Below are 57,671 nucleotides of genomic sequence, written 5' to 3' on the forward strand. Positions count from 1 at the left end.
GACCAGGACGTTGATAGGTCAGGTGTGTAAGCGCAGTAATGCGTTCAGCTAACTGATACTAATTGCCCGTAAGGCTTGATCCTATAACAAGTCTGTTTCGCGCTACAGAGCGCGTCGGACGGTTGGATTCTCGTGTGTGATACACACAACCTAAATTACTGCTTCTTCCAAGATTGGTTGCGCTGCGAAGCAACGCAACAACCCCCTGTGAAAGTAGGTAATCGTCAGGCTCCCTCAAGCCAAGAACCCCCGCCCGAAAGGCGGGGGTTTTTGCATTTCGGCGCCAAAAAAGCACGCGGCGAAGCGTCACCAAGGCTACGTCCGCTGACTTCCCGCAGACGCAATCCATCGCAGCGCGAGCCCGTCAATTCGGTGCTCCGCCGTTCTCGAGCACTCTGCGGTTGTGCCGTCCGGCATCTCCCGCCAGCTCCTTTCCGCTAACCGTACCCATCCGTCTTCAGATCGGTTCCGGCCATCACACATCCAGAGGCGATGTGTGATGGCCGGTGATGAGCGATGTTGATCGACAATGATCGATAAATACCGCTTGCCGGCGAAAAACTCCTATTTCATCTTCCCCTTCGATGCGCCGCGTCCCGTGCACCACTCGGCGAACGGAGCGCGAAATCATCATAAAAATCTATGCGCATAAAGTTCATTCACGCGACATGCTCGGCAGAGCGGAGATCAAGTCCTTCAGGGTAATATCGCCGTTCGTCCCGATTCCCCGGTGCTTGCCTGCATCCGTCGGTGGTCGGCGCTTTTTGCACTCCGTCTCCTGCATCGTTCATGACTGACAGCCCTGCCCAAGGTAGTCGGACGACCGACTTCTTGCCGTATCTCGTCGCCGCGACGTTCTTCATGGAGTATCTCGACACGACCGTGATCGCGACCGCACTGCCGCAAATGGCGAGCTCGTTCGGCGTCGGGCCGAACGCACTGAGCCTCGGGATGACGGCCTATATGCTGGCGCTGGCGGTGTTCATCCCGATCAGCGGCTGGATCGCGGATCGCTATGGCTCGCGAACGGTCTTCGCGAGTGCGATCGTCGTCTTTACCGGTGCGTCGGTGCTGTGCGGGCTGTCCGAAGGTGTGATGTCGTTCACGGCTGCCCGGCTGCTACAGGGTGTCGGCGGGGCGATGATGGTGCCGGTCGGGCGAATGATCGTCGTGCGGAGTACCGAGAAGGCGAAGCTGATGCGTGCGATCGCGACGATCACGTGGCCGGGCATCGTCGCGCCCGTCGTCGGGCCGCCGATCGGCGGCTTCATCACGACCTATGCATCGTGGCGATGGATCTTCCTGCTGAACGTCCCGTTCGGCGTTGCCGCGCTCGTTTGTACCTGGCTGATCGTCCGGAATACGCGGGCCGACGAGCAACGGCCGCTCGACTGGGTCGGCTTCGTGCTGGCCGGCGGCGCATTGACCTGCCTGCTGATCGGCACCGAAGCGGCCGGCCAGCAGGATGTCGACTTCACGCGCGCGGGTGTCCTGGTGGGCGCAAGCGTGCTGTTCGGCATCGCCGCATGGCTGCATGCGCGACGCTGCGCGCATCCGCTGCTCGATTTCACGACGCTGAAGGTGCCGACGTTCTCGGTGACGGTGATCACCGGCTCGATCACGCGGATGGCGATCAACGCCGTCCCGTACCTGCTGCCGCTGCTGTTCCAGATCGGCTTCGGGCTGTCGCCGTTCCAGTCAGGGCTGCTACTGCTCGCGAGCGCGCTCGGTAATCTCGGGATGAAGGCGGGCACGTCGTGGATCCTCGACCGTTACGGCTTTCGGCGCGTTGCGCTCGTCGACGTGACGATCGCCGGCATCTTCACGATCGCATGCGGCTGGCTGACCGCGTCGACGCCGCTGGCGATCACGCTGTTCGTCGTATTCGTCTACGGGCTCACGCGGTCGATGCAGTTCACGACGCTCGCGACGCTGGCTTATGCGGATATCCCGGCTCAGCAGACGAGCGCGGCCAGCACGCTGTGGAGCGCCGCGCAGCAGATGACGATCGGGATGGGGATCGCGTTCGGTGCATTGTCATTGCGGCTCGCGGCATTGGGGCGCGGCGATGCGGCCGGCATGCACTACGTGCTCGACGATTTCCGCTGGGCGTTCGTCGCGGCGGGCGTGCTCGCGTTGCTGACGTTGCCGGGCTACGCACGGCTGGCTTCCGATGCCGGCGATCGGCTGCGGGCCAACGTGGCGCGAGGATAGGCCGGACTGCAAATCGTATTGGCGAGGCGACAGGTGAGTGCGCATGTTTTGCGGTGCTCACCGGAAGCGCTGATTCGTTGCGGCCGCGATTGCCTGACGGTCAGCGCAAACGGTTTCCAGTCACCGCGGGCGAGCGACCTTCTGGCCGGCCATGCTTGGTCGGAACGCTCTCCGAACGATGACGTGTGGTGCCGGGACGAGCATGAATGCGATGCGCGACAAGCGGCACGGCAGCAGCGCAGTTGTCCCTATTCCCGCTACTGCGCGTCATGGAAGATGATGCCGACCGTGTGGCGATGGCCGCTTCGGATTCGGCTCACGCCGTGGCGCAGGTTGACGCGATAGACGCCGCGGGTTCCCTGCACGGGCCGGCCGTGTACCGCGAAGATCACTGCATCACCTTGCGTCAGCGGCACCACTTCCGCACGCGACTGCATGCGTGGTCGCTGTTCCGTCAGCACGAATTCCCCACCACTGAAATCGCGACCCGGCGCCGACAGCAGGATCGCGACCTGCAGCGGAAACACGTGCTCGCCATACAGGTCCTGGTGGAGACAGTTGTAGTCGTCGGCGCCGTATTGCAGGATCAGCGGCGTCGGTCGAGTTTGTCCTGCCGCGTGGCAGCGATCGAGGAACGTCGCATGGTCTTTCGGATAGCGGACGTCGATCCCGAGCGCCTGGTTCCAGCGATTCGCGATCGGCGCGAGATGCGGGTAGATCGTCGCGCGCAGCTCGGCGATGACCGCTGGCAGTGGATACGCGAAATACTTGTACTCGCCGCGGCCAAAGCCGTGCCGCGCCATTACGACACGTGAACGATAGAGCGCATCGCGCGGATAGAGCGACGCGAGTGCATCGCACTCGCTTGCCGACATCAGGCCCGGCACGCGCGCGCATCCGTAGCGACCGAGCTCGGCATCGACGCTCGGCCAGTCGAGGGTGTCGACGCGTTGCGCGATGTCCAGCGATTCGACGGCAGGTTGCAGATCGGCAATGTTCACGGGCGTACCTCGGGGCATCGGCAGTGTGGCGCCGTGTGCGGGCGCGCACGGTCGAATTCACGATGAAAGTTGATGAACCCAGTCTAGCGGCGTTTGTGCGTCGGTACGCTCCAGATCTTGCGCTTTAATTCGGACGAGGAAACGTTGCAGGCACGGCATCGACACACTGAATGTGGCGACGTGCCGGAGCGGAGAAGCGGAGAGACGGAGAGACGGAGAAGCAGAGAAGCAGAGAAGCAGAGAAGCAGAGAAGCAGAGAAGCGCCACATCCAACCCACCGCGGCGGATGGCCGGCTATCGCCCGCCACCCGCCGCGTCCACGATCAGGCCAGCGACCGGAACAACCAGTAAAGCCCTGCCGCCAGCGCGATCGACGCCGGCAGCGTCAGCACCCACGCGAGGACGAGGCTGCGCACCGTGCTCCATTGCAGCCCGGAGCCGTTCGCCGCCATCGTGCCCGCGACACCCGACGACAGCACGTGAGTCGTCGACACGGGCAGCCCGTACATGTCGGCGGCGCCGATCGTCAGCATCGCGACGAGTTCGGCCGATGCGCCCTGTCCGTACGTCAAATGCTGCTTGCCGATTTTTTCGCCGACGGTCACGACGATCCGCTTCCAGCCGACCATCGTGCCGAGGCCCAGCGCGATCGCGACGGCGACCTTCACCCACGTCGGAATGAACTTGGTCGCGTGGTCGAGTTGCTTGCGATAGTTGTCGATCGCGAGCTTGTCGTCGGCGGCGAACGCGGGCTGGCCCGACTTCTCGATCAGGCGAATCGCTTCGGAGACCAGATACATCGTGTTGCGCACGTTGTCGACGTCGCGCTGCGGTACGGCCGCCATCGAGCCCGACGTACCGACGGCGGTCGCGAGCGACGTGGACAACTGCGCGACGGCCGGCAGCACGGCGGGCGTCAGTTCACGATGCTGCACGTAGTGTTCGACATCGGTGCGCGGGTTCGCGGACGGCGCGACACCGTTCGTGTACTTCCCGAACGTCGCAGCCGCCTGGTTCGCGACCGCCACGAAGGTCTGCGATTCGGCGGGCGTGACGGCCTTGTTCAGCGCATACGCGGTCGGCACCGTGCCGATCAGGATCAGCATGATGAGGCCCATCCCTTTCTGCCCGTCGTTCGACCCGTGCGCGAACGACACGCCGGTGCAGGTGAGGATCAGCAGGCAGCGAATCCAGAACGGCGGCGGCTGGTCCTTCGGCGGTTCCTTGTACAGCTCCGGAATCCGCACGAGCGCCTTCAGCGCGAGCAGCAGCAGCGACGCACACAGGAAGCCGACGATCGGCGAGAGCAGCAGCGATTTGCCGACGCCGAGCGCCTGGCCCCAGTCGACGCCGCTCGTGCCGGACGGCCCGTGCATCAGCTGGTTCATCAGCCCGACGCCGATGATCGACCCGATCAGCGTATGCGAGCTCGACGACGGCAGCCCGAAATACCAGGTCGCGAGGTTCCAGACGATCGCGGCGATCAGCAGCGCGAACACCATCGCGAAGCCCGAGCCGCTGCCGACCTGCAGGATCAGCTCGACCGGCAGCAACTGCAGGATGCCGAACGCGACGGCACCGCTCGAGACCATCACGCCGAGGAAGTTCCACATGCCCGACCAGATCACCGCGACGTTCGGCGTCAGCGAGTGCGTATAGATCACGGTCGCGACCGCATTCGCGGTGTCGTGGAAGCCGTTGACGAATTCGAAGCCGAGTGCGATCAGCAGGGCGGCGCCGAGCAGCAGATACGGGAACAGCGACCCTTCGCGGACCGGTGACAGATCGTCGACCAGGTGCGTGGCGATATAGACGGCACCAAGCACGAGCACCAGCAGGAACATGGCATAGCCGATCTGCCTGGTGCGTGCGATGGAGCCAGGATTGTTCGGGGCGGACGAAGCAGGTTGATTCATGACGACATCTCGTAGGGGAGCCTCGTCCGATCCTAGCTGCGGCTAGCAGTCAGTTTGATGACAGTCGGGACGACGAACGGTGTGTCTTACAGGGATGTAAGGCGAGCGGCGGCATGCGAAGCGTCGGGGCGCATCGTTCGCTCACATAGTGAACACGACAGCGGCTTACGCGTGGGTATCGCGCAGGTCATCGTCCGTCGCGGCCAGCGTCCAGCCGGCCGGCGACGCGACGAACGTCGTGCACGACAGTGGTGCCACGTCGAGACGCATGGCCGCGCTGAGATCCATCCGCCGCACATGCGCGATGGCCGCGCGGACGATCGGCGCATGCGTGATCGCGACGACGTCGCGATCGGGCGGCAGCGCGCTCAACCATGCGCCGACCCGATGCGCGGCGGCGTCGAACGATTCGCCGCGATGCGGCGACGCGGACGGCGTGCCGATCCACGCGGCCAGTTCGTCAGGCAGGTCGCGCGCGAGATCGTGCAGCCGCTTGCCGCGCCAATTGCCGTAATCGATGTCGCGCAGCGCGTCGTCGATGTCGGCGTGCAGCCCGAGTGCGTCGGCGGTCTGCCTTGCGCAACGTGCCGGGCTGCACAGCACGAGCGAGCCGGCAACGCCCGTCCAGCGGCCGCGCAGCGCAGCGGCTTCGGCGAGCCCGTGTGCGTCGAGCGGATCGTCGTCGGGAAACGTGCCGCTGCGCATGGCGCGGGTCGATGCGTGCGCGATCAGGCGCAGCGAGGCATGCAGGTTCATGTCGGTTGTCGGATGATCCGGAGCGGGGCGCGCATGCCCATGTGGCATCGCTTCAATACGCGAACGTTCGCGCGTACAATTCGCCCGATACGAAGTGTGGAAGCCGGTGCAATTCCGGCGCGGCCGCGCCACTGTAACCGGGGAATCGATGATCCCGGAAGCCAGACCTGCCTTCGTACCCATCCATCATTTGTCGGGGCGCGATTCCCCTGAGGTGCATCCATGAGCGAAGCAGTGCTGAAGCCGGCGGTCGTGCCGGCACCCATCCCCGTCCGTGAGCTGTTGCCGTGGGCCGTGTTCGTCGGCCTGATCCTGCTGCTCGCACTCTATTTCGTCGGTGCGGAACAGGGCGCGACGTCGCTCGTGCCGGGCATGTACGTGCACGAATTCGTCCACGACGGCCGCCATCTGCTCGGCTTTCCCTGCCACTGACGCGGAGCCTACGATGGTCGGAAAGCTGCTCATGCGCGGGATGCTTGCAGGCATCGCCGCAGGCCTCCTCACATTCGGTTTCGCGAGAATCGTCGGCGAACCGCAAGTCGATCAGGCGATCTCCTTCGAAGAAAAAACCGCCGCCGCCCAAGGCGAAGCACCAGAGCCCGAACTGGTCAGCCGCCACACGCAGGCCGGCCTCGGGCTGCTGACGGGCGTCGTGACCTACGGCGCGGCATTCGGCGGGCTGTTCTCATTGGTCTTCGCGTACGCGTACGGACGCGGCAGCCGCCTGCCGGCACGGCCGCTGGCCGCGTGGCTGGCGCTGGCGGCGTTCGTCGCGCTCGTGATCGTGCCGAACCTCAAGTACCCGGCCAATCCGCCGTCGGTCGGCGACCCCGACACGATCGGCTATCGCACCGGCCTGTTCTTCCTGATGATCGCGATCTCGGTCGCGACGATGGTGTTCTCGGTCGGCGTGCGCCGCCATCTGCTGGCGAAGCTCGGCCAGTGGAACGCGTCGATCGTCGCCGGGCTCGTGTTCGTCGCGATCATTGCGGCCGTGCAGATCGGGCTGCCGTCGGTCAGCGAGCTGCCGGCCGATTTCCCGGCGGCCTTGCTGTGGAAGTTCCGGGTGGCGGCCATCGGCATGCAGGTGATCATGTGGACGACGATCGGCCTGCTGTTCGGCGCGTGGGTCGAGCGCGGCGAACGCGCCGGCATGCGCGCCGCCTGACGCGCGGGGCAGCCGGGCGCGCCTAGCGCAGCATGCGCGGTGCGCTCCACGTCGATTCGCGCGCCAGCGCGACGAATGCGGCCAGATAGTCGATCGAGGCGTCCGCTTCGCGGATGCCGAGGAAGATCTGCTTCGCGATGCCCTTCTTGCCGAGCTTGACCGGCACGACCGGCATCCGGTCCGCGTACTCGTCGGCGAGCCACCGCGGCAGCGCGGCCACGCCGCGCCCGCTCGCGACCATCTGCAACATGATGTCGGTCGTCTCGATCGACTTGTGCCGCCTCGGCACGATGCCGGCCGGCGTCAGGAACTGGTTGTAGATGTCGAGCCGGTCGGTTTCGACCGGGTACGTGATCAGGATCTCGTCGGTCAGTTGCTCGGGGCTCACGTAGTCGACATTCGCGAACCGGTGCGCATCCGCGACCACCAGCACCTGTTCGTAGTCGAACACGGGATCGAAGCGCAGCCCCGGCTTGTTCAGCGGATCGGGCGTCACGAGCACGTCGATGTCGTAACCGAACAGTGCGCCGATGCCGCCGAACTGGAAGCGCTGCTTCACGTCCACGTCGACGTCGGGCCAGCACGACAGGTAGGGTGACACGACCTTCAGCAGCCACTGGTAGCACGGGTGGCACTCCATCCCGATGCGCAGCGTGCCGCGCTCGCCCTTCGCGTACTGCTTCATCCGTTCCTCGGCGAGCTCGAACTGCGGCAGCAGCCGGTTCGCCAGCTTCAGCAGATACTGCCCACCCTGCGTGAGCCGCAGGCCGCGGCCTTCCCGATCCCAGATCGGCGTGCCGAGCTGCTGCTCGATTTTCCTGACGGTATGGCTGAGCGCCGACTGCGTGAGGTGCAGCGCATTGGCCGCCGCGGTCAGCGAGCCCTGGCGCTCGACCTCACGAATGACGACGAGATGGAATCGTTCCAGCATGGATCGTGCTCATGCAGCGAATGCATGAAAAATGTTAATGGATGAATGAAATAATGCCATTTTATTTCATGGGATGAAATCCCTATGATGGCTGCCGGATCTACTATTTCTTCTGGACGGCAGCTTCATGGTCACGACACACAACCTCGGTTTTCCGCGCATCGGCGCGCAGCGCGAACTCAAGTTCGGTCTCGAACGCTACTGGAAGGGCGAATCGTCGCGCGACGAACTGAAGGCGCTCGGCGCCGAGCTGCGCCGGCGTCACTGGCACGACCAGCGCGATCTCGATCTCGCGCCGATCGGCGACTTCGCGTTCTACGACCAGGTGCTCGACATGAGCTTCACGCTCGGCAACCTGCCGAAGCGCGTGCAGGATTTCCACGGCGATGCGCTCGACAACTATTTCCGCGTCGCGCGCGGCCGTTCGGCTCAGTCGGCGCAGGAGCACGCCGCGTGCTGCGGCGGGGTCGCGGCCGGCGAAATGACGAAGTGGTTCGATACGAACTACCACTACATCGTGCCGGAGTTCCATGCGGACACGAACTTCTCGCTCGATCCGTCGCGCCTGCTGCAGCAACTGGCCGAAGCGAACGCGCAGGGCGTGCACGCGAAGCCGGTGATTCTCGGCCCCGTCACGTACCTGTGGCTCGGCAAGGCGAAGGACGATTCCGATCGCCTCGCGCTGTTGCCGAAGCTGCTGCCGGTGTACGGTGCGCTGCTCGATACGCTGACCGCGCAGGGCGTCGAATGGGTGCAGATCGACGAGCCGATTCTCGTCACCGAGCTCGATGCCGAATGGCGCCAGGCGTTCCGCACCGCGTATGCGGCGCTGGAAACGCGCCGCATCAAGCTGCTGCTCGCCACGTACTTCGGCCAGCTTCAGGACAACCTGACACTCACGGCGTCGCTGCCGGTCGACGGTCTGCACGTCGATGCAATCAACGCACGCGACGAAGTCGACGCACTGGTGCGTGAGCTGCCGGCCGAGCGCGTGCTGTCGGTCGGCGCGATCAACGGCCGCAACATCTGGAAAACGGACCTGAACGCGACGCTCGACTGGCTCGAGCCGCTCGCGAAGCAATTGGGCGACCGGCTGTGGCTCGCGCCGTCGTGCTCGCTGCTGCACGTGCCGGTCGATCTCGCGAGCGAGGAGAAGCTCGATGCCGAAATCCGCTCGTGGCTCGCGTTCGCGCTGCAGAAGCTCGACGAGCTGACGGTGCTCGCGACCGCACTGAACGAAGGCCGCGACAAGGTGGCCGACGCGCTCGCCGCGAATGCCGCCGCGATCGATTCGCGCCGCCGCTCGCCGCGCGTGAACAACCCGGCGGTGAAGGCCGCGATCGAGCGCATCGACGCGCGGCTCGGCAATCGCGCAAGCCCCTATACGCAGCGTGCGTCGAAGCAGTCGGCGCGCCTGAACCTGCCGGCGTTCCCGACGACGACGATCGGCTCGTTCCCGCAGACCGCCGACATCCGCCAGGCGCGCAGCCGGTTCAAGGCCGGCGCGCTGGACGAAGCCGGCTATCGCACGGCGATGCAGGCCGAGATCGAGCGCAGCGTCCGCGAACAGGAATCGCTCGAACTCGACGTGCTCGTGCATGGCGAAGCCGAGCGCAACGACATGGTCGAATACTTCGGCGAACAACTCGATGGCTACGCATTCAGCCAGTTCGGCTGGGTGCAGTCGTACGGTTCGCGCTGCGTGAAGCCGCCGATCCTGTTCGGCGACATCAGTCGCCCGAAGGCGATGACGGTCGAGTGGATCACCTATGCGCAGTCGCTGACGGACAAGCCGATGAAGGGCATGCTCACCGGCCCCGTGACGATCCTGAACTGGTCGTTCGTGCGTGACGACCAGCCGCGCTCGGTATCGTGCTACCAGCTTGCGCTGGCGATCCGCGAGGAAGTACTCGATCTCGAGAAGGCCGGCGTGCGCGTGATCCAGATCGACGAAGCGGCGCTGCGCGAAGGGCTGCCGCTGCGCCGCGCGCAATGGAGCGAATACCTGAAGTGGGCGGTGGAGTCGTTCCGCATCACCGCGAACGGCGTGCAGGACGATACGCAGATTCACACGCACATGTGCTATTCGGAGTTCAACGACATCATCGCGTCGATCGCCGACATGGATGCGGACGTGATCACGATCGAGACGTCGCGCTCGGACATGGAGCTGCTCGACGCATTCGACCACTTCAAGTATCCGAACGAAATCGGGCCGGGCGTGTACGACATCCATTCGCCGAACATCCCGACGCAGGATCACATCGTCGGGCTGATGAGGAAGGCGGCCGAGCGGATTCCGGCGGAACGCCTGTGGGTGAACCCGGATTGCGGGCTGAAGACGCGCCAGTGGGCGGAAGTGATTCCGGCGCTGACGAACATGGTCGCCGCCGCGAAGACGCTGCGCAATCAGGTGCGGTAACCACGCAGCGAGCGTTGTACGGCGCCGTTGCGATCAACGATCGCGACGAAAAAAATCGGCCCGCAGAAGCTGAGCGGGCCGATTTTCGTCATGCATGCATTTGCGCTACGCGCCTGGCGTTACGCAGTGCGTGCGCCGCGCGGCAGCGCGTCGTTCGTCTTGCCGGGCGCGCCTGCATCGTCGATGCTGACGCGGCGCGAGATCAGCCACACGCACAGCGACGACAGCACGGCGGCGCTCGTGTACTGGATCGCGAGCGGCCACCATTGCGGGGCCGCGTTCTGCGCGATCAGCGTCGCGACGAGCGGCGTGAGACCGCCGGCGAGCGCACCGCACACCTGATAAGCGATCGAGATCGCCGTATAGCGGATCCGCGCGACGAAGATGCCGCTGACGAAGCCCGCGACCACCGAGTAGTAGCCCGATTCCGCGAGCGTCGCGAGGCCGACGCCGACCGTGATCGACACCGGCGTGCCCAGGTGCACGAGCGGCAGCATCACGAACGGGACGATCATCGCCCAGGCGCCGGTGATCAGCAGCACGCGCGTGGTGCCGAAGCGCTGCGCGAGGAACGCGGCCGCGAGCTGCACGACGAACTGCAGCACCGCGACGATCGTCATGCAATGCAGCACCATCGACCGGTCGAGCGACAGGAACTGGGTCGCGTAGCTGATCATGAAGATGTTGCTGAAATACACGCCGGCGATACCGTACACGTTCGCACCGATCGCGAGCAGCAGCAGCGGCCAGTACTTGAGCGCTTCGCGCAGCGGCTTTTGCGCGATGTTGCCGCTCTTCTTCACTTCCTCGAACTCGGGCGATTCCGATACGCTCGCCCGGATCACGAAGCCGACGATCAGGAGCACTGAACTCGCGAGGAACGGCACGCGCCAGCCCCAGCTCATCATGTCGTCCTTCGACAGCGTGCTGATCGCGCCGAACGCGAGCATCGACAGGATCAGGCCGCTCGCGCTGCCGAGCTGCGCGAACGACGCGAAGAACGTGCGCTTGCCTTCGGGCGCATGCTCGCCGGCCAGCAGCACCGCGCCGCCCCATTCGCCGCCGACCGCGATGCCTTGCAGCACGCGCATCAGCACGAGCAGGATCGGTGCGATCACGCCGGCTTGCGCATGGGTCGGCAGCAGCCCGATCGCGACCGTCGACACGGCCATCAGCATCAGCGTCGCGAGCAGCGAACGCTTGCGGCCGAAGCGGTCGCCGAGATAGCCGAACATCACGCCGCCGAGCGGCCGCGCGAAGAAGCCGACCGCGAACGAGCCGAACGACGCGAGCAGGCTGACGAAGCGGTTTTCGCCGGGAAAGAACAGCGGCCCGAACACGATGGCGGCGGCGGTCGCGTAACTATAGAAGTCGTACCACTCGATCGTGGTGCCGACGAACGAAGCGAGCGCCGCCCGCTTCGGTTGCTTGACGGAAGTCCCCATCTTTATGTGTGCTCCTCTGGAATCCTCTGATTTTGGAATAGTGGCGGCGCCGGGATCAGTCGCGGTACGCGACGCCCGGCAGCACGCACAGCAGCTCGTACGCGAGGTTCGCACCGAGCAGCGCCGTGGTGCCGAACGGGTCGTACGGCGGTGCGACTTCGACGAGATCGCAGCCGACGATGTTCAGCCCCTTCGCGCCGCGGATGATCTCGAGCGCCTGCGGCACCGTGAGGCCCGCGATTTCCGGCGTGCCGGTGCCCGGCGCGTAGGCCGGATCGATGCCGTCGATGTCGAAGCTGATGTAGACGGGCGTATCGCCGACGCGCGCGCGCACTTCCTCCATCAGCGGCGCGAGCGACTTGTTCCAGCATTCCTCGGCCTGGACCACGCGGAAGCCCTGCTCGCGGCACCAGTCGAAATCCTCGGCCGCGTAGCCGGTGCCGCGCAGGCCGATCTGCGTGACCTTGTCGCCGTGCAGCAGGCCTTCCTCGACCGCGCGGCGGAACGGCGTGCCGTGCGCGATCTTTTCGCCCATCATCGTGTCGTTCACGTCGGCGTGAGCATCGACGTGGATCAATGCAACCTTGCCATGCTTGCGGTGGATCGCGCGCAGGATCGGCAGCGCGATCGTATGGTCGCCGCCGAGCGTGATCGGTTTGCAGTCGTGCTCGAGAATCGCGTCGTACGCGGCCTCGATGCGAGCGATCGAATCGTGCAGGTTGTACGGATTGATCGCGACGTCGCCGATGTCGGCGATCTGCAGCGAATCGAACGGCGCGGCGCGCGTGGCCATGTTGTACGGGCGCAGCAGCACGGATTCGGTGCGGATCTGGCGCGGGCCGAAGCGCGCGCCGGTGCGGTTGGACGTGCCGAGATCGAACGGCACGCCGACGAAGCACGCGTCGAGGCCTTCGGCGCTCGACACGTGCGGCAGGCGCATCATCGTGGCGATGCCGCCGCAGCGCGGCATTTCATTGCCGCCGAGCGGCTGGAAATGGGTGGTGTGGTCGTTCATGGGGTCGTCTCTTCCGGTGTGGGGTTGCCGTATCATGCGACGCGGTCTGGCGCACAGTTTTACGCGCTCCGCCGGGAAAGAAGAATGCGAAGATATCGACGTAAACATCGATCATCGTCGATGTATGGAAGGGGATGAACGTGCTGGGGAATCTGTCGACCCTCGATCTGCGGTTGATCCGCGTGTTTCTCGCGGTCACGGACGCGGGCGGCGTGTCGGCCGCGCAGGCCGTGCTGAACGTCGGCCAGTCGACGATCAGCGCGCAGCTGTCGTCGCTCGAGACGCGGCTCGGCTACCGGCTCTGCGAACGCGGCCGCAGCGGCTTCCGGCTCACGCCGAAGGGCGAGCGGTTCCACGCGATGAGCCGCAAGCTGCTGGCGGCGCTCGACGAATTCGGGATGGCCGCGCGGCACATGGATCGCCAGCTGGTCGGCACGCTGAACATCGGCCTGATCGGCCATACGCCGGTGAGCCAGAACGCGCGGATCGCCGAGGCGATCGCCGCGTTCCGTACCCGCGACGAGGCCGTGCGTTTCTCGATTTCGGTGCGCGCGCCCGGCGATCTCGAGGAGAAGCTGCTGAGCGACGAGATCCAGATCGCGGTCGGCTATTTCTGGCATCGCGTGCCGTCGCTGCATTACACGCCGCTGTTCATCGAGCGTCAGGTCGCATATTGCGGCCGCGGCCATCCGCTGTTCGACGGCGCGGGCACGCTGACGCCGGCCGACGTCGCGGGCTTCGAATGGGCGTGGCGCTCGTATCCGCTGCCCGAGGCGCAACTGTCGACGACGCCCGACCGCGTGACCGCGACCGCCGACAACATGGAAGCCGTCGCGCTGCTGATCCTGTCCGGTCACCATCTCGGCTACCTGCCGCAGCATTTCGCGGCGCCGTACGTCGCGCAGGGGCTGCTCGCGCCGCTCAATCCGGAACAGCTGCGCTACGACGTGACGTTCCACATGGTCGTCGCGCGCAACGGCCGAGGGAATCCGCTCGTGGAGGCGTTTCTCGAGGATCTCGAGCGCGCGCACGAGGCGCCTGACGTTGCGTGACCCTGGTGTTGTCGACAATGTGAGCAAGCGTTATGCCGGCGCGGCTCCCGCCCAGCCGCGCACATCACGGCACCGGCAACCCCGCGTCGTGCTTCACCTCGCGCAGCGACAGCGCCGATTCGATCGACGTCACGCCCGGCAGCATCCGCAGTGAATCCCGCAGGAACGTGCCGTAGTCGTCGAGGTCGCGCGCGACCACCTGCAGCAGGTAGTCGGCCGTGCCCGCGACGTTGTGGCAGGCCAGGATCCGCTCGATGCCGAGCACTTCCCGTTCGAACCGGTCGGCGACCTTGCGGTCGTGCGTCGCGAACCGCACGAGCACGAACGCGACCACGCCGAAGCCGAGCGCCTGGCGCGACAGCTGCGCGCGATAGCGCTCGATGTAGCCGTCGTTTTCGAGACGTTTCAGGCGCCGCGCGCAAGGCGTCTCGGACAGCCCGACGGATTCGGCGAGCCGCGCGATCGGCAGGCGGCCGTCACGTTGCACCGCAGCGAGGATCGCGCGGTCGGTCTTGTCGAGGTCGATCATATTGGCGGAATCCTTTTCGTGATCTCGTGATTGTGGCGGATTCCCCCACGAATCGCCATTCCTGAGCCACAGATGGCCAATAATCCCTCCTCCTTCAACGGCAACATATCGTCATTGGAGGACGGGGGCAGACCATGATTTCCACGCATTTGCTGTTGATTTATCTTGCCGCGCTGGCGGCCATTTATGCGGTGCCGGGGCCCGACATGGCGCTCCTGCTGCAGACCGGCATCGGCCGCGGCGTGCGGCCGGGGATGGCGGCGGCGGCGGGCCTGTCGCTGTCGCGCACCGCGCACGTGACGCTGTCCGCCTGCGGTGTCGCGGCGCTGATCCGCAGCGCGCCGTGGCTGTACGAGGTGATCCGCTACGGCGGCGCGCTCTATCTCGCGTACGTCGCGATCCAGGTGTTCCGCTCGCCCGTGTTTGCGCTCGGCAACGGCGATGCGGCCGCCGCCGCCGCGGGCGAACTGCGGCAATCGTTCGTGAAGGGGCTGCTGACGAACCTGCTGAACCCGAAGGCGCTGCTGTTCTGCTCGGTGCTGCTGCCGCAGTTCGTGCGGCCCGAGGCCGGGCCCGTCGTGTGGCAAATGTTCGAACTCGGCGCGATGCTCGTCGCGGCCGGCGTGTGCTTCGACCTGGCGTGCGTGTTCGGCGCGTCGCGCATCGCGGCGTGGATGCGCGCACATCCGCTCGCGCAGACGGTGCAGCGCTGGACCTTTTCCGCAGCGCTGATCGGTTTCGCACTGCGGTTGTCGATGGACTGAGCGTCGCCCCGACATGGCCGCCGCGCGGGTCGACCGACCCGCGCGGGCGGGCCATGCGCGAATCGATACTGGCCGCGCGCAATGCCGGCCTTCGTGTACGCCTTGCCGCAGAAGGGCGTGCGCGCAAATCATCTGACTGTTCTAAACTTCCTCTCACTTCGCGCCGTCGCAAACGCGCCGTCGCAAACGCGCCGTCGCGAATCGACTGACCAAACGGAACCGTCTTCCGCAGGCTATGTCCGATTTCCTGGCTGTTCCGTGCAACGCGGTACCAAGGAGGGTCTGAACATGGCAAGGCATCTTCAAGCCGACCGTGAACCCCGCATCATTGCCGAGTCCAAGTGTCTCGGCCAGTGCGATCCGGCAGAACGCATCCACGTCACGATCATGTTGCGGCGGCAGGAAGAAGGGCAACTCGACGCATTGGTTCACCAGCTCGCCACCGGCGACGCCCGCGCAAAACCGGTGTCGCGCGACGCCTTCGCGCAGCGTTTCTCCGCCAATCCCGACGATATCCGCAAGACCGAGGACTTCGCGCATCGTCATCAACTGACGGTCGATCGCGTCGACCCGGTCGAAAGCGTCGTCGTGCTGTCCGGCACGATCCGGCAGTTCGAAACCGCCTTCAGCGTGAAGCTCGAACGTTTCGAGCATCGGTCGATCGGCCAGTATCGCGGCCGCTCGGGCCCGATCGTGTTGCCCGACGATATCGGCGATGCGGTGACGGCCGTGCTCGGCCTCGACAGCCGCCCGCAGGCGCGGCCGCACTTTCGGATACGCCCGCCGTTCAGGCCGGCGCGCGGCGCTACGGCCGTGACGTTTACGCCGCCGCAGCTCGCTTCGCTATACGGTTTCCCTGCCGGCGACGGCGCCGGGCAATGCATCGCGATCGTCGAGCTCGGCGGCGGCTATCGCGCGGCCGACATCCAGCAGTATTTCCGCGGGCTCGGGATCACGACGCCGCCGACGCTCGTCGACGTGAACGTCGGCACCGGCCGCAATGCGCCGACCGGCGAGCCGAACGGCCCGGACGGCGAAGTCGCGCTCGACATCGAGATCGCCGGCGCGATCGCACCGGCCGCGAAGATCGCGGTGTACTTCGCGCCGAACAGCGACGCGGGCTTCATCCAGGCCGTCAACGCGGCCGTCACCGACAAGACCAACCAGCCTTCCGTGATCTCGATCAGCTGGGGCGGCCCGGAAGCGATCTGGCAGGCGCAGTCGGCACACGCGTTCAACCGCGTGCTGCAGGCGGCCGCCGCGCAGGGCATCACCGTCTGCGCGGCGTCGGGCGACAGCGGCTCGGGCGACGGGCTGCAGGATGGCGCCGATCACGTCGATTTCCCCGCGTCGAGCCCGTACGTGCTCGGCTGCGGCGGCACGCAGCTCGACGCGCTGCCCGGGCAGGGCATTCGCAGCGAAGTCACGTGGAACGACGAGGCGTCGGGCGGCGGTGCGGGCGGCGGCGGCGTCAGCACGATGTTCGACCTGCCGGCGTGGCAGCAGGGGCTCGCCGTCACGCATGCCGACGGCAGCAGCACGCCGCTCGCGAAGCGCGGCGTGCCGGACGTGGCCGGCGACGCGTCGCCGCAGACGGGCTACGAGGTGTCGGTCGCGGGCACCCCAGCGGTGATGGGCGGCACGAGCGCGGTCGCCCCGCTGTGGGCCGCGCTGATCGCGCGGATCAATGCGGCGGCCGGCGCGTCGGCCGGCTGGCTCAATCCGGTGCTGTACAAGCATCCGGGCGCGCTGCGCGACATCACGAAAGGATCGAACGGCACCTATGCGGCCGCGTCGGGCTGGGACGCGTGCACGGGCCTCGGCAGCCCGAACGGCGCGCAGCTCGCCACGATCCTCGCGCGCAAGCCGTCGAGCTGACGCACCGGCGCACGCCTTTCCGTTCGACGCGGGTGGTCTGCCCGCGTCTTTTTTCACCTCCAGGAGCAGCACGATGGGCATCGATTCCGCATCTTCCGGCGGCGTGTATCCGCTGCATCACGGCGACCACAATTCGCATGGCGTGCCGCCGACCATCAACCCGGTCGCGCTGAGCCACGGCCGCGACCAGCCGTTCTTCGATCCGGTTGCGTACGGCAACGGCCCCGACGACTCGGTGACCGACACGACCGAGGCGGCCGCGATCACGCATCACACGATCCTGATCGACGGGAAGCGCATCGCGTACACGGCGACGGTCGGCCATCTCGTGACCGTCGATCCGAGCAGTTCGCAGCCGGCCGCGAAGATCTTCTATGTCGCGTTCACGGCCGACGGCGCGAAGGAAGAAACGCGGCCCGTCACGTTCTTCTACAACGGCGGGCCCGGTTCGTCGTCGGTGTTCGTGCTGCTCGGCTCGTTCGCGCCGAAACGCATCAAGACGTCGATGCCGGGTTTCACGCCGCCCGCGCCGTACCAGATCGAAGACAACCCGGACAGCATGATCGACCACAGCGACCTGGTGTTCATCAACCCGGTCGGCACCGGCTATTCGGCGGCCGTCGCGCCGAACAAGAACCGCAATTTCTGGGGCGTCGACCAGGATGCGAATTCGCTGAAGCAGTTCATCAAGCGCTACCTGACGAAGAACAACCGCTGGAATTCGCCGAAATACCTGTTCGGCGAGTCGTACGGCACCGCGCGCAGCTGCGTGCTTGCGTACAAGCTGCACGAGGACGGCGTCGACCTGAACGGCGTCACGTTGCAATCGTCGATCCTCGATTACCGGCAGGCCGGCAACCCGGTCGGCACGCTGCCGACCGCCGCGGCCGACGCGTGGTATCACAAGAAGCTCGGCATCAAGCCGGCGCCGACCGATCTCGGCGCGTTCGTCGAGGAAGTCGCGCAGTTCGCGCGCACCGACTACCTGAGCGCGCTGCGCGCAGTGCCGCACGCGAACCCGGCCGCCGTGCAGAAGCTGTCGGACTACACCGGCATCGATACGGCCACGCTTCAGTCATGGGGGCTCGATATCGCGGGCTATAACGCGCGCGGCAATTCGCTGTTCCTGACGACGCTGCTGCACGCGCAAGGGCTGGCGCTCGGTTCGTACGACGGCCGCGTGACGGCGATCTCGACCGGCATCGCCGGCAAGATCGACCCGAACTCGGGCGGCAACGATCCGACGATGACGGCCGTGACGGGCGTTTACACGGCGATGTGGAACAGCTACCTGAACGAGCAACTGAAGTTCACGTCGAACTCCGCGTTCACGGACCTGAACGACCAGGCGTTCCAGAACTGGGACTTCAGCCATATCGACCCGACCGGCGCGCAGCAGGGCATCGATGCGAAGGGGAACGTGATCCTCTACACGGCCGGCGATCTCGCCGCGGTGATGGCGCTGAACGTCGACCTGAAGGTGCTGTCTGCGAACGGCTTGTACGATTTCGTCACGCCGTTCTACCAGACCGTGATCGACCTGCAGCAGATGCCGCTGGAGGACCAGAAGGTGCGGCAGAACCTGTCCGCGCGTTTTTACCCGTCGGGGCACATGGTGTATCTCGACGGCGGCTCGCGCACCGCGCTCAAGCGCGATCTCGCGACGATGTACGACGCGACGGTCAGCGATACGGGCGCGCGGATGCGGATTCGCGCGCTGCAGGCGAAGAAGACGGGCGGGCACGCGTAGCGTTGCCCGTCGCGCACGCGCCGCGCGCAACCGTCACGGTTCGCGCGGCGCGTGTTTCGGCCGCCCGGGGGCCGGCTTACGCGGCCGGCCAGTCGAACATCGTGTACGGCAGCGCGCGCTTGTGGCGCGAACCGTCGTAGAAGCGCAGCACCGTTTCGTAGACGCGGTCGGCGACCGGCTTGCCCTCGAGGAAATCGTCGATCTCGTCGTAGGTCACGCCATACGCGTGTTCGTCGGGGCGCAGCGGGCGCAGTTCCTCGAGGTCGGCCGTCGGCACCTTCATCACGATCAGCTCCTCGCCGCCGAGCGCACGTGCCACCCCGCGCACGCGGCGCTTGCTCAGGCCCGCGAGCGGCAGGATGTCCGCGCCGCCGTCGCCGAACTTCGTGAAGAAGCCCATCAGCGATTCGGCCGCGTGATCGGTGCCGATCACGATGCCGCGCCGCGCGCCGGCCACTGCGTACTGCGCGATCATGCGCTCGCGCGCCTTGATGTTGCCGTGCACGAAATCCTGCTGCGCCGGGGTTTCGAACGCGTGGCCGGACGCGACCAGCGAACGGAGCATCGCATCGGCGGCTGGCTTCACGTCGACCGTCATCACCTCGTCCGCGCGCACGAACGCGAGCGCGCGCTGTGCATCGTCTTCGTCGTTCTGCACGCCGTTCGGCAAGCGCATCGCGATGAAGCGCGCATCGTAGCCGCCGGCGCGCAGCTGTTCGACCGACAACTGCGCGAGCCGCCCGGCCGTCGACGAATCGACGCCGCCGCTGATGCCGAGCACGTAGGTCCGCAGGCCGGTCGAACGAAGGTATTGCGCGAGGAAATCGACGCGGCGGGCAATCTCGGCCTCGGCGTCGAAGTGCGGGGCGACGTTCAGTTCGGCAATGATCGCGCGTTGGCGGCTGGCGTAATCGGCGGATGTCATGAAGGAAGTTCCGGAACGAAATGCAAGGCGCACATCATAAGCGCAATCGCGGCGTGCCGCCGCGCCGGGCCTGCGTTTCCGGCGTTTCGCGTTGCTTCGACGAGACGCGGCGCATCGCCGTGGTGCATGGTGCGCCGGGCGGGTGCGGAGTGCCGCGCGCGGGGCGGCCGTGCGCGCGGCTTCGACGAGTGGGGATGGCGGCCCGATGACGGGCGTTGGCGTGGCCGCTCGATCCCGCATGCGTGTTCGCCCCGTCAGCGCCGCGCGAGCACGACGCCCACCAGCGCGAGCGCGAAGCCGGCGAGCTGGATCGTCGCGAGCGTTTCGCCGAACAGCCCGTAACCCTGCAGCGCGGCCAGCGGCGGCGCGAGGAACAGCAGCGACGTCGCGCGCGCCGCGTTGCCGCGCCGCAGCATCCACATCAGCATCGTGACCGCACCGCCGGACAGGAACACGACGCCCCACACGAGCGACACCCACAGCGCCGGCGCGCCGATCCAGCGGGATTCGTGGAGCAGCACGACGAAGACGGCCGCGACGATCGCCGCGCCGAAGTTCTGCACGGCGACCGCCGTGCGCAGGTCGCTCTGCGCGAGCTTGCCTTTCTGGTACAGCGAACCGGCGGTGATCGACCCGACCGCCAGCACCGACACCGTGACGACGAGCCACGCAGGCGCCGCGCCCGGCGGCGGCGCGACGCCGCCCGTGACCTTCGGCGCGAGCACGAGCGCGACGCCGGCCATCCCGAGCGCCATCCCGAGCCAGCCGCGCGCGGGCAGGCGTTCGTTGAACAGCGGGACCGCGAGCACGGCGGTGGCAAGCGGCTGCAACGCGCCGAGCAGCGCCATCACGCCCGCATTCAACCCTTGCGCGACGGCCCAGTAGCTCGCGCCGAGATAGACGCCTTGCAGCAGCGCGCCGGCGATCAGGTGGCGCGGCCATTCGCGGCGGGCCGGCCACGGCGCGCGCGCGACGAGCGCCACCACGCCGAACAGCGCGGCCGTGCCCGCGAAACGCGCGAGCAGGAACAGGTTCGGATCGGCGTAGGGCTTGATTGCCCGCGCAACGATGAAGCCGGTGGACCAGAGCGCGACGAAAGCGGCGGCGACGATCGAGGTAAGCATGCGTGACGGGCCGCGAGGCGGCCGGACAGAACCGGGAAGTCGGCCAGTATCGGCCGAAGCGGCGCCGGCGTCTTGTCGAATCCTGCACTCGTGCCACGCGGCGCGTGATCGTGCCGGCGGTCATCGCGCGCTGGATGTGCGGTGCGGCGGGGACGAGCGCCCGCGGCACGGCGCTGCGCGGATGGGCGCGCAGCAGCGACGATCAGTCGATCGAGAACGTGTCGAGCGGCTGGTTGGCGCTCGCGTCGGTCGCGAAGCGCGCGGCGAGCTGTTCGTAGAGCCGGCGCGCTTCGTCGAGCGTCAGGTCGATCCAGTACGGATCGCCGGCGGCGTCGTTGAGGCGTTCCGGCGGAAACTGGATTTCAATCACACTGCCTTTGCGATACATGGCGCGAGCCCCTTTGTCGGTCGGTCGTTCGGCGAAGCGCAAAGTGTAGCAACCGGCGCCGCGCGGATTCGCGCGCGCCAGACAATACTGAATTTCGCTTTCGGGAAACGCGCCCGGCCGCCGCCCGGCCGCGTTTCCCGGCGCGGTCAAATGGTCGTCAAACGTCCGTAATACAATGGCCGGCTTACCCATTACCAGTCGCCTCGGGCGCACACGCGATGCTGGCGGAACAACGTCATCAATACATCCTGTCGGAGCTCGGACGGTCGGGCGCGCTGTCGGTCGCGGAACTCGTGCGTTCGCTCGACGTGTCGCGCGAAACCGTGCGGCGCGACCTGAACGCGCTGGCCGCGCGCGGCCTGCTCGTGATGACGCACGGCGGCGCGCTGGCCGCGGATCGCCGCGAGCCGAGCCTGTCCGAGCGCGAAGCCGCGAATGCCGACGCGAAGCGCACGATCGGGCGGCGCGCGGCCGAATTCGTGCCCGACGACGCATCGGTGCTGATCGATTCGGGCAGCACGCCGCATGCGGTCGCGCTGGCGCTCGCCGACCGGCACCGGCTGTCGATCTACACGAACGACTGGCGCACCGCGTTCGTGCTCGCGCGGCGCAACGGCAACCGCGTGACGCTGCTCGGCGGCGAGCTGTCCGACGACGAGGACGCCACCTTCGGGCTCGACACGATCCACCAGCTCGCGCAATACCACGTCGATTTCGCGTTCGTCGGCGCCGGCGGCATCACGCCCGACGGCGAGTGCACCGACTACTCTCGGCTCGCGGCCGAAGTGCGCAGCCGGATGATCGCGGCGGCGGGCATGGCGATCATCGTTGCCGACCATTCCAAATTCGGCCGCGTGACGCCGGTGCGGATCAACGGCGCGGCCGCCGCCCGCTATCTGGTGACCGAACGCGCGCCCGACAAGGCCGTGCGCCGCGCGCTGACGGCGCGCGGGATCGAACTGCTCGTGTGCGACTGACGCGGGTCCGACATACAAGGTTCATCGAACCGTCATCGTGCGGGAAGAACCGCCGTCAAGACTGACCCATTCACCTCGACCGGCCGTCAGGCCAGGGAGCAACGAATGACCGTCAGCGTGCGCAGCTATCTTTCCCCCACCCTGGTCCTGCTGGCTTTCGACTGGCCCGATGCGGCGTCGCGGTCCGATTTCCTCGGCTTCGCGATCCGGCGCACGCCGGGCTTCTGGTCGGCCGACGGCAAGACGCGTGCGCCGGATAGCTGGCTGCCCAACCGCCTGACGTTCGACGGCCCGGCCGCCGACACGCAGGGCGATGCGCCGACCGATCAGGCGCCGATCCAGAAATTCATGTGGTGGGATGCGCGCATCGATCCGCAGGACCGCGATGCGTCGTTCCGCTACGACGTCTATCCGGTCGTCGGCACGCCGGCGAACCTGCAGGTGCTCGACGCGGAAGCCGGCGTGTGCGACGTCGTGCTGCCCGCGCACATCGAGGACGGCATCGGCACGTGGTTCAACCGCGCGGTGGTCAGCTCGCAGGCGTTCGCGAAGCAGGTCGCGGCGCTGGGCCTCGCGCCGAATGCGGCGCCGAGCGCCGCGCAGGCGCTGAAACTGCGCACGTGGCTCGCGAACGACATGGAGCAGGTGTTCGCGGAAATGCTCGATCCTGCGTCGCGCGCGGTGTCGGCCGTCTATCACCTGACCGACACGCTGTGGGCGCTGCCCGCGTTCGAGGCGTTCGGCCGCCGGCACGGCGAAGCGTCGCTCGCGATCGTCTACGACGCGCACACGACGGCGCGCAAGGGCAAGTCGCCGCTGCCGTCGCCGAACCAGCCGGCCGTCGATGCGCTGCAGGGCCTCGCGACGCTCGCGCCGCGCGACAAGACACACATCATGCACGACAAGTTCATCGTGACCGATGCGCCGTCCAACCCGGCGCCCGCGCGCGTGCTGACCGGTTCCGCGAACTTCACGACCGAAGGGCTGACCGAGCAGGCCAACGTGCTGCATGCGTTCGACTCGCCCGCGCTCGCCGCGCTGTACAACGAGCGCGCCCACGCGCTGGCCGGGAACCCGTCGATTGCGGAGACCGCCCGGCTGTCGCCGGGCTGGTCGGCGCCGATGACGATCGGCAGCGCGCAGGTGCGCGTCGCCTACTCGCCGGAGCCGTCGGGGCAGCGCACCGAGATCGATACGATCGTCGCCGCGATCGCGGCCGCGAAGCATTCGGTGTCGTTCTGCCTGTTCATGCCGACCGACGCGGCGCTGCGCGATGCGTGCTTCGCGGCCGGCGACCGCGGGCTGATGATGTTCGGCCTCGTGAACAAGATCAACGTCGGCAGCGCGACGAAGGCCGATGCCGCGCAGCAGGGCGGCCAGACGCTCGATGCGGCGACGCTCGCGAACCTCGAGCTGTACCACCGCAGCCGCGACAACCACGACGTGATCGACGCGTCGTATTTTTCGCCGGCCACCGTGCCGCAGGGTTTCGAGCCGGAGCTGCGGCTCTTCCCGGGCGAACCGGCGCCGGCCTTTCCGCCCGTCGTGATCCATCACAAGTTCATCGTGATCGATGCGGAAGGCGCGAATCCGGTCGTCTATACGGGCTCGGCGAACATGAGCCGCAATTCCGAGCAGTACAACGACGAGAACCTGCTCGAGATCCGCGACAAGCGGATCGCGGCGATCTATCTCGCGGAATTCCTGCGGCTTTACGAGCACTACCGCGCACGCGCATTGGCGATCCATGCGAAGCAGCGCGGCACGGGCGCGCATGCGCGGCTCGCGCTTGCGCCCGATTCGAGCTGGGCGAAGAAGTATTACGTGGCGGGCAGCCCGGAACAGAAGGCGCGGATCGCGCTGGCGTCGACCGCGCCGACGGACTGATGCGCTGAAGTACGCGGGGCGCGGACGTGTCGCGCCCCGGCTGGCTGCTGCTGGCTGCCGGCGCCGCTTACGCGGCGACGTAGCGCAGTACCGCGTCGGCGATCGTGTCGCGATGCCGCGCGCGCAGGCGCGGCGCCGACGGATCGCGGCCGAATGCGGCGCCGAACGTGTAGCGGTTCGACACGCGATGGAAGCAGAACGAGCTGATCAGCAGATGCAGGTCGAACGCGTCGATGTCCTTGCGGAACGCACCGCTGGCCGCGCCGCGCTCGACCAGTTCCTCGAGCGTCTTGATGATGCTGACGTTGCGGTTCTTGAACGACTTGAGCTGTTCGAGATATTTCGCGCCGTGGATGTTCTCGATCGACACGAGGCGGACGAAATCGCGATGCTTGTCGTGGTAGTCGAACGTGAATTCGACGAGGCGGCGCATGCCTTCGCGCGGCTCCATGTCGCCGACGTGCAGTTCCTGCTCGAGCGCGCGGATGTCGCCATACACCTTCTCCAGCACGGCCTCGTACAGGCCTTCCTTGCTTTCGAAGTAGTAGTAGAGCATCCGCTTCGTCGTGTTCGTGCGCTCGGCGATCGCGTCGACGCGCGCACCGGCGAGGCCCATCGCGGAAAATTCCTGCGTGGCGACATCGAGGATGTTGCGCTTGGTTTGCTCGGGATCGTATTTACGCCGCGCATCGGACGCAAGCGCGCGGGGGTCGGACGTGGCGGCCTTGCTTCCTGCTTTCATGTGACTTTGTTGTGGTTCGCGGCGGCTTGGAAAAGGCATTCTAGCATGTGGGAAATGCCCGCCCGGCCGACCTTCCGCTCTAATCGGCAAGGCCGTCGGCGCGATCGTTTCGGCCGTCGCGGGCGCTCAGCGGCGGCAGGATGCGAGCGCGTCGCGGGCCTGGTACGCCGTATACGTGAGCTGCGCGGCGGCGAGGCCGGCCAGCCCGAACGTGCGCGTGAGCCCGAACGCGGCGAAGCCGTCCGGCACCGGCCGGCCTTCGGCCAGCGCGGCGGCGAGCGCCTCGCCGGCCACCGTGGTCGGCGCCATCCCGTGGCCGCCGAAAGCGATCGCGTGCCACACGCCGTCCGCGTCGCGGCCGATCTGCGGCATCTTGTGCCGCGCGTAGCTCATCAGCCCGCCCCACGCGTAGTCGACCTTCACGCCTTCCAGTTGCGGATACACGCGCAGCAGGTCGCGCCGCAGCAGGCGCGCGATCGCGTCGGGGCCGCGGTCGAGCACGGAGATCCGGCCGCCCCACAGGATCCGCGTGTCCTTCAGCGGACGGTAGTAGTCGAATGCGAAACGCGTGTCGTAGATCGCGTACGGCGCGTCGATCGCGTCGGGCAGGCGCGTGCCGAGCGGTTCGGTCGCGATCACGTAGGTTGCGATCGGCAGCACCGCGCGCTCGATGCGCGGCGACACGCCGCGCGCGTAGCCGCCGCCGGCGAACACGACGTCCTTCGCGCGCACCGCACCCTGCGCCGTGCGCACGACGTAGCCGGCGCCGTCGCGCGCGATGCCGAGCGCCGCCGAGCGCTCGTACACGCGTGCGCCGCCGCGCGATGCGGCCGCCGCGACGCCGAGCACGTACTTGAGCGGATGGAAATGGAATGCGTTCGGCTCGAACAGGCCGCCGTAGTAGCGCTGCGTCTTCAGCCGCTCGCGCAGCGCGCCGGTCGGGACGGGTTCCCAGTCGACGCCGAGTTCGTTTTTCATCAGCGTGCGCACACTGTCGAGCCGCGACGGATCGTCGAACCAGTTCGCGAGCATCACGCCCTGGTCGACGATGTCGCAGTCGATCCCGTAGCGGGCGATGCGTGCGCGGATCAGGTCGACCGCGTCGACGGTGAGCCGGTACAGCCGGCGCCCTTCGTCGCGGCCGAGCGTGCGCAGCAGGTCGGCGTTGTCGAGGCTGTAGCCGCCGAACACGAAGCCGCCGTTGCGGCCCGACGCGCCGAAGCCGACCCGTTCGCTGTCGAGCACGACCACGTCGTGCACGCCGCGCTCGACGAGGCCGAGCGCCGTGCACAGTCCGGCGAGGCCGCCGCCGACGATGCAGACCTGGGTATCGATCGTGCCGGTCAGTTGCGGGTAGGGCTGGCGGGTAACGGTGGCTTCGTAGAAGTTCTGCATGCGTTTTCGGTGATTCGTGACGGCGATAAAACGGACGGCGCGCGTCGATCTTGCCTGAACGCGCGCGCCGCGTCGAATGGGGTGTTCAGCGCAGCGGCCGCCGCGCTCGGGCGGCCGCCGGCGCGTTACCGGGCTTCAGGCGCCCGGCGTCGGGTTGACCGGACGGGCGACGTAGGCCGGATAGCCGGCGTCGGCCTTTTCGGTGGCGTCGGGCGTCGCGTTGCGTTCGATCCACGGCGCGATCTCCATGTCCTCGTAGCGGACGAGGCGGCATTTGCGCACGAGCGCGTAGCCGAGCCAGATCGCCAGGAAGAACGGCAGGCCGATGTAGGTCGCGGCGATGCCGGCCCAGTCGATCTTGTCGGCGAGGAATGCCTGGTAGTCCTGGCCGAGCGCGACGACCGCGCACAGCGCGAACGCGAACAGCGGGCCGAACGGGAACCACTTCGACCGGTACGGCAACTGGTCGAGCCGATAGCCCTGCTTCAGGAAACCCTTGCGGAAGCGGTAGTGGCTGACCGCGATGCCGAGCCACGTGATGAAGCCGGCCATGCCCGACGTGTTCAGCAGCCACAGGTAGACCGTCTTGTCGCCGTAGAGCGACGTGAGGAAACACAGCGCGCCGATCGCGGTGGTCGCATACAGCGCGTTGCGCGGCACGCCGCCCGGCGACAGCTTCGCGAACAGCTTCGGCGCGCGGCCTTCGACCGCGAGGTTGTAGAGCATGCGCGTCGACGCATACATGCCCGAGTTGCCGGCCGACAGCACGGCCGTCAGGATCACCGCGTTCATCACGCCGGCCGCGAAGGCCAGGCCAGCGTGGCGGAACACCAGCGTGAACGGGCTCACGCCGATATCGGTCACGTCGCTCTTCAGCAGGCTCGGATCGGTGTACGGAACCAGCACGCCGATCACGAAGATCGCGAACACGTAGAACAGCAGGATGCGCCAGAAGATCTGGCTCACCGCGCGCGGAATCGTCGTGCGCGGATTTTCCGATTCGCCGGCCGCGACGCCGATCATTTCGGTGCCCTGGAACGAGAAGCCCGCGATCATCGCGACACCGAGCATCGTTGCCCAGCCGCCGACGAACGGCGCGTCGCCGATCGTGAAGTTGCCCCAGCCGGCGCTCGGGCCGCCCTGCATGATCCCGAAGATCATCAACAGGCCGACGCCGACGAACGCGAGCACCGTCAGCACCTTGATCAGCGCGAACCAGTATTCGGCTTCGCCGAAGCCGCGCACCGACAGCGCGTTGAGCGCGAAGATCAAGGTGAGGAACAGCGCGCTCCACCAGACGCCCGGCACGTGCGGGAACCAGTAGTGCATCACGAGCTGCGCGGCGACGAGCTCCACCGCCAGCGTCATGGCCCAGCTGTACCAGTAGTTCCAGCCGAGCGCGAAGCCGAAGCCTTCGTCGACGAACTTCGCGCCGTAGGTCGCGAACGACCCCGACACCGGCATGAACGCGGCCATTTCGCCGAGGCTCGTCATCAGGAAATAGACCATCAGGCCGATCAGCATGTACGCGACCATCGCGCCGCCCGGCCCGGCTTGCGAGATCGATGCGCCGGACGCGACGAACAGGCCCGTGCCGATCGAGCCGCCGATCGCGATCATCCGGAGATGGCGGGCCTGCAACGCGCGGTGGAGGGACGGCTTCGCGGGCGGCGAGCCGGACGGGCGGGACGAATCGGGGCGGGCATCTGAATGCATGGCGGGCGCTGGGCGCTGTCTCCGGGATTGTTTTTCGGTGACGAAGCGCGACGCGTCGCCGGCCGTGGGCCGGGCAGCGGTGATGCGGTGCGAAACCGGCCCGCTGAGCGGGCCGTGGTGCGTGTCGCCTTCGTCGGTCGTCCGGCAGCCGTAGTGACGGCCGGCGGCGCGCCGGGTGCGTTGCACCTCGACGTCGCACCGATTGTGTGTGCCTGGTGGACGGGCGGCAAACGATATTTCCGAACAGGGTGATGCGCGATGGTCATCAACTTGTGTCGGGCTGGGACGCGTCCGAGTACCTGTCTGCGGGCTTTGGAAACGTCCGATATCGGCGCGGGTACAGGCGCGGCTGGCCGGTTGACTTCTTGCGTTTTGGGAATGAAGTCGTGAGTTAATATCAATAGCGGCCCGACTTGTAGCCATCGACAATGTGTTTCATGGATCGTGCCTCGCGAGGCGGGGGCGCGCCGTCCGGCCGGGCTTTCCGGCGGCGGCGCAACCGCGATGCGCCGGATGGCGCACCGGGCCCGCCGCGCGGCGCATCCGCTTGCACAAGGCGCTCGAACGCGCTCCAATCGAATCACGCGGGCGGCGCTGCCGCCGCACCGATCAATCTGTCCCTGAAGAGGAAGTGATGCAATTCAACGACATTCTTGCCGCGCTCGACATCGATCTCGCCCAGTGGAAAGGCAATGCGCTGACCGCGCGTTCGCCGCTCGACGGCGCGACGCTCGCGACGCTGGCCGTCGACACGCCCGCCGACGCAGAGCGCAAGATCGACGCCGCGCACGACGCATTCCTCAAGTGGCGCACGGTGCCGGCGCCGGTGCGCGGCGAACTCGTGCGCGTGTTCGGCAACGTGCTGCGCGAGCACAAGGCCGAGCTCGGCCGCCTCGTCACGCTCGAAGCCGGCAAGATCACGTCGGAAGGGCTCGGTGAAGTGCAGGAAATGATCGACATCTGCGATTTCGCGGTCGGTCTGTCGCGCCAGCTTTACGGTCTCACGATCGCGTCCGAGCGCCCGGGCCACCGGATGATGGAAACGTGGCACCCGATCGGCGTGTGCGGCGTGATTTCGGCGTTCAACTTCCCGGTTGCGGTGTGGGCGTGGAATGCGGCGCTCGCGTTCGTGTGCGGCGATTCGGTCGTGTGGAAGCCGTCCGAGAAGACGCCGCTTACCGCGATCGCCTGCCATGTGCTGCTCCAGAAGGCGCTCCGCGAGTTCGAGAAGACGCATCCGGGCGTCGCGCCGGCGGAGCTGAGCCAACTGGTGCTCGGCATGCGCGATGTCGGCGAGGTGCTGACGGCGTCGAAGAAGGTGCCGGTCGTCAGCGCGACGGGCAGCGTGCGGATGGGCCAGGAAGTCGCGAAGGTGCTGAGCCAGCGCCTGGCACGCGGCATTCTCGAACTCGGCGGCAACAACGGGATGATCGTCGCGCCGAGCGCGGATCTCGATCTCGTCGTGCGCGCGGTCACGTTCGCGGCGGTCGGCACGGCCGGCCAGCGCTGCACGACGCTGCGCCGCCTGATCGTGCATCGCAGCCTCGTCGAGCAGTTGCTGCCGCGCATCGAGAAGGCCTACGCGTCGGTGAAGGTCGGCAACCCCCTTGAAGAAGGTACGCTGGTCGGCCCGCTGGTCGATCGTGCGTCGTTCGATGCGATGCAGAAGGCGCTGGCCGATGCACGCGAGCAGGGCGGCGAAGTGAAGGGCGGCGAGCGCGTCGACGTCGGTCACGCGGATGCGTACTACGTGCGTCCGGCCATCGTGCGGATGCCGAAGCAATCGGCGGTGGTCGAGCGCGAGACGTTCGCGCCGATCCTGTACGTGATGATCTACGACAACTTCGAAGACGCGATCGACGTGCACAACGCGGTGCCGCAAGGCCTGTCGTCGGCGATCTTCACGAACGACATGCGCGAGGCCGAGCAGTTCATGTCGGCGGCCGGCAGCGACTGCGGGATCGTCAACGTGAACATTGGCACGAGCGGCGCGGAAATCGGCGGCGCGTTCGGCGGCGAGAAGGAAACGGGCGGCGGCCGCGAGTCGGGTTCGGATGCATGGAAGGCGTATATGCGCCGTGCGACGAATACGATCAACTACAGCCGGCAACTGCCGCTGGCGCAGGGGGTGAAGTTCGACGTATAAGTGCAGGCGCCCGGCCAGGGCGCTTCGACGGTCGAATGAGAAGGGCCGGTTGCCGCGAAAGCGGTAACCGGCCCTTGTCGTTTACTGCGATGCGCGCGGCGCGCCGATCGAGCGTGAGCGTCGCCGCTCAATGGCTCACTTACGATTCTTGCCGCGTCGGACCATCGTTCGCCGGCATGTTCTGCACGACCAGCATCTGCGGGCTCGACAGCGTGATCCCCGCCGCGCGCAACTGCTTGAGGATCTCGAACAGCAGGTCGCTCTTCGTCGAACTCGCGATCCGCGGGCTCGACACGTAACCCGTCACGCTCAGCGTGATCCCGTCCGGCGTGAGCTGGCTGAACGTCACCGACGGCGCCGGTTTGTCGAGAATCGCCTGGTGCTCGCGATACGCATCGAGCAGCAGGTCGCGTACCTGCTCGGGATCGGTGTTCAGCGGGAACGTCAGCACCAGCGTCGCGACGCCCTGCGTGCTGTTGCCCATCGTCACGTTGCGCAGGTTCTGCGAGATCAGCTGCGAATTCGGCACGATCACGGTCGAGCGGTCGCTGAGCTGGATCTCGGTCGCGCGCACGTTGATGCGGCGGATGTCGCCTTCGACGCCCGCGATGCTGATCATGTCGCCCACCTTCACCGGGCGCTCGGTCAGCAGGATCAGCCCCGACACGAAGTTCTTCACGATCTCCTGCAGGCCGAAGCCGATACCGACCGACAACGCGCTGACGATCCACGCGAGATTGTTCCACCGGACGCCGAGCAGCCCGAGCGTCATCAGCACGAGCAGCACGTAGCCGACGTTGGTGAACAGCGTGATCAGCGACACGCGCATGCCCGTATCCATGCCGAGCGCGGGCATGAATTCGCCGTCGAGCCAGCGGCGCAGCGAGCGCAGCAGGTAGAAGCCGATCGCGAAGCCGATCACGGCGTTCATGATCCGGTCAGGCATGATGTTCAGGCTCTGCAGCCGCTGGCTGCCGATCATCGCGACCGCGCTGTCGAGCAGGTCGCCCGGCGTCGTGCCGAACCCGCCGGTCAGCAGCGCGATCGCCGCGATCAGCATCAGCAGGCTCGTGCCGAAGCCGGACAGGACCGTGCGCGCCTGGTCGAGGTGGCGGTCTTCGAGCGCGAACAGATGCTTGATCTGCTGGCCCGTCGACAGGCTCGACGAGAACAGGCTTTCGCTCGCGTCGCGCGTCAACTGGATCAGGATGTAGGTTGCGCACAGCACGATCTCGAACCATACGAGCTCGTACGTGATGAAGCGCGCGACCGTGATGTAACCGATCAGGAGTGCGATCAACGACGCGACGATCGCGAGCGTGACGCCGGCATGGATCAGCCCGGCGAGCGTCGAGCGCTGCTCGGGCGCCTCGCCTGCCGCTGCAAGTGCGCTGCGCGCGCGGTTCGCGCGCAACAGCGATGCGCCGACCGTCAGCGCGACGACGAGCGACACGATGCCGCGACCGAACAGCGTGACCGACAGGCTGGTGTCGACGATCCGGTTGATCGATTCGAGCGTGCCCGACACCAGCAGCAGCCCGGCCAGGATGGCGGGGAACGGCTTCATCGCGAGCGCGACGGGATCGGCGAGCGCCGGCAGGCGCCACGACGGATGCTTCGTGCAAAGCAGCGCGCGGCCGAGCCCGGCGATCAGTGCGCAGGTCGCGGCGAGCTTCGCGAACTGGTCCCACAGATCGGTCAGCGACGGCGTGAGCTCGTAGTGGCGCGCGACGGCGAGGTAGAGGATCTGAATCGCGATGGCCGTCGCGAGGAAGGTCGATAGTGCGGTCGTCAGCGCCAGTGCGCTGCGGCGCAAGCGGGAGGGCGGCAGGCGGTTCAGTGCGATCCACGCGAGCCCGCGCTCGATGAGCCGGCGGCCGCCGAGCCATGCCGCGAATGCGGCGATCAGCAGCAGCGTGGTGAGCGCCCGTTGCCCGGGTACCCACGACGAATGCAGCATGTCGAACAGCTCGCGGTTGAAATCATCGAGCCGCTGGCGATCGTCCGGCGACAGGTGGAACAGCGGCAGCCAGAACTGCGCGCTGAAGATGCTGCCCGAACGGAATGCGAGCTGGTTCTTCAGGAGGCTGCGATGCAGCTTCGCGAACTGCTCGGTCAGGTTCGTGAGGCTCGTCTTCTGGTCGGCGGCCTGCTTCAGCGCGGCGTCGATCTGCGTCTTGCGCGCGCCCAGCGCGGCCCGCTGCTTCGCGACGGCTGCCGTTTCCGGTGCGGCGCCCTCGGCCGGCGGCGGCCCGAGCACGTCGAGTTGCGCTTGGACCTGCGCGCGTTGCGGCGTGAGATCGCTCTGCAGTTTCGCGACATCGGCGCTCAGTTCCTGCGCCGAGTCGTCGAGCGCGTCCAGCTCCTTGCTGTTGGACGTGGTCGAGGTCTGCTGCTTGATGCGGTCCAGCTCGGCCTGCATCTGCTTGAGCTGCGCGACGGCGTCGGGCAGCGAGATGGCCGGCACGGTGGCGCCGACGCCGCTCGCGACGGGAGCGGAAGCGGCCGCCGGAAACGCCGACGCGGTCGCGATCGCCGCGAACTGCAGCAGCGCGATCAGCGCGATCCGGCGGGCGTACGTGGATAGTCGTTGTATGGACATGGAATGCTTACGATTTGCCGACAATGACGGTTGCCGAAAGGCAGCCGGAAGCCGGTAGTTGGCCCGGTAGCATGTTACCGGGGCGCGGAGGTGAACGACTTCCGAATCTGCGTCCGGGGTGTTTGCGAGGCGGGCATGGGCGACGGACCGGAGGAAGACCTGTTCATCCCGTCGTATCGGGGTCGTGCCGATCGAGTCGCGCCCGGAAGGAGGCCGTTTCCGGCGTCCCGCGCCCGTTGCCGCCGGGACAGACGGTTACGAAATTTACATAAAGTCGGTGCAACGGCGAGCCGCGATAAATGGGGCTCGAAGGATTGGGCGTCTGCCGGGGAAGGAGACCTTTCATTTTCCCGTCGCGCAATCGTCGGTACAATGCCCCGAGCCGTTGGCAGGCCGTCCGAGACACGAGAGAAGGCGAGGCCGCCGCACATCGAAAAACGAACAACCAGAAGAATCCTGAGAGCATGGCAGATCAAAAACTCCCTCCGGGCGCGGAGTATGAACAGGCCACCCCGTGGTTGACCGATGTTCATCCGGACGACGTCGTCGCATCCGGCGAAGGCTTCAACGCGTGGCTGATCAGCGTGACGCATGGCTACGTGGACGTCGATCGATTGAAAACGGTCGCGAGCATGATTCCGGTGCTCAACAACCTGATGGCGCTGGCCGACGCGCTCACCGACATCGTCTCGATCATCCGCAAGCGCGGCGGCGAACTGCTCGACTATCTCGGGCTCGCGATCAACCTGATCGGCGTGATTCCGTTTCCGCCGGTACTGGCGCCCATGCGCCTCACGGCGCGGCCGCTGCTGGCGCTGATCCGCAATGAAATCCTGATTCACAAGCGCGACATCGGCGCCGCGCTCATATCGATCGTCGTCACGCATGTCCAGGCGTCATGCGCGACCGAGATCGAGGATTTCCTGACGAAGCTGCAGGCCGTGCTCAACGACGTGATCGACCACTGCGCGGCGAAAGCCCAGGAGATCCTGACGAGTCTCGCGGACGGCATCGATGCGGTGTTGGCGGGGCAACTGTTCGATCCAGCGGAGAACGAGCGGCGGGCCGCCGAGTATCGTCAGCAGATGAAGAAGGGCGGATGGTTCAGCACGGATCTTGTAACGGGGGCGTGGGGGTATCTGGCCGAGTCCGAGAAGGCGCTCGGCAAGCGCGGTGCCAACGCCGCGGGCAGCACGATGTCCGGGCTCGTTCCCGAGAATTACGTCGCACCGATTCGCCAGATTGCCGTGTCCTTGCGCACGCTGGCTCCGGTGGTGGTCGGCAAGATCAACGAGCTGAAGGGAAGCGACGAAGGCAAGCTGATGTGGCTGCTGCTCAAGCTGGTCAATGCGTTGCGGCATAAGCGCGACGCGATGCGGGCCGCATCGATCAAGTCGCAGGGCACGACGGAAGCAGAGGCCCGGCGGCCGCAAGTGCCCGTTGCCGCGACGAAGAAGGAGGCGAGAGCGAAGGGATCCGGTGTCGACCACTGCGAAGAGTGCGGGGTCGGCGCGTCGGGCGGTTCGATCAGCTACGCGTTCGGCGACGAGACGTTTTCTCATGCCGATTTCGAATTGCCGGGTGCGATGCCCGTCGTCTGGATACGCGTCTATCGGTCGCGGCTGGCCGGATACGATGCCGGCGAACTGGGCGCGCGCTGGCTCTCGCCGTACATGACGCGCATCGATGTTCGGGACGGCAAATGGATCTACAGCGATTCAACCGGCCGCAACATCGAATATCCGGCGCTCGCGGCAGGCGCCGTTCACGACGACCGCGTGGAAGGTGTGACGCTGAGCCGGCTCGACGACACGTGGACGACTGTCGCGTACGGTCACGATTTGCTGCACGTCTACGAGAAGCGCGGCGATTCGTTCCGCCTCGCGTTGCAGAAGGATCGCGCGGGAAACACGATCGCGCTCGATTACGACGACGCGAATCGTCTGGCGCGGCTCGTCAGTTCGGCCGGTCATACGCTCGCGTTTCGTCACGACAGCCGCGGACGCATCGCAACGATCGAGCAGATCGTCGACGCGAACACGCGCACCACGCTTGCCCAATACCAATACGACGAGAGCGGCGATCTCGTGCGTGCAGCGGATCGTTACGGCAACGTGCGCCAGTATGCGTACGACCGTCATTTGATTACTCGCTATACGGATCGCACCGGTCGCGGCATGAACCTCGAGTGGGAAGGGGCGGAGCGCGACGACAACACGAATGCGCGGTGCGTGCGCGAATATGCCGATGACGGCAGCCACGACATTCGCCTCATGTGGCATCCGAACATCCGCCTGACCTATGTCACCGATGCGCTGGGCAACGTCACGCGGTACTACTACAACATCCGCGGATATATGTACCGGATCGCGTATCCGGATGGCACCGAGGAGTGGATGCGGCGCGACCAGGACAACAACCTGGTCATGCACGTTCATCGCGACGGCGGCATCGAGGAGATGGACTACGATGCACGCGGGAACATGACGAAGCATTATCGCGTCGACGGGGCCGTGATCGAGATGGGGTACGACGACCGCGATCATCTCGTTCGTCTCAAGGACTCCGAAGGCTATGTGTGGGAGCGCTCATACGATGACGCGGGCAATCTGGTCGCGCAGAAGGACCCGCTCGGGCACGAGACGAAGTATGCGTACAACGCCGCCGGGATGCCGGTCAAGATGGTCGATGCGAAGGGCGGTGCGAAGGTACTTGTCTACGATGACGCGGGACAATTGCTTCAGTACACCGACTGCTCGGGCAAGGTAACGAAGTGGCGCTACGATGGCGACGGGCGACTTGCGCAGTCGATCGATGCAGCGGGCAATGCCACGGTTTACCGGTACGGCCCGAATGGGGCGGTCAGCGAGATCTCGTCTTCAGCAGGCACCTATCGATACACGCATGATGCCGAAGGCCGTCTGCTGTCCCATACCGACCCGCTGGAGCGCGTGACACGTTTTTCATACGACGTCGCGGGGCGCGTGGCCAGCCGCGTCGATGCGCTCGGATACACGCTCGCCTACCGTTACGACCGCCTCGGTCGCTTGACTGCGTTGACCGATGCGAATCGCGCGACCTATCAATTTCACTATGATCCCGCCGGGCGCTTGCTGGAAGAGATCGGGTTCGACGGCAAGCGGACGACATACGGATACAGCGAGGGTACGCTGCAGCCGGTGAAGATCGACGAAGGCGGGCAGGTGACCGAACTCGAATTCGATCAGGCCGGCCGCATCGTATGCCGGACCTCGGGTGCGAGCAAAGAGCGATTCGCGTACGACGCCAGTGGGCGACTCATCGAGGCGCGTAACAGTCACAGCCGGACGCAGATGTTTTTCGATCCGGTCGGCAATCTGGTGCGCGAACATCATGCTTATCGGCTGTTCGGTGAATCGCGCAGCTACCTGTGGCATCACGAATACGACGAAATCGGCACGCGGATCAAGACCGTTCGCCCCGATGGCCATGTGCTGGACTGGCTGATCTACGGTTCCGGTCATGTGCACGGGCTCTTGCTCGACGGCGAGGAGCGAATCCAGTTCGAGCGCGACGATCTGCACCGCGAAACCGGGCGGATACTGTCGAGCAAGGTGGGGCAGCAGACGCAGTACGATCCGGCCGGCCGAATCACCCGGCAGGCCGTTCGGCGATCGAATGCGCCTGCCGCGTTGGCCGAGCGCCGGTACCGGTACGACGCCGTGGGGCAGCTCGAGCATATCGAGGACAGCCGCAAGGGGCTGGTCAACTATCGTTATGACCCTGTCGGCCGCCTTATCGCGGCGATCGGGCCGCTCGGTACGGAGACTTTCGCCTTTGACCCGGCAAGCAACATCATTGATCACGGCAGTCCCCGGCACGCACGTACTCCGGGGGCGGTGAAAGCGAGTCCGGTGGTGCCGGACAGCGTGGACAGCACATTGCCGGCGGAAGTGCCGCGAGTGCTCGGGAATCTGTTGAAGGAATATGCGGGTACCCACTTCGAATACGACGCGCGGGGGAACCTGATCGGCAAGCGATCGCCGTCCGGTCGGCAGGAATACGAGTGGGACGGATTCAACCGGTTGAGAGTGGCGCGTGTCGAGGAGACCGGGCGGCAGCATGAGGCCCGGTATTTCTACGATTCCTTCGGGCGCCGGATCGGCAAGGACGTGGATGGCGTGCGGACGGTGTTCGGCTGGGATGGCGATCAGCTTGCGTACGAAAGCAACGAGGCCGGTGCGACGCAGTACGTGTACGAGCCGGAAACGTTCGTTCCGCTTGCGCAATATGTGACGGCGCAACCGGTCGCGGGGATTCAGACGCCGGTTTGGCGGGAAGGCGAGCCGTATGTGCCGGAGCAGGATCCGCTGCAACGTGTGCCGGAAAGACAGTCGGACGCGCATTTGTTCTATTACCACTGTGACCAGATTGGTACGCCGTTGTTGATGACGGACGAGGTGGGAGAGGTGGTCTGGGAGGCGTCGTATCGGGCCTGGGGCGAGGCGCGGGAAGTGATTGCGCGGGTGTCGAAGGCGGCGGGCGTGGAGCCGAGGAACCCGATTCGGTTCCAGGGGCAGCAGGAGGATGCGGAGACGGGGCTGAGGTATAACCGGTATCGGTACTATGATCCTGTTCTTGGGCGCTTTGTCAGTAAGGATCCGATTGGTCTGACTGGTGGGTTAAATAGCTATCAATACGCGCCCAATCCGGTTCAGTGGACTGATCCTCAAGGGATGTGCAGCTCGACCCTGAATCGTAATCTGGGTGGAGTGGCTCACGACCAGATGCAGGCGCATCATTTGATTCCGGAGGAAATCTGGAATAAGCACCAATTATTCTTCGATAAGATCGGTATGGGCGATGAGAGAGATAAAAAAGAAAATGGATTGCTTATGCCGGCTAGCGTGGATAAGGCTAAGCAAATGAAGAGAAAATTTTATCATTGCGGACCTCATGCGGTATATTCCGCGGCGGTTGGTGCTAAGGTGAAGGATATTGAGACTGATTTGGACGCGGGGAGAATTGATAAATCGACAGCTCGTCAAAAAATATCACAGTTGCAATCTGCCAGTAGAGTGGCGTTGATGGCGCCTGGTAGCAATCCAATTCGTATTTTTTGAGGAAGATCATGAAATATTATGCATTGGTAGAAAGAAAGGGGCGGGGGTGCCCGGTAGGTGAAATGCAAGGCGTTGTTTTGGATCGATTTGAAGAAAATATTAAGGGGATAAGCTATGGCGTAATGCCCTGGTACGCAGGGCGATCAGGGCAGGGGAGTATTTTTCCTGGTGAAATGTTCCTGATTTCGCGGGATAAATTGATTGCGTATGATATTAGGTCCAGTGGCGCCGGCCCTACGTTTCATGTTGTAAGTCAAGGATTTTTTGAGCTTCTGAAGGATTTCTCTGTTCCTATCAAAGAAACTCAACCTATAAAGATTGTCAATTCAAAGGGGCGAAATATTGCTGATAAAGAGTATCGTATAATAATTTTTGATCGGAATTTGTACGAGGATAGGGATGGTGTTGTCGGGGCGGGCTCCACGCTCGTGCCGAATGAGTATGGTGGAATTTTCCATATTGAAAATATTTCGTTTAAGGAGGGGTTGGAGAGGGATTTTTTCAAAATTAAGGATATAACTGCAGAGCAAGATCCTATTTTTTGTTCGGAGAGGTTTTTTCGCGAGGCGGTAAAGAGGGATGTTGTTGCTGGCGTCGAATTTAGTCCAGTGGATGAGGTTAATTGGGTGTCTACATCGTCAGATAATTTCTTAGATTTTTTGGCGAGCGATAGTGAGCCCCTGCTTTTTATTCACTAATTCTTGCCCTAGCGAGTCACTGGCGTGATGTCGTGTGCTTGTCCCTCATCGGCGGTTAAGCGACGTGAGCAAGAGCATTGCGCGATGCGTGTCCTTGTCCACCGCGCCGGCTCCGCCGCTGTCGGACAAAGGCGTCAAACGTGACGGCGTGCTCGACATGCGCAAGCGCTTCACGCTGATTGGAGATGAAATGACGCCCACCGAACGATTGACGGCCTTTATAGCGGATATGCTGCGCTGGGAAATTGATCTGGAAGAGAATAGACGAGCCCTGAGAGGTAAGCAGGATTCATCTTTGCATGAGCAAATGTGTGCGGATGCTAGAGAAAGGCTATGCGTGATTTTTACGGAGCATCTTAGTGCCAAGGTGCTTGCTACAAAGGCGCAAAGTCGTCTTGATCTTTTGCCTTCTGGTCGCCCACCGGAATTTGCGCAGAAAGTGCTGGGAGATACAGAAAGTCATGTGGGTAAGAAAATCTACATCGAGACTTTCAATGAAAAAGGGCTCACACAGCGCCGCCGTTATGCGCTCGTAACAGAGCAAGGCGAACCGAAAATTGACGCCGTCTACGATTGGCGTCGTAGCACGGATAAGTGGGACGAGCAGGATTCCATCTAGCGCCGACCGAAGCGCCGTACGACAAGCGAGTGGGTAAATCGTGGGTACGTCCGTTTGTGAGTGTCAATATGGTCCGCTCTTCAAGTAAAGTTAACGTGATTCGGTATCGCTCCGACGATATCCAGAAGTTCTTCTGCTACGTCTATGAGTGGATAGATAACCTCAATTTTTGCCTTCCAGCCAGTGACTTCGTTGACGATTGGCATGCATATGAGAAAAATGCAGGCGAGAAATTTTCTCGACATGGCTGGAATGGGGAGGGGCGTATCGAGCTTATGTGGCTTCCCCCTTTCGCGTTAGGCGGAATTCTGGCGAACGGGGTGGATGATTTCCTCAATGTGGTAGGCAATTCATGGACGCACGGTTTGATTATTTGGCACGTCAAGCAAGCACGAGATGGACTCTCGTTTATATTGTCACCGGTAAAATTAAATTTGCCTGATTTTGGTGTGAATTAAATCGAAATTATAATGCAAAGTATTATGTATTGCTGGAGAGGCGCGTGGTTATCCGGTCGGCTCCATGCAAGACGTCGCCTATGATGAATTTGTCGATCGTATAGAACATCTTGATTCCACTCGTCAGTAAAGCAGTGCTAAGGCGATCGAAGAACTGGTGAATGGCGACAATGTTCAATCTATCCCGGATTTGATTGGGACGCGGGGGGAGGTGGCTGATCAGGTATGCCGCCGGCCGGCTGTGTTGTGCTCGGGTCAACCACTCGTTGAACCACTCCGAAGACGTTTGACCCGCGCCCGCGCATCACCCGATTGATGTGCTCACGCACGCGCCTCGCTAAAATGCGCGAAGCCGCTCGCCAGTTCGCCTCTGCTGGCGCCAAGGACAATCAAGAATCCGGAGACTCGCCACCATGGCATCCACTCAGCCCGACCCGCTCACTGCAGCAGGCGCCGCCCTTCCTGCCGCGATCGACCCCGGCTCCATCTCGGCCCGCCTCGACCGCCTGCCGCCGACGCGCAGCGTCTGGAAGCTCGTCGTGCTGCTGAGCCTCGGCTTCTTCTTCGAGCTCTACGACCTGCTGTACAGCGGCTACGTCGCGCCAGGCCTCGTGAAAAGCGGCATCCTGTCCGCGACGACCCACGGCCTGTTCGGCACCACGGGCGTCGCGAGCTTCATCGCTGCGCTGTTCTCCGGGCTCTTCATCGGCACGATCGCGTGCGGCTTCCTCGCCGACCGCTTCGGCCGCCGCGCGATCTTCACGTGGTCGCTGCTGTGGTACACCGCCGCCAACATCGTGATGGCGTTCCAGGACACCGCAGCCGGGCTGAACTTCTGGCGCTTCGTCGTCGGTCTCGGCCTCGGCGTCGAGATGGTGACGATCGGCACGTATATCTCCGAACTCGTGCCGAAGCAGATTCGCGGCCGCGCGTTCGCGTGCGAACAGGCGGTGGGGTTCGTCGCGGTGCCGGTGGTCGCGTTCCTCGCTTACCTGCTCGTGCCGCACGCGCCGCTCGGCCTCGACGGCTGGCGCTGGGTCGTGCTGATCGGCGCGCACGGCGCGCTGTTCGTGTGGTGGATTCGCCGCGAACTGCCGGAAAGTCCGCGCTGGCTCGCGCAGCAGGGCCGGGTCGACGAAGCCGACCGCATCATGCGCGCGCTCGAGGCGAAGGTCGAAGCCGAATACGGGCGGCCGCTGCCGCCGCCCGCGCCGGCCGAACCCGTGCCGCCGCGCGGCAGCTTCCGTGACATGTGGGTGCCGCCGTATCGCCGCCGCACGATCATGATGACGATCTTCAACGTGTTCCAGACGGTTGGCTTCTACGGTTTCGCGAACTGGGTGCCGACGCTGCTGATCAAGCAGGGCATCACGATCACGTCGAGCCTGATGTATTCGAGCGTGATCGCGCTCGCGGCGCCGATCGGCCCGCTGATCGGCCTCGTGATCGCCGACCGCTTCGAGCGCAAGTCGGTGATCGTCGCGATGGCGGCGGCGATCGTCGTCTGCGGGCTGCTGTTCAGTCAGACGACGGTGGGTGCGTTCCTGATCGTGCTCGGCATCGGCCTCACGCTCGCGAGCAACATCATGTCGTACAGCTTCCACGCATACCAGGCCGAGCTGTTCCCGACGTCGATTCGCGCGCGGGCCGTCGGCTTCGTCTATTCGTGGAGCCGCTTCTCGGCGATCTTCTCGTCGTTCGTGATCGCGGCCGTGCTGCGTGGTTTCGGCACGTTCGGCGTGTTCGCGTTCATCGCGGGCGCGATGGTGATCGTGATGGCCGCGATCGGGTTGATGGGGCCGCGCACGAAGGGCATCGCGCTCGAAACCATCTCGAAGTAGTCGGCAGGTGTGCACGCGTGTCGTACGGTTCGTGCGGCATGCGTGCGATGCAGTTGAGGTTCCGGTTTCAGATCGCCGGGTCGTCAAAATGCTTCGTCATGCAAATCAATCGAGAGGGGAACTCGAACCGAATGAAACGCGCAAGCCTTCGGACGCAAGCCGAAAACATCCAACACGCAAGCCTGCCACGCAACGAACACGCAAGCGGAAACGAGTTGAAACAAAGCGTGACGAAGCGCAATTTCGCCGTGAAACCGCGGTTTTCATCGCTGCCGATTCGCGTATGGACGAGTAGAATGAAGGGCCTGACGACTCATTAGCCGCCATCGGAGCGACCGCGTTTGCATCAGCGAACGGCTCCACCGCGAAGAGGCGTCGGCGCCGGGCGCACGCGATGCGCCGGACGTGTCGATGGCTTGCGCGGAAGATGCGCCGCTCGCAACAGCACCATGCGGCGGCCGGATCGGCCGATGGCTTCGAACATATGATTCTTGCCCACCTGGCGCGGCGTTTTGCGAAGCCGCGTTGCCTCAGCCGCTCAGTTGCCGCATACGTGTGGCTCGCTGTTGCAGTGTCGATTTCCGTTCTCGCCGAACGCCCCGCCTTTGCCGCGTCCGACGCGCCGTCGTCTGCTGTGCAATCCTCATCTGTTGCGTCGCCTGCTTCGGCGGCCTCTCGCACGCATCCGGCTTCGTCTGCGCATGCGGCGTCGGGCGCATCGGCCGCAGCGCCGACATCCGCCGCGTCACAAGCGAATCACGCGGAACCCGCGAGCGCTGCATCGGGTGCGTCGGCCGCTTCCGCCGCGTCGGCCGCCGCGCCTGCATCGGCCGCATCCGGCACGGCCGCCAGCGAGGCCGAGCCGCCTCCGCCCACCCCGCCGCGCCGGCATCCGCCGCTGTCGGCCGAGGAGGCGCAGAACGCGACGGCGCGCGCGCTCGACATGCGCAAGCGTTTCACGCAGGAAGTCACGCGACGCCTGAACGTGCCGGCGAGCGAGCAGCGCGCGTACGGCGAGCGGCTCCAGAAAGCGCTCGCCGATGCGGATCTCGGCGATCTCGCCGGCGAATACGTCGCGATGGTCGACCGCGCGCCGAACGTGCAGGCGCTGTTCATCTACTTCCGCGCGACGCCGACCAATGCGTGGTTGATGATCGGCGCATCGCCGGTCGGCACCGGGTTGCCGGGCCAGTACGACCATTTCCTGACGCCGCTCGGCGTGTTCCATCACTCGCCCGACACGATGGATTTCCGCGCGGAAGGCACGACGAACGAGAACGGCATCCGCGGCTACGGCCACCGCGACATGCGCATCTACGATTTCGGCTGGGTGGACGGCGAGCGCGGCTGGGGCAAGGGCGGCGTGTCGCCGATGCGCTTCCAGATGCATGCGACCGACCCCGACCGGCTCGAAGCGCTGCTCGGCATCCGGCACTCGAAGGGCTGCGTGCGGATTCCCGCGTCGCTGAACACGTTCCTCGACCAGCACGGCCTGCTCGACGACGATTACCAGGCCCGCGTCGAGGCCGGCAAGTCGCTGTGGGTGCTGCGTCGCGATCGCGACATCACGCCGATCGCGGGCCGCTACCTGGTCGTGATCGACAGCGCCCGCAAGACGCGTCCGGCGTGGTCGCCAGCGCCGGGGCGCCATGCATGGTCGAAGCTGCCGAAGGGCGGCGACACGGCGGACTGAGCGCCGTTCGCCGAGCGCGGCAGGCATGGAGATGAGAATAAATCCGATTTATTGAGATATAAGGAAAGCAAACTTTTATTATCCGATCCGGGTTCGTATAGTCGAGTCCAGTTTCGCGGAACCCTGCCGCGCCTGGACCACCACCGACCACACGACCCGCATGAAAACTCTCTACAAGCTCGCCCCGCTCGCGATGCTCGGCGCCTTCGCGACCCATGCCGGTGCGCAAAGCAGCATCACGCTGTACGGTCTCATCTCGGCCGGTGTCGGGTTCGCGACGAACCAGGGCGGCAAGAACGCGTGGCAGGCGCTGTCCGGTACGAACCAGAACCCGCGCTGGGGGTTGAAGGGCAAGGAGGATCTCGGGCAAGGGCTGTCCGCGGTCTTCCAGCTCGAGAACGGCTTCAACGTGATGACGGGCACGGCCGCGCAGAACGGCCGCGAGTTCGGGCGCATGGCCTACGTCGGCCTGGCCGACCGCACCTACGGCTCGCTGACGTTCGGCCGTCAGTACGACGCGATCCACGACTACATCGGGCCCGTGATCATCGCGAGCAACGGCGTGAACATCGGCGACAACGACAACGGTTACAACGACATCCGCGTGCAGAACTCGGTGAAGTACGTGAGCCCCGTCTACTACGGGCTGAAGTTCACCGCGCTGTACGGCTTCAGCAATGCGACCGGTTTCGCGAACAACAGCGCGTACAGCTTCGGGCTCGGCTACGAGCGCGGTCCGTTGCGCTGGAGCGCGGTCTATGCGCAGTACAACCATCCTTACAGCGCGACGAACCAGGACGGCGCGATCGCGAACGACTATGCGTCGCCGCTGCTGATCTTCAGCAAGAGCGCGATGTCGCCGGCGGCATACGCGAGCCGGCAGCGGATCGCGGGCACGGGCGGCTTCTACACGATCGGCCGCGCGCAGTTCGCGGCGATGTTCACCGACGTGCGCTACGATTACCTCGACAATTCGCACCTGCACCTGCAGAACCTGGGCGTGAACATCGTCTACACGATGACGCCGCAGCTCTTTCTCGGCGCGGCGTATGCGTTCACGAACGGCAAGTACGACGTGATCGACAAGCGTCCGAAATGGCATCAGGTGAACCTGCAGGCCGATTACTTCCTGTCCAAACGCACCGACGTCGCACTGACGGTGATCGCGCAGCAGGCGGCCGGCGACGCGGACCATGCGCAGATCTTCGCGTATGCGCGCTCGACCGGCACGCGCCAGATGATGGCGACGCTCGGCGTCCGGCACGTGTTTTGAGCGCCCCCAAACTTGCCGCTTCGCGACAGGCCCCCCGAGGGGGCCTGGAAATTTTGGGGCGGCCTGGCGTTTTCCTGAGAGCTCGACCATGACCCATCCGATCGCATCCCGCCGCACGTTCCTGAAACTGTCCGCCGCGCTGGCCGGCACCGCGCTGCTTCCCGAAACGGGCGCATTCGCGGCCGGCGGCGACGCCGCGCGTCGCACGGTGATCATCGATACCGACCCGGGGCAGGACGACGCTATCGCGATCCTGTTCGCGCTCGGCGCACAGGACCGGCTCGACGTGCGCGCGCTGACGGCCGTGGCCGGCAACGTGCCGCTCGACCTGACCGAACGCAATGCGCGGATCATCCGCGACTGGGCCGGCCGTACGAAGGCGCTGCCGGTGTATGCGGGCTGCCCGCGCCCGCTCGTGCGCGATCTCGTGACGGCCGCGAACGTGCACGGCAAGACGGGGCTCGAAGGCGTCGAACTGCACGAGCCGCGCGCGCCGCTCGCCGCCGGTCACGCGGTGTCGTACCTCGTCGATACGCTGAGCCGCGCGGCGCCGAACAGCGTGACGCTGTGCGCGCTCGGGCCGCTCACCAACATCGCGACCGCGCTGGTCGAAGCGCCGCAGATTCGCGGCGCGCTGCGCGACATCGTGCTGATGGGCGGCGCGTTCTTCGAGCGCGGCAACATCACGCCGGCTGCCGAGTTCAACATCTACGTCGATCCGCAGGCGGCCGAAGTGGTGTTCGGCAGCGGCGTGCCGATCGTCGTGCTGCCGCGCGACGTTGCGGTGAAGGCGCCGATCACGCCGGCGCGCGTCCCGCCGTTCCGTGCGCTCGGCAACCGCTGCGGCGCGATCGTCGCGGACATCATGGCGGCCGAGCTCGCCTACAACAAGAAGCGGCGCGGTATCGACGACGCACCGATGTACGACCCGACGGCCGTCGGCTATCTCGTCGATCCGACGCTGTTCGGCGGACGCAAGGTGAACGTGGTGGTCGAGACGACCGGGCAGTGGACGCTCGGCGAGACGATCGTCGACTGGAACGGGCGCAGCGGCCGTGCGGCGAATGCGACATGGATCAACGAGGTCGACGCGGACCGCTTCTACGCGACGCTCGTCGAGCGCATCGCGAAGCTGCCCTGAACGCGGGCGTTCAGGCGCGGCGAACGGAATCAGATGTGTTTCGCAATCCACTCGCGGCACGCGCGCACGTGCGGGCCGCGATCGTCGGCGGCGAGCGAGATCAGCGAGATCGCGCGCGTGACGCGCGGTTTGTCGACGCGCAGCGCGACGAGTTCGGGATCGTGCAGATGCATCGTGTAGAGGCTCGGCAGCACGGCGGTCGCGAGGCCGTTGCGCGCGAGCGCGTAGAGCGGCTCCGTGTATTCCATCCGGTACGTGACGTTCAGGCGCAGCTTTCCGGCGCCGCCGGTGCGATGCAGCGATTCGCTGACGCTGCCGCGCACGAACACCGCGAGTTCGCGATCGACGAGCTTCGCCCACGTGACGCTCTTCGCGCGGGCCAGCGGATCGTCGTGCCGCACGACGATCACGATCTCGTCCTCGAACAGCTGCTGGTAGCGCAGCGTGCCGTCGTCGCCGTCGGGTTCGCGCACGCCGATGCCGAGATCGGCGACGCCGTCGCGCACCGCTTCGACGAGTGTGCTGTTCGGCAGGTCGGTGAGGGTAAAGCGCAGCGTCGGGTGTGTGCCGCGCAGTGTGTTGAGCGCGGGCAGCAGGCGGCCCGCGACCGACGGGATGAACGCGATGCGTACGGTCTGGATGCGTTCGCCGATGAGCCGCGTCATGTCGTCGAAGGTGCCGCGCGCCTGGTTGAGCAGGCGTTCGGCGAGCGGCAGCACGGCTTCGCCTGCAGACGTCAGCGTCAGGCGATGCGCGGTGCGCGCGAACAGGCGGCCGCCGAGCAGGAACTCGATCTGGCGGATCGACGCGGTGAGCGCGGGCTGCGTGAGCGACAGCGCCTGCGCGGCCTGCGTGAAGCTGCGTGCATGGGCAAGGACGACGAAGTGCTGGACCTGCCGCAGCGTGAGTGCGGGAAGCAGCGACGAGCGGTCGGACATCGGGCAATAACGGTCGGGATGCGGTACGCGGCAGTATAAGACCGCACTGCATGAACCGGCACAGGACAATATTCGGAATCACAGGAGAACCACCATGTCAGCGACTGACACGATGCCGGCGCATGCACCGGCCAACTGGCTCGAACGCCGCTTCGCGCTCGCCGCGCGCGGCACCAGCGTGCGCACCGAGACGATCGCGGGCGTCACGTCGTTTCTCGCGGCCGCATACCTGCTCGTCGTGATCCCGTCGCTGCTCGCGACGGGCGGCATGGAGCGCGGCGCGGCGACGACCGCGACGATCGTCGTGTTCGTGCTGTTCACCACGCTGATGGGGCTCTATGCGAACCTGCCGTTCCTCGTCGGCCCCGGTATCGGCGGCTCGGTGATCATCGGCGTGACGCTCGCGACGACCGAGCACGTCGGCTGGCAGACGGGCCTCGGCATCGCGTGCGTGTCGGGCGTGCTGTTCTTCCTGCTGACGATCCTCGGCGCGCGCGGCGTCGTGGTGCGGCTGATTCCGGTGCAGATCAAGCTCGGGCTCGGCGCGTCGATCGGGCTGTTCGTCACGATGCTCGGGCTGCGCAATGCGGGGATGGTCGTCGCGAACGCGAAGACCAACGCGTTCGCGCTCGGCGACTTCTCGCGGCCGGGCGCGCTCGTCGCGCTGATCGGCCTCGCGGTCGCGATCGTGCTGCAGGCGCGCAAGGTGCCCGGCGCGATCCTGATCGCGATCCTCGTCGCGGCCGCGGCCGGCGTGCCGCTCGGCGTCACGCACCTGCCCGCGTCGTTCATGTCGCTGCCGCACAGCATCGCGCCGATCGCGTTCAAGCTCGATATCGGCAGCGCGTTGAGCTTTGCCGCCGCGCCGTACCTGTTCGCGTTCTTCGCGGCGGAATTCTTCTCGACGCTCGGCACCGCGCTCGCGGTCGGCGCGAAGGCGAACCTGCTCGACGAACAGGGCAACCTGCCGAACATCAACCGGCCGTTTCTCGTCGATTCGCTCGCCGCGACGCTCGGGCCCGTGTTCGGCATTCCCGCGCTGACCGCGCTGATCGAATCGGCGGCCGGCGTCGAGGCCGGCGGCCGCAGCGGGCTGTCGTCGCTGGCCGCGGCCGTGCTGTTCGCCGCGATGCTGCTGTTCGTGCCGGTCGCGCTCGCGATCCCGAAGGAGGCCACGGCGCCGGCGCTGATCCTGATCGGGCTGTCGATGTTCGCGACGATCCGCCATACGCATTTCGACGACTTCACCGATGCGCTGCCCGTGATGTCGATGGTGCTGCTCACGCTGATGTCGAACAGCTTCGGCACCGGCATCGCGGGCGGGCTGCTGTGCTACGTGCTCGTCAAGCTGCTGGCCGGCCGCTGGCGCGACGTGTCATGGGGGCTCGTCGTGCTCGCGGTTCCGCTCGGCTATTACTTCTGGACCGTCGTGAAGCCGCACTGAGAGACGGCTTTCGCGACGCATCGCACCACCGCAAAAAGAGATAGACATGAAGGGAACACCAGGCAACGTCCCGGCCGCGCGCACGGGTATCGAGATCACGCCCGCTCATCGGGCTTTCTTCCACGCGCTGCCGAAGGTCGAGCTGCATTGCCACCTGCTCGGCGCGGTGCGGCACGACACGTTCGTCGCGCTCGCGGCGCGCAGCGGCGCGCCGATCGAGCGTGCGGAAATCGACGCGTTCTACGCGCGCGGCGAGAAGCCGGTCGGCGTGCTGCACGTGCTGCGCGCGCTCGACAAATATCTGCTGACGCAACCCGACGACCTGCGGCGGATCGCATACGAGTATCTGGAAGACGCGGCCGCGCACAACGTCAGGCATGCGGAATTCTTCTGGAATCCGACGGGCACGGTGCGCGTATCGGGCATCGCGTATGCGGACGCGCAGGCGGCAATCGTGACGGCGATCCGCGATGCCGCACACGATTTCGGGATCGGCGCACGCGTGATTCCGAGCATCGACCGCGAGCAGGATCCCGACGAAGCGGTCGCGATCGTCGAGTGGATGAAGGCGAATCGCGCGGACGAAGTCGCGGGGCTCGGCATCGACTATCGCGAGAACGACCGGCCGCCCGAACTGTTCTGGAAGGCGTATCGCAACGCGCGCGCGGCCGGCTTCCGCACGACCGCGCATGCGGGCGAGTTCGGGATGCCGTGGCGCAACGTCGAGACGGCGGTCGATCTGTTGCAGGTCGATCGTGTCGATCACGGCTATACGATCGTCGACAACCCCGAGCTGTGCGCACGCTATGCGGAGCGTGGCATCGTGTTTACCGTCGTGCCGACGAATTCGTACTACCTGCGCACGCTGCCGCCGGAGCAATGGGCGGAACTGCATCCGATGCGCAAGATGCCGGGGCTCGGGCTGAAGATTCATCCGAACACCGACGATCCGACGCTGCACAAGGTGAACCCTTCGGAAGCGTGGGAGCTGATGTTCAGCCATTTTGGCTTCACGGTCGCTGACCTGAAGCAGTTCATGCTGAACGGGATCGACGGCGCGTGGGTCGATGACGCGACGAAGGCGGCGTGGCGTGCGGCGTGGGCGCCTGAATACGACGCGCTGGCTGCCACGCTCGCGGCGTCCTGAGCGCGATCGCGAGCTTCGCCGGCGGCACGTCGCCCGGCAGGCGACGCTTTCGGATCAGGAGGGTAGTGCAGGTCGCTCGCGAAATCGGACAGTGGGTCCGCGCTCGTGATCGTGCGGGCGCTGTCGTCGTCGAACGATGGCGCCGGTTGGGCGCCGCACACTGCGGCAACCGCCGGCGTCACGGCATGCTCCTATAATGAGCGCCGACACGAGCACGGCAACAATAAAAACGAGGGCGACCTTTCCGATGGGCAATCGAGCATGGCTTTATCTCCAGGCCGGTGACGGCGACGACGCGCGAACTATCGGGTTCGCGGAATCCAACAACCACTTTCCGCTGCTGTGGCGCGTGCTGCTGGCCGACGGCGGTGCGGGCGACGCGATTGCCGATCAACGTGTGTTCGGCGACGCCGGCACGCCGAATCTCGCCAGCGACGCGCGGGCCGCACATGCGCGCCTGAGCCGGCTCGCATCGTTCGTCGTCGCGTATCCGCTGCCCGGCGACGATCCGGCGCTCGCGCGACAGTTCGATGCGATCGTGCGTCATCTCGGCGAAGCGATCGACGCGCTCGGCGATGCGGACGGCGCGCCACGGCTATCCGCGAACCTCGACGAACTGTCATGGCTCGACGATGGCGATCCGAACGACTACATCGACGAGGAGCGCGATGCCTGCACGCGCCTGTGGTGGCGCGTCGCGAACTGCATGGACTTCCGCGACGTGCGCGGCGTGCGCAAGGTGCTCGAGATCGACACGCCCGCCGACTGGCGCGACTGGGCGTGGGGTTTCGGGTTCGGCGGCCTGTCGCACTACTACTTCTGGCGCCAGGAGCCGCCGCGCCGCGCGACCTATGAAGCTCTGTTCGGCGGCGGCGAACTGCATGGCGACTCTCTCGGCGGCGGCACGTTCAGCTTTCGTGCGAGCAACGGGCTGTGGGGCGTGCGGCGAGAAACCGACGATGCATGGAGCGTGATCGTGCCGCCCGAATGGGCGAACCTGTGGGCCAGCGGCGCACGTAATGACCGGCTGTTGTGGGCCGCGCGCGACGGCAAGGTCGGCCTGCTGCTTGCCGATGGCGACGACGACGGTGACGGCGTGCGGATCGTGTGCGAACCTGCGTTCGACGCGGTGTGGGATTTCAGCGGCGACGTCGCCTGCGTGCGCGTGGGCGAGCGGTTCGGGCTGGTGCGCACGGACGGCACGTGGGTGCTCGAACCGACGCTCGACGATTTCGGCGAGTTCACTGGCGGAATTGCGGCCGCGAGCATGGACGGCCGTTGGGGCTTCGTCGATACGCACGGCGCGTGGGCGATTGCGCCGCGCTTCGACGATGCGCACGAATTCGTGAACCGTACCGTCGCGGCGGTAGCCGAGGGCGGGCGTTGGGGGCTGATCGGGCGCGATGGAAAATGGCGCGCGCAGCCCGAGTGGGCGTCGCTCGAATGGTCGTCGGAGCTGGGCGCTTTCGTCGCCGGGCGTGACGGTCACGTCGGCGTCGTCGATGCGAAAGGCCGGGTGATCGTCGAACCGCATTACGCGGAAGTCGCTCCACTGACCGACGACGACCGCGCGGAGATGCTCGACGAGCTCGGCGCGATCCGCCATATCGTGCGGCGCGACGACGGCCGTTGCGCGATCGTCGACGGGGAGGGCCGTGTGCTCACGCCGTTCGACTTCGTCAACATGGGCGCGCTGTCGTGGCTGCCCGACGACGAGATGGTGCCGGGCGAGCTGTTCACGCGTTACGCGATCGGCGTCCTGCCGGGCGAGCCGGCGCAACTGGCGATCTGCGATCTCGAGACGGGCGCGACGATCGCGCAGGGGCGCTACGACGACGTGGCGGGCCTGTTCTGGGGCGCCGATCACGGCTGGCTCGCCTGCGTGCAGGACGACGACGGCCACGACGTGCGCGCGACGGTATTGCGCGCGGACGGCACCGTGCTGCATCCGGCGCGTTACACGCGGATCGGCGACGATGCGCTGTTCGACGACGATCGCGACGACGATGCACGGCATGCGACGTTGATGCCGTGGTTCGTTCGCCGTGTCGAGATCGCGCGGCGCTGGAGCATGGACGAACCGGTCGCCGCATTGCGCGACGACGGCGTGCCCGTGTGGCTGTACGCGGACGGGCACGCGACGACGACGCTTCGGTAGCCCGGCGCGCCGCCGGCACGATCAACGGAAGATTCGCAACCAGTCGAACAGGCCCGAATGCTGCGGCGCGCGCCGCTTCGGCGCCGGCGCGCTGCGCGGCCGGAAGTCCGGCGAGAACTGCACGTGCGGATCGATCGCCCGCGCGCGCAGCGCCGCATCATAGAACGAGCCGACGATCGGCAGCGCGCTGTGCGCGCCCGCGCCCCAGTAGTCGCTGCGCAGCGTCACGCTGCCGTCGTCGAAGCCGACCCACGCGCCGGCCACCAGTTGCGGATGCATCAGGATGAACCAGCCGTCCGTGTTGTCCTGCGTCGTGCCGGTCTTGCCCGCGACGTCGATGCGAATCCCGTAGCGCGAGCGGATGTCCGCGCCGGTCCCGTAATCGACGACGCCGCGCATCGCGTCGACGAGCGTCTGCGCCGCGGCCACCGGCAACGCGCGTTCCGGCGGCGCGCTGCCGAACGCGGCGAGCACCTTGCCGTCGCGATCCTCGATGCGCGTGATCATCTGCGGCGCGACGTACACGCCGCGGTTCGCGATCGTGCCGTACGCGGATACCATCTCTTTCAGCGTGACGGGGCTCGTGCCGAGCGCGAGCGACGGCACCGCGTCGAGCGGGCTGTCGCGCACGCCCATCGCGCGGGCGAGCTGCGCGACCTTCGCGGCGCCTTCGTGCTGCATGACTTGCGCGGTGATGCGGTTGCGCGACAGCGCCAGCCCGTCGCGCAGCGTCATCGGCTCGCCGGTCGGCGGCTCGGCATCGGTCGGATGCCACACGGCGCGGCCGTCGATCGGGATCGCGACGGGGCGGTCCACGAAAGTATCGCCCGGCCGCATCCCGTCCGCGAACGCGGCGCCATAGACGAACGGCTTGAAGGTCGAACCCGGCTGGCGCCGCGCCTGCGCGACGTGATCGAACGGCGCGCTGCCGAAATCGGGGCTGCCGACCCACGCGCGGATCGCGCCGTTGCGCGGATCGATCGCGACGAAGCCGGCCTGCACCTGCGTCTTGCGCTCGCACAGCGCCCGCATGAATTCGCGATTCGCGCCGAGCTGCTTCAGCGCAACCACGTCGGCGAGCCCCGTGTCACGGACCTGGCGATACTCGGGCGTCTGCCGAATGAAGCCGCGGAACAGGTCGTTGCGCAGCCCGCAGCCGGACGGTCCGCGCCATGCGCCGTCGGCGATCGCCTGTAGCTGTTCGGTCTGCCGCGTCAGCGCCTGCGTGGCCATGTCCTGCAGCCGCGCATCGAGCGTCGTGCGCACGACGAGGCCGTCCGAGTAGAGATCGTAGTTGTTGCGGTCGGCCCACGCGATCAGCCACTTGCGCAGCTGTACCGCGAAATGCGGCGCGAGGCCCGGCTGCGCCGTCTGCGGTTCGAAGTCGACGCGCAGCGGCTGGCGGTGCAGTTTCGCGAGCTGCTGCGGCGACAGCATGCCCATCTGCGCCATCCGGCCGAGCACGATGTTGCGCCGCTGGACCGCGCGTTCCGGATTCAGCACCGGGTTGTAGTAGCTGTTGCCCTTCAGCATCCCGACGAGCGTCGCGCTTTCCACGATGTCGAGCTGGTCGGCCGACTTGCCGAAGTAGGTGCGCGCGGCCATTTCGACGCCGTATGCGTTGTACAGGAACGGCACGGTATTCAGGTAGGTTTCGAGAATCTCGTCCTTGCTGTACACCGATTCGATCTTGAACGCGGTGATCAGCTCCTTCAGCTTGCGCGTGAGCGTCGGCGCGCGGCCGACTTCGTCGGGATACAGGTTGCGTGCGAGCTGCTGCGTGATCGTCGAGCCGCCCTGGCGGCCGCCCGAGAACGTATGCAGCCCGGCCGCGAGCGTGCGGCGCCAGTCGATGCCGTGATGTGCGTAGAAGCGGTGGTCCTCGGTCGCGATCAGCGCGTCGACCATGTGCGGCGAGATCTGCTTGAGCGGCACCCATTCGCGGTTCACGGGCCGGAATTCGGCGATCAGCTGGCCGTCGGCCGACAGCACGCGCGCGGGGCGGTCGATGCGCGCCTTGCGGATGTCGCCGATGCTCGGCGTGAACGGAACGAACGCGAGCAGGACCAGCAGGCCCAGCACGGGAATCGCGGCGAGCGTCAGCGCCACGCCGCGCCGGGTCGGATGGCGCAGGCGATGCAGCGCGCCGGCACCCAGTGCGCGGACGCGCGTGCGGCACGCGGCGGCGAGCGGCGCGACACGGGCGCGGCAACGGAGCCACGCGTCTCGGAGAAACGGCACAAAGCGATTCAAGGCGGCAGGGGCGCGGATGGAAAGACGCGCGATCCTAGCAAACGGAACCCGCGCGGCGGCCGCCGAAACGGCCGTTTGCTTGCAGGATTTACAGACGATTACGTTTGTTGCCCGCCGCCAACCTTTTACCGCGTGCGGGGCCGCGATTCCGCAGACGAAACGACGTCCGCGAGCCGTTGCGCGGCCGCTTCCATCTGCGCGCGGCCGAACCCGCCGAAACCGAGCACGAGCCCGGGGTGCGCCGTGCCGGGCGCGAACATCGGCGACACCGCACGCACCGCGACACCGGCCCGGGCGGCGCGCGCGACCACGTCGAGATCGTCGATGCCTGCCGCGAGCCACAGCACGACATGCATCCCCTGGTCGCCCGGCTGCACCCACGCGCGTTCGCGCGGCAGCCGCGCGCCGAGCGTGTCGATCAGCAGCGCGCGCTGTTCCGCATAGACGCCGCGCACGCGGCGGATGTGGCGATCGAGATGCCCTTCGGCGATGAACGCGGCGAGCACGTGCTGGTCGGCGGTCGGCGCGTGGCGATCCATCAGCACGCGCGCGCCGCAGAACGCGGGCACGAGATCGTCGGGGGCGATCACGTAGCCGAGCCGCAGCGACGGAAACAGGATCTTGCTGAAGGTGCCGAGATAGATCACGCGATCGGGCGCGAGGCCTTGCAGCGATGGGAACGGATAGCCTTCGTAGCGCAATTCGCTGTCGTAGTCGTCTTCGACGACCCATGCGCGGTGCGTGCGCGCCCACGCGAGCAGCGCATTGCGCCGCGCCATGCTCAGCGGCATGCCGAGCGGGTACTGGTGCGACGGCGTGACGAACGCGGCGCGCGCATCGGGTGCGAGACGGACGCCGGCGTCGACGTCGAGGCCGTCGGCGTCGACCGGCACGCGCACCATCGCGTCGCGCCGCCCGGTGCTTTCGAGCAGCGCGGTGATGCCGCGATAGGCCGGATTCTCGACCCACGCGCGGTCGTTTGCGCCGAGCAGCACCTGGCTCGCGAGATGCAGCCCCTGCTGCGTGCCGCTCGTGATCACGACCTGGCCGGCATCGCAGCGCACCGAGCGCGACCGGCGCACGTAGTCGGCGATCGCTTCGCGCAGCGGCAGCGCGCCTTGCGGATCGGCATAGCCGGACGGCGCGCCGGCGCCGCGGGCGCGCAGGCGGTTGCCGAGCCGGCGCCAGATGTCGTCGGGCGCGGTGAGGCCGACCGGCACCGAGATCGCGAACGGCATGGCCGGCAGCGGACTGAATTCGCGGGCGATCCGCGCGAAGGTGGCGGCCGGCTCGGGCAGGCCGTCGCGTACCGGGCGCTGACGTCGGGCAGGCGGCTCGGGTTCGGTGCCGGGTGTCGGCTCCGCGAGTGCGTTCGCGACCCGCGTGCCTGCGCCGCCGCGCGATTCGAGAAAGCCTTCGGCGATGAGCTGCGCATACGCATCGACGACGGTGCCGCGCGCCACCTGCAGCGACGCCGCCAGCAGCCGCGTGGACGGCAGCGTGTCGCCGGGCCGGACGTCGCCGCGGCGCACCGCGTCGCGCAGCGCCTGCGCGAGCTGGCGGCTCAGGTCGCCGGCCGCGCGGTCGAGCGCGCCGAGCGACGGGATTTCGACGATCCGGGCCGTTCTTGCCATGATTCTGGTCTGCTGAAATTGTTTCAAACCGGCTCTACAGCATAAACCAGTTTGGGATCACAATCGACGCATGACGGGCCTGCGCCCGCGCCATTTCCCATTCCGCACGACCGTGGAGCCGACATGTACGTCCCCGCCGATTTCAACGAGCCCAACCCCGACGCGCTGCGCGAGCTGATCGTGCAGCATCCGTTCGGTAGCCTGATCACGCACGGCAAGAGCGGGCTCGACGCGAACCACATTCCGTTCGAGCTGATGCCCGACGACGGCGGGCTCGGCGAACTGCACGCGCACGTCGCGCGGGCGAATCCGGTCTGGCAGGACGTTGCGGACGGCGATGAGGTGCTCGTGATCTTCCGCGCCGGCGACGCGTACATCTCGCCGAACTGGTATCCGAGCAAGCACGTCGCGCACCGGCAGGTGCCGACGTGGAACTACCGGGTCGTGCATGCGCACGGCCGCATCACGGTGCGCGACGACGAGAAGTTCGTGCGCGGTGTCGTCGCACGGCTGACGCGCACGCACGAGGCGTCGCAGCCGGTGCCGTGGAAGATGGGCGATGCGCCGCCGGACTATCTCGACACGATGCTGCAAGCGATCGTCGGGCTGCAGATCGAGATCACGCGGCTCGTCGGCAAGCGCAAGCTCGGGCAGAACAAGGCCGAGGCCGATATTCGCGGCGCGGGCGAAGCGCTGGTCGCGGACGGCCATCTCGCGATCGGGGAGGCGATGCTGGCGGAGGCCGACGCGAAGCGCGAGTGAGCGCATGAGGACCGCGGCGCGAGGGCGAGTATCGCGCCCGCGCGCCGCGCCGGTCACTGCGTACGCGTCGAACCCTTCATCCCGTCCCCCGCCTGCGCCAGCGCCCCCCGAATCGCCGCCTCCGTCTTGTCATACCCGCCTTCGCCATAACGCGTATAGACGATCTTGCCGTTCGCATCGATCAGGTACAGCGCGGGCCAGTACTGGTTGCCGTACGCGCGCCACGTGTCGTAGCGGTTGTCCTGCGCGACCGGATAGCGGATGTCGAAGCGCCTGATCGCATCGGCGACGTTCTTCGCATCGCGTTCGAACGGATATTCCGGCGTATGCACGCCGACCACGACGAGCCCCTGGTCGCGATACTTCCGATACCAGTCGTTCACGTACGGGATGGTATGAATGCAGTTGATGCACGAGTACGTCCAGAAGTCGACGAGGACGACCTTGCCGCGCAACTGGTCGAGCGTCAGCGGCGCGCTGTTGTGCCAGCGGTCGATGCCGGTGAAACCGGGCGCCGCCGTGCCGGCCGCCGACGCCTGCATGCCCGCGTCGTCGTGGGTGCCCGCGAAGGCGGCGAGCCCGGCCGTGGCGGCGAGGGCGATGACGAGGGCGGCGGTCTTGAATCGGGGCAGCATGGCGTTCTCCTGATCTTTGGGGCCGCGGCGCGAGGGCGGCGGCCCGACGGGTTTCGACAGGCCCCATTAGGCGGCGCCGACGTATCTGCGATGTGTCCGGCCAGCCGCGCGTGTGCAATGTTGTGTGTCGTCGCGGCGGCGCGATACATTGGGATACAAACGCGTGCCCGCCGTGCGGTATAAAAGCGGACATCGCCCGCCCGAACCCCGACACCGATACCGACAACGACTCATGGACAAGATCGACCACGTGCTGATCGTCGACGACGATCGCGCGATCCGCGAACTGATCGCGGACTACCTGGAGAAGAACGGCATGCGCGTGTCGCTGGCCGCGAACGGCCGCGAGATGCGCAACGCGCTGGACGACGGCGCGCCCGACCTGATCGTGCTCGACCTGATGCTGCCCGGCGAGGACGGCCTGACGCTGTGCCGCGACCTGCGCGCCGGCAAGTTCCGCACGGTACCGGTGCTGATGCTGACCGCGCGCGGCGAAGAAACCGACCGCATCATCGGCCTCGAGATGGGCGCCGACGACTACCTGGCCAAGCCGTTCGCGGTGCGCGAGCTGCTGGCGCGGATCCGCTCGGTGCTGCGCCGCGCGCGCATGCTGCCGCCCGGCATGCAGGTGACGGAAACGGCCGCGTTGCTCGCGTTCGGCGAGTGGCAGCTCGATACGACCGGGCGCCACCTGCTCGACGCCGAAGGCACGCTGGTCGCGCTGAGCGGCGCCGAATACCGGCTGCTGCGCGTGTTCCTCGACAACCCGCAGCGCGTGCTGACGCGCGACCAGTTGCTCAACCTCACGCAAGGGCGGCAGTCCGACCCGTTCGACCGCTCGATCGACCTGCTCGTGAGCCGGCTGCGCCAGCGGCTGCGCGACGGCGCGCGCGAACCGCGCTACATCAAGACGCTGCGCAACGAGGGCTACGTGTTCTCGTCGGCCGTGACCGCCGTCGACGGTACGCCATGAGCGCGCGCATGCCGTGGCGCTGGCCGCGTTCGCTGTTTGCGCGGCTCGCGCTGATCCTGTGCGTGGGCCTTGCGCTGGCGCAGACGCTGTCGTTCTGGCTCACCGTGACCGAGCGCGATCAGGCGACCACGAACCTGATGATGGGCTACATCGAGCGCG

General features: G+C 66.3%; 43 protein-coding genes, 1 rRNA gene and 1 riboswitch (1 of these 45 running past the window's edge). Of the genes, 26 read left to right on the forward strand and 18 right to left on the reverse strand.

The window, feature by feature from the left end:
- Nucleotides 1-83: ribosomal RNA gene (locus tag HWX03_RS27055) — 23S ribosomal RNA — on the forward strand; the annotation flags it as partial.
- Nucleotides 84-789: 706 nt separating this feature from the next.
- A complete protein-coding gene (locus HWX03_RS27060) occupies nucleotides 790-2,214 on the forward strand; it encodes a DHA2 family efflux MFS transporter permease subunit (protein WP_175873350.1) in 1,425 nt (474 codons plus the stop codon).
- A gap of 257 nt (nucleotides 2,215-2,471) precedes the next feature.
- Here HWX03_RS27060 and HWX03_RS27065 read toward each other — a convergent pair whose 3' ends face one another.
- The 3 genes from HWX03_RS27065 to HWX03_RS27075 form a co-directional block, all read right to left on the reverse strand.
- Nucleotides 2,472-3,233, reverse strand: coding sequence for a 2OG-Fe(II) oxygenase (locus HWX03_RS27065; RefSeq protein ID WP_175873351.1), 762 nt, complete (start codon nucleotides 3,231-3,233; stop codon nucleotides 2,472-2,474).
- A 305-nt stretch (nucleotides 3,234-3,538) separates the two neighbouring features.
- A complete protein-coding gene (locus tag HWX03_RS27070) occupies nucleotides 3,539-5,131 on the reverse strand; it encodes an inorganic phosphate transporter (RefSeq protein WP_175873352.1) in 1,593 nt (530 codons plus the stop codon).
- A 165-nt stretch (nucleotides 5,132-5,296) separates the two neighbouring features.
- Nucleotides 5,297-5,887, reverse strand: coding sequence for a histidine phosphatase family protein (locus tag HWX03_RS27075; protein WP_175873353.1), 591 nt, complete (start codon nucleotides 5,885-5,887; stop codon nucleotides 5,297-5,299).
- A 46-nt stretch (nucleotides 5,888-5,933) separates the two neighbouring features.
- Nucleotides 5,934-6,077: riboswitch (cobalamin riboswitch) on the forward strand.
- A gap of 32 nt (nucleotides 6,078-6,109) precedes the next feature.
- On the opposite strand from HWX03_RS27075, the gene HWX03_RS27080 reads away from it, so the two are divergent.
- Together HWX03_RS27080 and HWX03_RS27085 are read left to right on the forward strand one after the other, a co-directional pair.
- A complete protein-coding gene (locus tag HWX03_RS27080; RefSeq protein WP_006488502.1) occupies nucleotides 6,110-6,319 on the forward strand; it encodes a CbtB-domain containing protein in 210 nt (69 codons plus the stop codon).
- Nucleotides 6,320-6,332: 13 nt separating this feature from the next.
- Complete coding sequence (locus tag HWX03_RS27085; protein ID WP_175873354.1) at nucleotides 6,333-7,055, forward strand: CbtA family protein; 723 nt, start codon at nucleotides 6,333-6,335, stop codon at nucleotides 7,053-7,055.
- A 22-nt stretch (nucleotides 7,056-7,077) separates the two neighbouring features.
- Here HWX03_RS27085 and HWX03_RS27090 read toward each other — a convergent pair whose 3' ends face one another.
- Nucleotides 7,078-7,986, reverse strand: a complete 909-nt coding sequence (locus HWX03_RS27090; protein ID WP_175873355.1) for a LysR family transcriptional regulator — start codon at nucleotides 7,984-7,986, stop codon at nucleotides 7,078-7,080.
- Nucleotides 7,987-8,113: 127 nt separating this feature from the next.
- Here HWX03_RS27090 and metE point away from each other — a divergent pair, with 127 nt between their 5' ends.
- Nucleotides 8,114-10,408: a 5-methyltetrahydropteroyltriglutamate--homocysteine S-methyltransferase gene (gene metE / locus HWX03_RS27095; protein WP_175873356.1), complete on the forward strand. Its 2,295-nt coding sequence runs from the start codon at nucleotides 8,114-8,116 to the stop codon at nucleotides 10,406-10,408.
- 119 nt (nucleotides 10,409-10,527) lie between these two features.
- On the opposite strand, the gene HWX03_RS27100 is transcribed toward metE, so the two are convergent.
- Entirely contained in the window at nucleotides 10,528-11,853 is a 1,326-nt protein-coding gene (locus HWX03_RS27100; RefSeq protein ID WP_175873357.1) for an MFS transporter, read from the reverse strand.
- Between the two features lie 55 nt (nucleotides 11,854-11,908).
- Nucleotides 11,909-12,868, reverse strand: a complete 960-nt coding sequence (gene speB, locus HWX03_RS27105) for an agmatinase (RefSeq protein ID WP_175873358.1) — start codon at nucleotides 12,866-12,868, stop codon at nucleotides 11,909-11,911.
- 140 nt (nucleotides 12,869-13,008) lie between these two features.
- Here speB and HWX03_RS27110 point away from each other — a divergent pair, with 140 nt between their 5' ends.
- On the forward strand, nucleotides 13,009-13,920 hold the full coding sequence (locus tag HWX03_RS27110; protein WP_174434548.1) for a LysR family transcriptional regulator: 912 nt from the start codon (nucleotides 13,009-13,011) through the stop codon (nucleotides 13,918-13,920).
- Between the two features lie 64 nt (nucleotides 13,921-13,984).
- On the opposite strand, the gene HWX03_RS27115 is transcribed toward HWX03_RS27110, so the two are convergent.
- Entirely contained in the window at nucleotides 13,985-14,449 is a 465-nt protein-coding gene (locus tag HWX03_RS27115) for an Lrp/AsnC family transcriptional regulator (RefSeq protein WP_006488501.1), read from the reverse strand.
- 134 nt (nucleotides 14,450-14,583) lie between these two features.
- Between HWX03_RS27115 and HWX03_RS27120 the strand changes: the two genes are divergently transcribed.
- The 3 genes from HWX03_RS27120 to HWX03_RS27130 all read left to right on the forward strand — a co-directional run bounded on the left by HWX03_RS27120 (nucleotide 14,584) and on the right by HWX03_RS27130 (nucleotide 18,841).
- On the forward strand, nucleotides 14,584-15,213 hold the full coding sequence (locus tag HWX03_RS27120; protein WP_174387141.1) for a LysE family translocator: 630 nt from the start codon (nucleotides 14,584-14,586) through the stop codon (nucleotides 15,211-15,213).
- 288 nt (nucleotides 15,214-15,501) lie between these two features.
- A complete protein-coding gene (locus HWX03_RS27125; RefSeq protein WP_175824056.1) occupies nucleotides 15,502-17,091 on the forward strand; it encodes a S53 family peptidase in 1,590 nt (529 codons plus the stop codon).
- A gap of 73 nt (nucleotides 17,092-17,164) precedes the next feature.
- Nucleotides 17,165-18,841, forward strand: a complete 1,677-nt coding sequence (locus HWX03_RS27130; protein ID WP_175873359.1) for a peptidase S1 — start codon at nucleotides 17,165-17,167, stop codon at nucleotides 18,839-18,841.
- A gap of 76 nt (nucleotides 18,842-18,917) precedes the next feature.
- On the opposite strand, the gene nadE is transcribed toward HWX03_RS27130, so the two are convergent.
- From nadE to HWX03_RS27145, 3 genes are all read right to left on the reverse strand, one after another.
- Nucleotides 18,918-19,766 (reverse strand): ammonia-dependent NAD(+) synthetase, encoded by an 849-nt coding sequence (gene nadE / locus HWX03_RS27135; RefSeq protein WP_174434544.1) that lies wholly within the window; start codon nucleotides 19,764-19,766, stop codon nucleotides 18,918-18,920.
- A 254-nt stretch (nucleotides 19,767-20,020) separates the two neighbouring features.
- Nucleotides 20,021-20,890, reverse strand: a complete 870-nt coding sequence (locus tag HWX03_RS27140) for a DMT family transporter (protein ID WP_175873360.1) — start codon at nucleotides 20,888-20,890, stop codon at nucleotides 20,021-20,023.
- A gap of 202 nt (nucleotides 20,891-21,092) precedes the next feature.
- Entirely contained in the window at nucleotides 21,093-21,278 is a 186-nt protein-coding gene (locus tag HWX03_RS27145) for a hypothetical protein (RefSeq protein ID WP_174434130.1), read from the reverse strand.
- A 218-nt stretch (nucleotides 21,279-21,496) separates the two neighbouring features.
- Here HWX03_RS27145 and HWX03_RS27150 point away from each other — a divergent pair, with 218 nt between their 5' ends.
- Entirely contained in the window at nucleotides 21,497-22,255 is a 759-nt protein-coding gene (locus HWX03_RS27150; RefSeq protein ID WP_174434129.1) for a DeoR/GlpR family DNA-binding transcription regulator, read from the forward strand.
- A 105-nt stretch (nucleotides 22,256-22,360) separates the two neighbouring features.
- Nucleotides 22,361-24,142 (forward strand): phospholipase D-like domain-containing protein, encoded by a 1,782-nt coding sequence (locus HWX03_RS27155; RefSeq protein WP_175873361.1) that lies wholly within the window; start codon nucleotides 22,361-22,363, stop codon nucleotides 24,140-24,142.
- A gap of 67 nt (nucleotides 24,143-24,209) precedes the next feature.
- Here HWX03_RS27155 and HWX03_RS27160 read toward each other — a convergent pair whose 3' ends face one another.
- From HWX03_RS27160 to HWX03_RS27170, 3 genes are all read right to left on the reverse strand, one after another.
- The gene (locus HWX03_RS27160; protein ID WP_089437020.1) at nucleotides 24,210-24,884 is read right to left on the reverse strand and encodes a TetR family transcriptional regulator; all 675 of its coding nucleotides are present in this window, start codon (nucleotides 24,882-24,884) and stop codon (nucleotides 24,210-24,212) included.
- 126 nt (nucleotides 24,885-25,010) lie between these two features.
- Nucleotides 25,011-26,279: an FAD-binding oxidoreductase gene (locus HWX03_RS27165; protein WP_175824062.1), complete on the reverse strand. Its 1,269-nt coding sequence runs from the start codon at nucleotides 26,277-26,279 to the stop codon at nucleotides 25,011-25,013.
- 135 nt (nucleotides 26,280-26,414) lie between these two features.
- Nucleotides 26,415-27,899 (reverse strand): amino acid permease, encoded by a 1,485-nt coding sequence (locus HWX03_RS27170; RefSeq protein ID WP_347879538.1) that lies wholly within the window; start codon nucleotides 27,897-27,899, stop codon nucleotides 26,415-26,417.
- Nucleotides 27,900-28,629: 730 nt separating this feature from the next.
- Here HWX03_RS27170 and HWX03_RS27175 point away from each other — a divergent pair.
- Nucleotides 28,630-30,141, forward strand: coding sequence for an aldehyde dehydrogenase family protein (locus HWX03_RS27175; RefSeq protein ID WP_174434124.1), 1,512 nt, complete (start codon nucleotides 28,630-28,632; stop codon nucleotides 30,139-30,141).
- A 139-nt stretch (nucleotides 30,142-30,280) separates the two neighbouring features.
- Here HWX03_RS27175 and HWX03_RS27180 read toward each other — a convergent pair whose 3' ends face one another.
- Nucleotides 30,281-32,743: a DUF3772 domain-containing protein gene (locus tag HWX03_RS27180; protein ID WP_175873363.1), complete on the reverse strand. Its 2,463-nt coding sequence runs from the start codon at nucleotides 32,741-32,743 to the stop codon at nucleotides 30,281-30,283.
- Between the two features lie 464 nt (nucleotides 32,744-33,207).
- Here HWX03_RS27180 and HWX03_RS27185 point away from each other — a divergent pair, with 464 nt between their 5' ends.
- The 8 genes from HWX03_RS27185 (at nucleotide 33,208) to HWX03_RS27220 (ending at nucleotide 45,568) form a co-directional block, all read left to right on the forward strand.
- Nucleotides 33,208-37,845, forward strand: a complete 4,638-nt coding sequence (locus HWX03_RS27185) for an RHS repeat-associated core domain-containing protein (RefSeq protein ID WP_175873364.1) — start codon at nucleotides 33,208-33,210, stop codon at nucleotides 37,843-37,845.
- A gap of 8 nt (nucleotides 37,846-37,853) precedes the next feature.
- A complete protein-coding gene (locus tag HWX03_RS27190) occupies nucleotides 37,854-38,543 on the forward strand; it encodes a hypothetical protein (RefSeq protein ID WP_175873365.1) in 690 nt (229 codons plus the stop codon).
- Between the two features lie 64 nt (nucleotides 38,544-38,607).
- Nucleotides 38,608-39,162 carry an NTF2 fold immunity protein gene (locus tag HWX03_RS27195; RefSeq protein WP_175873366.1) on the forward strand — a complete coding sequence of 185 codons (555 nt, stop codon included), beginning with the start codon at nucleotides 38,608-38,610 and terminating at the stop codon, nucleotides 39,160-39,162.
- A gap of 29 nt (nucleotides 39,163-39,191) precedes the next feature.
- A complete protein-coding gene (locus HWX03_RS27200; protein WP_175873367.1) occupies nucleotides 39,192-39,620 on the forward strand; it encodes a hypothetical protein in 429 nt (142 codons plus the stop codon).
- Between the two features lie 413 nt (nucleotides 39,621-40,033).
- Nucleotides 40,034-41,461 (forward strand): MFS transporter, encoded by a 1,428-nt coding sequence (locus HWX03_RS27205; protein ID WP_175873368.1) that lies wholly within the window; start codon nucleotides 40,034-40,036, stop codon nucleotides 41,459-41,461.
- 394 nt (nucleotides 41,462-41,855) lie between these two features.
- Nucleotides 41,856-43,154 (forward strand): hypothetical protein, encoded by a 1,299-nt coding sequence (locus HWX03_RS27210; protein WP_175873369.1) that lies wholly within the window; start codon nucleotides 41,856-41,858, stop codon nucleotides 43,152-43,154.
- A 160-nt stretch (nucleotides 43,155-43,314) separates the two neighbouring features.
- On the forward strand, nucleotides 43,315-44,427 hold the full coding sequence (locus tag HWX03_RS27215) for a porin (RefSeq protein ID WP_175824067.1): 1,113 nt from the start codon (nucleotides 43,315-43,317) through the stop codon (nucleotides 44,425-44,427).
- An 88-nt stretch (nucleotides 44,428-44,515) separates the two neighbouring features.
- Nucleotides 44,516-45,568: a nucleoside hydrolase gene (locus tag HWX03_RS27220; RefSeq protein ID WP_175873370.1), complete on the forward strand. Its 1,053-nt coding sequence runs from the start codon at nucleotides 44,516-44,518 to the stop codon at nucleotides 45,566-45,568.
- Nucleotides 45,569-45,597: 29 nt separating this feature from the next.
- On the opposite strand, the gene HWX03_RS27225 is transcribed toward HWX03_RS27220, so the two are convergent.
- Entirely contained in the window at nucleotides 45,598-46,506 is a 909-nt protein-coding gene (locus HWX03_RS27225) for a LysR family transcriptional regulator (RefSeq protein ID WP_175873371.1), read from the reverse strand.
- A 94-nt stretch (nucleotides 46,507-46,600) separates the two neighbouring features.
- Here HWX03_RS27225 and HWX03_RS27230 point away from each other — a divergent pair, with 94 nt between their 5' ends.
- From HWX03_RS27230 to HWX03_RS27240, 3 genes are all read left to right on the forward strand, one after another.
- Complete coding sequence (locus tag HWX03_RS27230; RefSeq protein WP_175873372.1) at nucleotides 46,601-47,950, forward strand: NCS2 family permease; 1,350 nt, start codon at nucleotides 46,601-46,603, stop codon at nucleotides 47,948-47,950.
- Nucleotides 47,951-47,996: 46 nt separating this feature from the next.
- A complete protein-coding gene (gene add, locus HWX03_RS27235) occupies nucleotides 47,997-49,097 on the forward strand; it encodes an adenosine deaminase (protein WP_175873373.1) in 1,101 nt (366 codons plus the stop codon).
- Nucleotides 49,098-49,344: 247 nt separating this feature from the next.
- On the forward strand, nucleotides 49,345-51,255 hold the full coding sequence (locus tag HWX03_RS27240; RefSeq protein ID WP_175873374.1) for a WG repeat-containing protein: 1,911 nt from the start codon (nucleotides 49,345-49,347) through the stop codon (nucleotides 51,253-51,255).
- Nucleotides 51,256-51,276: 21 nt separating this feature from the next.
- Here the strand turns inward: HWX03_RS27240 and HWX03_RS27245 are convergent, their stop codons facing one another.
- Together HWX03_RS27245 and HWX03_RS27250 are read right to left on the reverse strand one after the other, a co-directional pair.
- Nucleotides 51,277-53,508: a transglycosylase domain-containing protein gene (locus tag HWX03_RS27245; protein WP_175873375.1), complete on the reverse strand. Its 2,232-nt coding sequence runs from the start codon at nucleotides 53,506-53,508 to the stop codon at nucleotides 51,277-51,279.
- 125 nt (nucleotides 53,509-53,633) lie between these two features.
- Complete coding sequence (locus tag HWX03_RS27250; RefSeq protein ID WP_175873376.1) at nucleotides 53,634-55,142, reverse strand: PLP-dependent aminotransferase family protein; 1,509 nt, start codon at nucleotides 55,140-55,142, stop codon at nucleotides 53,634-53,636.
- Nucleotides 55,143-55,265: 123 nt separating this feature from the next.
- Between HWX03_RS27250 and HWX03_RS27255 the strand changes: the two genes are divergently transcribed.
- The gene (locus HWX03_RS27255; RefSeq protein WP_175873377.1) at nucleotides 55,266-55,904 is read left to right on the forward strand and encodes an FMN-binding negative transcriptional regulator; all 639 of its coding nucleotides are present in this window, start codon (nucleotides 55,266-55,268) and stop codon (nucleotides 55,902-55,904) included.
- A gap of 53 nt (nucleotides 55,905-55,957) precedes the next feature.
- Here the strand turns inward: HWX03_RS27255 and HWX03_RS27260 are convergent, their stop codons facing one another.
- The gene (locus HWX03_RS27260) at nucleotides 55,958-56,539 is read right to left on the reverse strand and encodes a thioredoxin family protein (protein ID WP_175873378.1); all 582 of its coding nucleotides are present in this window, start codon (nucleotides 56,537-56,539) and stop codon (nucleotides 55,958-55,960) included.
- Nucleotides 56,540-56,771: 232 nt separating this feature from the next.
- On the opposite strand from HWX03_RS27260, the gene HWX03_RS27265 reads away from it, so the two are divergent.
- Nucleotides 56,772-57,512, forward strand: a complete 741-nt coding sequence (locus tag HWX03_RS27265) for a response regulator (RefSeq protein WP_175824079.1) — start codon at nucleotides 56,772-56,774, stop codon at nucleotides 57,510-57,512.
- Nucleotides 57,509-57,671, forward strand: partial view of an ATP-binding protein gene (locus tag HWX03_RS27270; RefSeq protein ID WP_175873379.1) — the 5' end (the start) only. Its footprint extends 1,160 nt past the window's final position; the window shows 163 of its 1,323 coding nt (coding positions 1-163); its start codon is at nucleotides 57,509-57,511; its stop codon lies beyond the right edge, outside the window. Before HWX03_RS27265 ends, HWX03_RS27270 begins: the two co-directional genes overlap by 4 nt.

This window comes from Burkholderia sp. BCC0397, assembly GCF_902832865.1.
Lineage (GTDB): Bacteria > Pseudomonadota > Gammaproteobacteria > Burkholderiales > Burkholderiaceae > Burkholderia.

Bases quoted from the DNA above. Each gene is read 5' to 3' on its own strand.
- HWX03_RS27060 (WP_175873350.1), top strand. From the start codon at position 790: ATGACTGACAGCCCTGCCCAAGGTAGTCGGACGACCGACTTCTTGCCG.
- HWX03_RS27065 (WP_175873351.1), bottom strand. From the start codon at position 3,233: ATGCCCCGAGGTACGCCCGTGAACATTGCCGATCTGCAACCTGCCGTC.
- HWX03_RS27070 (WP_175873352.1), bottom strand. From the start codon at position 5,131: ATGAATCAACCTGCTTCGTCCGCCCCGAACAATCCTGGCTCCATCGCA.
- HWX03_RS27075 (WP_175873353.1), bottom strand. From the start codon at position 5,887: ATGAACCTGCATGCCTCGCTGCGCCTGATCGCGCACGCATCGACCCGC.
- HWX03_RS27080 (WP_006488502.1), top strand. From the start codon at position 6,110: ATGAGCGAAGCAGTGCTGAAGCCGGCGGTCGTGCCGGCACCCATCCCC.
- HWX03_RS27085 (WP_175873354.1), top strand. From the start codon at position 6,333: ATGGTCGGAAAGCTGCTCATGCGCGGGATGCTTGCAGGCATCGCCGCA.
- HWX03_RS27090 (WP_175873355.1), bottom strand. From the start codon at position 7,986: ATGCTGGAACGATTCCATCTCGTCGTCATTCGTGAGGTCGAGCGCCAG.
- metE (WP_175873356.1), top strand. From the start codon at position 8,114: ATGGTCACGACACACAACCTCGGTTTTCCGCGCATCGGCGCGCAGCGC.
- HWX03_RS27100 (WP_175873357.1), bottom strand. From the start codon at position 11,853: ATGGGGACTTCCGTCAAGCAACCGAAGCGGGCGGCGCTCGCTTCGTTC.
- speB (WP_175873358.1), bottom strand. From the start codon at position 12,868: ATGAACGACCACACCACCCATTTCCAGCCGCTCGGCGGCAATGAAATG.
- HWX03_RS27115 (WP_006488501.1), bottom strand. From the start codon at position 14,449: ATGATCGACCTCGACAAGACCGACCGCGCGATCCTCGCTGCGGTGCAA.
- HWX03_RS27120 (WP_174387141.1), top strand. From the start codon at position 14,584: ATGATTTCCACGCATTTGCTGTTGATTTATCTTGCCGCGCTGGCGGCC.
- HWX03_RS27125 (WP_175824056.1), top strand. From the start codon at position 15,502: ATGGCAAGGCATCTTCAAGCCGACCGTGAACCCCGCATCATTGCCGAG.
- HWX03_RS27130 (WP_175873359.1), top strand. From the start codon at position 17,165: ATGGGCATCGATTCCGCATCTTCCGGCGGCGTGTATCCGCTGCATCAC.
- nadE (WP_174434544.1), bottom strand. From the start codon at position 19,766: ATGACATCCGCCGATTACGCCAGCCGCCAACGCGCGATCATTGCCGAA.
- HWX03_RS27140 (WP_175873360.1), bottom strand. From the start codon at position 20,890: ATGCTTACCTCGATCGTCGCCGCCGCTTTCGTCGCGCTCTGGTCCACC.
- HWX03_RS27145 (WP_174434130.1), bottom strand. From the start codon at position 21,278: ATGTATCGCAAAGGCAGTGTGATTGAAATCCAGTTTCCGCCGGAACGC.
- HWX03_RS27150 (WP_174434129.1), top strand. From the start codon at position 21,497: ATGCTGGCGGAACAACGTCATCAATACATCCTGTCGGAGCTCGGACGG.
- HWX03_RS27155 (WP_175873361.1), top strand. From the start codon at position 22,361: ATGACCGTCAGCGTGCGCAGCTATCTTTCCCCCACCCTGGTCCTGCTG.
- HWX03_RS27160 (WP_089437020.1), bottom strand. From the start codon at position 24,884: ATGAAAGCAGGAAGCAAGGCCGCCACGTCCGACCCCCGCGCGCTTGCG.
- HWX03_RS27165 (WP_175824062.1), bottom strand. From the start codon at position 26,279: ATGCAGAACTTCTACGAAGCCACCGTTACCCGCCAGCCCTACCCGCAA.
- HWX03_RS27170 (WP_347879538.1), bottom strand. From the start codon at position 27,899: ATGATCGCGATCGGCGGCTCGATCGGCACGGGCCTGTTCGTCGCGTCC.
- HWX03_RS27175 (WP_174434124.1), top strand. From the start codon at position 28,630: ATGCAATTCAACGACATTCTTGCCGCGCTCGACATCGATCTCGCCCAG.
- HWX03_RS27180 (WP_175873363.1), bottom strand. From the start codon at position 32,743: ATGTCCATACAACGACTATCCACGTACGCCCGCCGGATCGCGCTGATC.
- HWX03_RS27185 (WP_175873364.1), top strand. From the start codon at position 33,208: ATGGCAGATCAAAAACTCCCTCCGGGCGCGGAGTATGAACAGGCCACC.
- HWX03_RS27190 (WP_175873365.1), top strand. From the start codon at position 37,854: ATGAAATATTATGCATTGGTAGAAAGAAAGGGGCGGGGGTGCCCGGTA.
- HWX03_RS27205 (WP_175873368.1), top strand. From the start codon at position 40,034: ATGGCATCCACTCAGCCCGACCCGCTCACTGCAGCAGGCGCCGCCCTT.
- HWX03_RS27210 (WP_175873369.1), top strand. From the start codon at position 41,856: ATGCGCCGGACGTGTCGATGGCTTGCGCGGAAGATGCGCCGCTCGCAA.
- HWX03_RS27215 (WP_175824067.1), top strand. From the start codon at position 43,315: ATGAAAACTCTCTACAAGCTCGCCCCGCTCGCGATGCTCGGCGCCTTC.
- HWX03_RS27220 (WP_175873370.1), top strand. From the start codon at position 44,516: ATGACCCATCCGATCGCATCCCGCCGCACGTTCCTGAAACTGTCCGCC.
- HWX03_RS27225 (WP_175873371.1), bottom strand. From the start codon at position 46,506: ATGTCCGACCGCTCGTCGCTGCTTCCCGCACTCACGCTGCGGCAGGTC.
- HWX03_RS27230 (WP_175873372.1), top strand. From the start codon at position 46,601: ATGTCAGCGACTGACACGATGCCGGCGCATGCACCGGCCAACTGGCTC.
- add (WP_175873373.1), top strand. From the start codon at position 47,997: ATGAAGGGAACACCAGGCAACGTCCCGGCCGCGCGCACGGGTATCGAG.
- HWX03_RS27240 (WP_175873374.1), top strand. From the start codon at position 49,345: ATGGGCAATCGAGCATGGCTTTATCTCCAGGCCGGTGACGGCGACGAC.
- HWX03_RS27250 (WP_175873376.1), bottom strand. From the start codon at position 55,142: ATGGCAAGAACGGCCCGGATCGTCGAAATCCCGTCGCTCGGCGCGCTC.
- HWX03_RS27255 (WP_175873377.1), top strand. From the start codon at position 55,266: ATGTACGTCCCCGCCGATTTCAACGAGCCCAACCCCGACGCGCTGCGC.
- HWX03_RS27260 (WP_175873378.1), bottom strand. From the start codon at position 56,539: ATGCTGCCCCGATTCAAGACCGCCGCCCTCGTCATCGCCCTCGCCGCC.
- HWX03_RS27265 (WP_175824079.1), top strand. From the start codon at position 56,772: ATGGACAAGATCGACCACGTGCTGATCGTCGACGACGATCGCGCGATC.